General features: G+C 69.6%; 58 protein-coding genes and 2 pseudogenes (1 of these 60 only partly in view). 27 read left to right on the top strand and 33 right to left on the bottom strand.

Going from position 1 to position 54,648, the window contains the following annotated elements:
• The 11 genes from QUY26_RS39845 to QUY26_RS39795 all read right to left on the bottom strand — a co-directional run.
• On the bottom strand, positions 1–821 hold the 5' end (the start) of the coding sequence (locus tag QUY26_RS39845) for a DNA translocase FtsK (RefSeq protein WP_436840560.1). The gene continues 1,615 nt to the left of window position 1, outside the view; the window shows 821 of its 2,436 coding nt (coding positions 1–821); it begins with the start codon at positions 819–821; the stop codon falls past the left edge of the window.
• A 139-nt stretch (positions 822–960) separates the two neighbouring features.
• Complete coding sequence (locus QUY26_RS39840) at positions 961–3,105, bottom strand: hypothetical protein (RefSeq protein WP_289956791.1); 2,145 nt, start codon at positions 3,103–3,105, stop codon at positions 961–963.
• A 357-nt stretch (positions 3,106–3,462) separates the two neighbouring features.
• Entirely contained in the window at positions 3,463–5,196 is a 1,734-nt protein-coding gene (locus QUY26_RS39835) for a DUF2637 domain-containing protein (protein ID WP_289956789.1), read from the bottom strand.
• Positions 5,193–5,456, bottom strand: a complete 264-nt coding sequence (locus tag QUY26_RS39830; RefSeq protein ID WP_289956787.1) for a hypothetical protein — start codon at positions 5,454–5,456, stop codon at positions 5,193–5,195. Before QUY26_RS39830 ends, QUY26_RS39835 begins: the two co-directional genes overlap by 4 nt.
• Before the next feature lie 226 nt (positions 5,457–5,682).
• Positions 5,683–5,880 (bottom strand): hypothetical protein, encoded by a 198-nt coding sequence (locus tag QUY26_RS39825; RefSeq protein ID WP_289956784.1) that lies wholly within the window; start codon positions 5,878–5,880, stop codon positions 5,683–5,685.
• A 168-nt stretch (positions 5,881–6,048) separates the two neighbouring features.
• A complete protein-coding gene (locus QUY26_RS39820) occupies positions 6,049–6,357 on the bottom strand; it encodes a WhiB family transcriptional regulator (RefSeq protein ID WP_289956782.1) in 309 nt (102 codons plus the stop codon).
• 158 nt (positions 6,358–6,515) lie between these two features.
• Positions 6,516–6,698: a hypothetical protein gene (locus tag QUY26_RS39815; RefSeq protein ID WP_289956781.1), complete on the bottom strand. Its 183-nt coding sequence runs from the start codon at positions 6,696–6,698 to the stop codon at positions 6,516–6,518.
• A 248-nt stretch (positions 6,699–6,946) separates the two neighbouring features.
• Entirely contained in the window at positions 6,947–7,138 is a 192-nt protein-coding gene (locus tag QUY26_RS39810) for a DUF5999 family protein (RefSeq protein WP_289956848.1), read from the bottom strand.
• A 330-nt stretch (positions 7,139–7,468) separates the two neighbouring features.
• Positions 7,469–7,873 (bottom strand): hypothetical protein, encoded by a 405-nt coding sequence (locus QUY26_RS39805; protein ID WP_289956780.1) that lies wholly within the window; start codon positions 7,871–7,873, stop codon positions 7,469–7,471.
• A gap of 263 nt (positions 7,874–8,136) precedes the next feature.
• A complete protein-coding gene (locus QUY26_RS39800) occupies positions 8,137–8,553 on the bottom strand; it encodes a hypothetical protein (RefSeq protein ID WP_289956779.1) in 417 nt (138 codons plus the stop codon).
• Positions 8,554–8,716: 163 nt separating this feature from the next.
• Entirely contained in the window at positions 8,717–9,364 is a 648-nt protein-coding gene (locus QUY26_RS39795) for a hypothetical protein (RefSeq protein ID WP_289956778.1), read from the bottom strand.
• A gap of 680 nt (positions 9,365–10,044) precedes the next feature.
• On the opposite strand from QUY26_RS39795, the gene QUY26_RS39790 reads away from it, so the two are divergent.
• The 7 genes from QUY26_RS39790 (at position 10,045) to QUY26_RS39760 (ending at position 15,175) form a co-directional block, all read left to right on the top strand.
• Positions 10,045–10,803, top strand: a complete 759-nt coding sequence (locus QUY26_RS39790; protein WP_289956776.1) for a GntR family transcriptional regulator — start codon at positions 10,045–10,047, stop codon at positions 10,801–10,803.
• A gap of 48 nt (positions 10,804–10,851) precedes the next feature.
• The gene (locus QUY26_RS39785) at positions 10,852–11,079 is read left to right on the top strand and encodes a hypothetical protein (protein WP_289956773.1); all 228 of its coding nucleotides are present in this window, start codon (positions 10,852–10,854) and stop codon (positions 11,077–11,079) included.
• A 15-nt stretch (positions 11,080–11,094) separates the two neighbouring features.
• Positions 11,095–11,466 carry a fic family toxin-antitoxin system, toxin component gene (locus QUY26_RS39780; protein ID WP_436840559.1) on the top strand — a complete coding sequence of 124 codons (372 nt, stop codon included), beginning with the start codon at positions 11,095–11,097 and terminating at the stop codon, positions 11,464–11,466.
• A gap of 243 nt (positions 11,467–11,709) precedes the next feature.
• A complete protein-coding gene (locus QUY26_RS39775) occupies positions 11,710–12,858 on the top strand; it encodes an XRE family transcriptional regulator (protein ID WP_289956770.1) in 1,149 nt (382 codons plus the stop codon).
• Positions 12,858–13,442 carry an isochorismatase family cysteine hydrolase gene (locus tag QUY26_RS39770; protein ID WP_289956768.1) on the top strand — a complete coding sequence of 195 codons (585 nt, stop codon included), beginning with the start codon at positions 12,858–12,860 and terminating at the stop codon, positions 13,440–13,442. The genes QUY26_RS39775 and QUY26_RS39770 overlap by 1 nt, the downstream gene beginning before the upstream one ends.
• Positions 13,439–14,350: an FAD-dependent oxidoreductase gene (locus QUY26_RS39765; RefSeq protein WP_289956766.1), complete on the top strand. Its 912-nt coding sequence runs from the start codon at positions 13,439–13,441 to the stop codon at positions 14,348–14,350. The genes QUY26_RS39770 and QUY26_RS39765 overlap by 4 nt, the downstream gene beginning before the upstream one ends.
• 408 nt (positions 14,351–14,758) lie before the next feature.
• Positions 14,759–15,175 (top strand): hypothetical protein, encoded by a 417-nt coding sequence (locus QUY26_RS39760; RefSeq protein WP_289956764.1) that lies wholly within the window; start codon positions 14,759–14,761, stop codon positions 15,173–15,175.
• A 115-nt stretch (positions 15,176–15,290) separates the two neighbouring features.
• Here QUY26_RS39760 and QUY26_RS39755 read toward each other — a convergent pair whose 3' ends face one another.
• Complete coding sequence (locus QUY26_RS39755) at positions 15,291–15,953, bottom strand: hypothetical protein (protein ID WP_289956762.1); 663 nt, start codon at positions 15,951–15,953, stop codon at positions 15,291–15,293.
• Between the two features lie 1,037 nt (positions 15,954–16,990).
• On the opposite strand from QUY26_RS39755, the gene QUY26_RS39750 reads away from it, so the two are divergent.
• Positions 16,991–18,241, top strand: a complete 1,251-nt coding sequence (locus tag QUY26_RS39750) for a cell wall protein (protein ID WP_289956759.1) — start codon at positions 16,991–16,993, stop codon at positions 18,239–18,241.
• Positions 18,242–18,466: 225 nt separating this feature from the next.
• Positions 18,467–19,981 carry a hypothetical protein gene (locus QUY26_RS39745; protein WP_289956757.1) on the top strand — a complete coding sequence of 505 codons (1,515 nt, stop codon included), beginning with the start codon at positions 18,467–18,469 and terminating at the stop codon, positions 19,979–19,981.
• Between the two features lie 9 nt (positions 19,982–19,990).
• Here QUY26_RS39745 and QUY26_RS39740 read toward each other — a convergent pair.
• The 3 genes and pseudogenes from QUY26_RS39740 to QUY26_RS39730 form a co-directional block, all read right to left on the bottom strand.
• A pseudogene (locus tag QUY26_RS39740) lies at positions 19,991–20,083 on the bottom strand (IS5/IS1182 family transposase); the annotation flags it as partial.
• Positions 20,084–20,499: 416 nt separating this feature from the next.
• The gene (locus QUY26_RS39735; protein WP_289956756.1) at positions 20,500–21,117 is read right to left on the bottom strand and encodes a hypothetical protein; all 618 of its coding nucleotides are present in this window, start codon (positions 21,115–21,117) and stop codon (positions 20,500–20,502) included.
• Positions 21,118–21,221: 104 nt separating this feature from the next.
• Positions 21,222–22,187 carry a NucA/NucB deoxyribonuclease domain-containing protein gene (locus tag QUY26_RS39730; RefSeq protein ID WP_289956752.1) on the bottom strand — a complete coding sequence of 322 codons (966 nt, stop codon included), beginning with the start codon at positions 22,185–22,187 and terminating at the stop codon, positions 21,222–21,224.
• Positions 22,188–22,672: 485 nt separating this feature from the next.
• Here QUY26_RS39730 and QUY26_RS39725 point away from each other — a divergent pair, with 485 nt between their 5' ends.
• Complete coding sequence (locus tag QUY26_RS39725; RefSeq protein ID WP_006376607.1) at positions 22,673–23,404, top strand: DUF7873 family protein; 732 nt, start codon at positions 22,673–22,675, stop codon at positions 23,402–23,404.
• 444 nt (positions 23,405–23,848) lie between these two features.
• On the opposite strand, the gene QUY26_RS39720 is transcribed toward QUY26_RS39725, so the two are convergent.
• From QUY26_RS39720 to QUY26_RS39680, 9 genes are all read right to left on the bottom strand, one after another.
• On the bottom strand, positions 23,849–24,973 hold the full coding sequence (locus tag QUY26_RS39720) for an IS630 family transposase (RefSeq protein WP_289956744.1): 1,125 nt from the start codon (positions 24,971–24,973) through the stop codon (positions 23,849–23,851).
• A 92-nt stretch (positions 24,974–25,065) separates the two neighbouring features.
• Positions 25,066–25,883, bottom strand: a protein-coding gene (locus tag QUY26_RS39715; RefSeq protein WP_289956742.1) for an IS5 family transposase whose coding sequence is annotated in 2 segments (ribosomal slippage) — positions 25,066–25,538 and positions 25,538–25,883 — 819 coding nt in all. Because the reading frame shifts where the segments join, the coding sequence is not laid out codon by codon here.
• Between the two features lie 19 nt (positions 25,884–25,902).
• A complete protein-coding gene (locus QUY26_RS39710) occupies positions 25,903–26,640 on the bottom strand; it encodes a GNAT family N-acetyltransferase (RefSeq protein ID WP_289956739.1) in 738 nt (245 codons plus the stop codon).
• A 159-nt stretch (positions 26,641–26,799) separates the two neighbouring features.
• A complete protein-coding gene (locus tag QUY26_RS39705) occupies positions 26,800–27,405 on the bottom strand; it encodes a hypothetical protein (RefSeq protein WP_289956738.1) in 606 nt (201 codons plus the stop codon).
• A gap of 84 nt (positions 27,406–27,489) precedes the next feature.
• Positions 27,490–27,852: a hypothetical protein gene (locus tag QUY26_RS39700; RefSeq protein WP_289956736.1), complete on the bottom strand. Its 363-nt coding sequence runs from the start codon at positions 27,850–27,852 to the stop codon at positions 27,490–27,492.
• Between the two features lie 449 nt (positions 27,853–28,301).
• Entirely contained in the window at positions 28,302–29,297 is a 996-nt protein-coding gene (locus tag QUY26_RS39695) for a three-Cys-motif partner protein TcmP (RefSeq protein ID WP_289956734.1), read from the bottom strand.
• Positions 29,298–29,897: 600 nt separating this feature from the next.
• Complete coding sequence (locus QUY26_RS39690; protein WP_289956732.1) at positions 29,898–30,353, bottom strand: hypothetical protein; 456 nt, start codon at positions 30,351–30,353, stop codon at positions 29,898–29,900.
• Between the two features lie 166 nt (positions 30,354–30,519).
• Positions 30,520–30,981, bottom strand: coding sequence for a hypothetical protein (locus tag QUY26_RS39685; protein WP_289956730.1), 462 nt, complete (start codon positions 30,979–30,981; stop codon positions 30,520–30,522).
• A gap of 142 nt (positions 30,982–31,123) precedes the next feature.
• Positions 31,124–31,372, bottom strand: coding sequence for a hypothetical protein (locus QUY26_RS39680; protein WP_289956728.1), 249 nt, complete (start codon positions 31,370–31,372; stop codon positions 31,124–31,126).
• Between the two features lie 86 nt (positions 31,373–31,458).
• Between QUY26_RS39680 and QUY26_RS39675 the strand changes: the two genes are divergently transcribed.
• Both QUY26_RS39675 and QUY26_RS39670 read left to right on the top strand, forming a co-directional pair.
• Complete coding sequence (locus tag QUY26_RS39675; protein WP_289956726.1) at positions 31,459–32,169, top strand: hypothetical protein; 711 nt, start codon at positions 31,459–31,461, stop codon at positions 32,167–32,169.
• 98 nt (positions 32,170–32,267) lie between these two features.
• Complete coding sequence (locus tag QUY26_RS39670) at positions 32,268–32,735, top strand: hypothetical protein (protein WP_289956724.1); 468 nt, start codon at positions 32,268–32,270, stop codon at positions 32,733–32,735.
• A 163-nt stretch (positions 32,736–32,898) separates the two neighbouring features.
• Here the strand turns inward: QUY26_RS39670 and QUY26_RS39665 are convergent, their stop codons facing one another.
• Positions 32,899–34,149: a hypothetical protein gene (locus QUY26_RS39665; protein WP_289956723.1), complete on the bottom strand. Its 1,251-nt coding sequence runs from the start codon at positions 34,147–34,149 to the stop codon at positions 32,899–32,901.
• Between the two features lie 572 nt (positions 34,150–34,721).
• Between QUY26_RS39665 and QUY26_RS39660 the strand changes: the two genes are divergently transcribed.
• Positions 34,722–35,774: a DUF6292 family protein gene (locus tag QUY26_RS39660; protein ID WP_289956721.1), complete on the top strand. Its 1,053-nt coding sequence runs from the start codon at positions 34,722–34,724 to the stop codon at positions 35,772–35,774.
• Between the two features lie 286 nt (positions 35,775–36,060).
• Positions 36,061–36,342 (top strand): hypothetical protein, encoded by a 282-nt coding sequence (locus QUY26_RS39655; RefSeq protein WP_289956720.1) that lies wholly within the window; start codon positions 36,061–36,063, stop codon positions 36,340–36,342.
• Positions 36,343–36,383: 41 nt separating this feature from the next.
• On the opposite strand, the gene QUY26_RS39650 is transcribed toward QUY26_RS39655, so the two are convergent.
• Both QUY26_RS39650 and QUY26_RS39645 read right to left on the bottom strand, forming a co-directional pair.
• Positions 36,384–36,857: a hypothetical protein gene (locus QUY26_RS39650; RefSeq protein WP_289956718.1), complete on the bottom strand. Its 474-nt coding sequence runs from the start codon at positions 36,855–36,857 to the stop codon at positions 36,384–36,386.
• A 341-nt stretch (positions 36,858–37,198) separates the two neighbouring features.
• Positions 37,199–37,681, bottom strand: a complete 483-nt coding sequence (locus tag QUY26_RS39645; RefSeq protein ID WP_289956715.1) for a hypothetical protein — start codon at positions 37,679–37,681, stop codon at positions 37,199–37,201.
• Between the two features lie 567 nt (positions 37,682–38,248).
• Here QUY26_RS39645 and QUY26_RS39640 point away from each other — a divergent pair.
• The 5 genes and pseudogenes from QUY26_RS39640 to QUY26_RS39620 all read left to right on the top strand — a co-directional run bounded on the left by QUY26_RS39640 (position 38,249) and on the right by QUY26_RS39620 (position 43,039).
• Positions 38,249–39,296 (top strand): annotated as a pseudogene (locus QUY26_RS39640) (tyrosine-type recombinase/integrase).
• On the top strand, positions 39,293–41,053 hold the full coding sequence (locus tag QUY26_RS39635; protein WP_289956713.1) for a hypothetical protein: 1,761 nt from the start codon (positions 39,293–39,295) through the stop codon (positions 41,051–41,053). Before QUY26_RS39640 ends, QUY26_RS39635 begins: the two are co-directional and overlap by 4 nt.
• 43 nt (positions 41,054–41,096) lie before the next feature.
• Entirely contained in the window at positions 41,097–41,828 is a 732-nt protein-coding gene (locus QUY26_RS39630) for a tyrosine-type recombinase/integrase (protein ID WP_289956712.1), read from the top strand.
• A complete protein-coding gene (locus tag QUY26_RS39625; protein WP_289956710.1) occupies positions 41,825–42,403 on the top strand; it encodes a DUF6262 family protein in 579 nt (192 codons plus the stop codon). Before QUY26_RS39630 ends, QUY26_RS39625 begins: the two co-directional genes overlap by 4 nt.
• Before the next feature lie 390 nt (positions 42,404–42,793).
• Positions 42,794–43,039 carry a hypothetical protein gene (locus tag QUY26_RS39620; RefSeq protein ID WP_289956708.1) on the top strand — a complete coding sequence of 82 codons (246 nt, stop codon included), beginning with the start codon at positions 42,794–42,796 and terminating at the stop codon, positions 43,037–43,039.
• A gap of 103 nt (positions 43,040–43,142) precedes the next feature.
• Here the strand turns inward: QUY26_RS39620 and QUY26_RS39615 are convergent, their stop codons facing one another.
• From QUY26_RS39615 to QUY26_RS39590, 6 genes are all read right to left on the bottom strand, one after another.
• The gene (locus tag QUY26_RS39615) at positions 43,143–43,712 is read right to left on the bottom strand and encodes a hypothetical protein (RefSeq protein ID WP_289956707.1); all 570 of its coding nucleotides are present in this window, start codon (positions 43,710–43,712) and stop codon (positions 43,143–43,145) included.
• Positions 43,709–44,719, bottom strand: a complete 1,011-nt coding sequence (locus QUY26_RS39610; RefSeq protein ID WP_289956705.1) for a hypothetical protein — start codon at positions 44,717–44,719, stop codon at positions 43,709–43,711. Before QUY26_RS39610 ends, QUY26_RS39615 begins: the two co-directional genes overlap by 4 nt.
• On the bottom strand, positions 44,719–45,549 hold the full coding sequence (locus QUY26_RS39605; protein ID WP_289956703.1) for a hypothetical protein: 831 nt from the start codon (positions 45,547–45,549) through the stop codon (positions 44,719–44,721). Before QUY26_RS39605 ends, QUY26_RS39610 begins: the two co-directional genes overlap by 1 nt.
• Before the next feature lie 181 nt (positions 45,550–45,730).
• Positions 45,731–46,135 carry a hypothetical protein gene (locus QUY26_RS39600; RefSeq protein ID WP_289956701.1) on the bottom strand — a complete coding sequence of 135 codons (405 nt, stop codon included), beginning with the start codon at positions 46,133–46,135 and terminating at the stop codon, positions 45,731–45,733.
• A gap of 120 nt (positions 46,136–46,255) precedes the next feature.
• A complete protein-coding gene (locus QUY26_RS39595; RefSeq protein ID WP_289956700.1) occupies positions 46,256–46,474 on the bottom strand; it encodes a DUF397 domain-containing protein in 219 nt (72 codons plus the stop codon).
• Positions 46,471–47,340 carry a helix-turn-helix domain-containing protein gene (locus tag QUY26_RS39590; protein WP_289956698.1) on the bottom strand — a complete coding sequence of 290 codons (870 nt, stop codon included), beginning with the start codon at positions 47,338–47,340 and terminating at the stop codon, positions 46,471–46,473. The genes QUY26_RS39595 and QUY26_RS39590 overlap by 4 nt, the downstream gene beginning before the upstream one ends.
• Positions 47,341–47,540: 200 nt before the next feature.
• Between QUY26_RS39590 and QUY26_RS39585 the strand changes: the two genes are divergently transcribed.
• The 8 genes from QUY26_RS39585 to QUY26_RS39550 all read left to right on the top strand — a co-directional run bounded on the left by QUY26_RS39585 (position 47,541) and on the right by QUY26_RS39550 (position 54,546).
• The gene (locus QUY26_RS39585) at positions 47,541–48,011 is read left to right on the top strand and encodes an ATP-binding protein (protein ID WP_289956697.1); all 471 of its coding nucleotides are present in this window, start codon (positions 47,541–47,543) and stop codon (positions 48,009–48,011) included.
• Complete coding sequence (locus QUY26_RS39580; protein ID WP_289956696.1) at positions 48,004–48,333, top strand: hypothetical protein; 330 nt, start codon at positions 48,004–48,006, stop codon at positions 48,331–48,333. The genes QUY26_RS39585 and QUY26_RS39580 overlap by 8 nt, the downstream gene beginning before the upstream one ends.
• Before the next feature lie 143 nt (positions 48,334–48,476).
• Positions 48,477–48,656 (top strand): lasso RiPP family leader peptide-containing protein, encoded by a 180-nt coding sequence (locus tag QUY26_RS39575; protein WP_289956695.1) that lies wholly within the window; start codon positions 48,477–48,479, stop codon positions 48,654–48,656.
• Positions 48,653–50,473, top strand: a complete 1,821-nt coding sequence (locus tag QUY26_RS39570; protein WP_289956694.1) for an asparagine synthase-related protein — start codon at positions 48,653–48,655, stop codon at positions 50,471–50,473. The genes QUY26_RS39575 and QUY26_RS39570 overlap by 4 nt, the downstream gene beginning before the upstream one ends.
• Before the next feature lie 20 nt (positions 50,474–50,493).
• A complete protein-coding gene (locus tag QUY26_RS39565; RefSeq protein WP_289956693.1) occupies positions 50,494–50,751 on the top strand; it encodes a PqqD family peptide modification chaperone in 258 nt (85 codons plus the stop codon).
• On the top strand, positions 50,748–51,185 hold the full coding sequence (locus QUY26_RS39560) for a lasso peptide biosynthesis B2 protein (protein WP_289956691.1): 438 nt from the start codon (positions 50,748–50,750) through the stop codon (positions 51,183–51,185). The genes QUY26_RS39565 and QUY26_RS39560 overlap by 4 nt, the downstream gene beginning before the upstream one ends.
• A complete protein-coding gene (locus QUY26_RS39555) occupies positions 51,182–52,336 on the top strand; it encodes a protein-L-isoaspartate O-methyltransferase family protein (protein WP_289956689.1) in 1,155 nt (384 codons plus the stop codon). Before QUY26_RS39560 ends, QUY26_RS39555 begins: the two co-directional genes overlap by 4 nt.
• A gap of 1,838 nt (positions 52,337–54,174) precedes the next feature.
• Positions 54,175–54,546: a hypothetical protein gene (locus QUY26_RS39550; RefSeq protein ID WP_289956688.1), complete on the top strand. Its 372-nt coding sequence runs from the start codon at positions 54,175–54,177 to the stop codon at positions 54,544–54,546.
• Positions 54,547–54,648: the final 102 nt, after the last annotated feature.

Genomic DNA, 54,648 nt, shown 5'->3' with positions numbered 1-54,648 from the left:
GTGTTGGTCTTGCCCGCGTCGGTCTCGCCCACGAGGATGCCGCAGTCGTTGCAGAGGCCGCCGAGCGCGTGCTCGCCGTTGCGGTACAGGCCGAACGGGAACCGCTCGGTGAGGGTGATCTCGGAGTAGTCCTCGGGGTAGGGGATGTCCTCGGTGATGACGTCTTTGAGGGTGACCTCGATCAGGATCGAGCCGCGGTTGGCGCCGGGGAAGATCTCGACGCCGCAGCCGTCGGGCAGGCGCAGGTCGCCGGCGAACTTGGGGCCATAGCCGTTGAGGTCCTCGACGGTGGTCCCGCCGGAGGGCAGGTCCATCTCCACGGTGTAGCCGACCTTGCCGGGCCAGTGCTGTACGTCCTTGCCGACGCACTTCTCGATCCGGGCGACGCGGGCCATGCGGCCTTCCCAGTCGCGCAGGATGCCGACGGAGTCGCGACGCAGCTGAAGGAGTTTCTTGCGTTCGGAGCGGGTGGACTCGGTGCGGTTCGCGGACGCGTTCGCGGCGATGCCGACGGTGGCCAGGCCCAGGCCGGTCGCCCAGCCGGTGGAGGTCAGCGGCGCGGTCGCCAGCGCCCAGGACGCCCAGGTGGTCGCCGTCAGCCAGGAGACGGCCCGGGTGGTGATGGTGCCGATGGTGGTGCCCGCGCGCAGGTCGTGGACGGCTCCAGCCGCGGCCGCGCCGCCCAGGGTGAGAGCGGCGGCCTGCCAGGGCAGTCCGGTGATCGGGGCGAGCGCCACCGTGGTGATGGCCGTCTCAGTGGCGTATCCGAGGAAGGTGGTGTGGCCGCTGGGCAGCGACCAGTCCCAGTGACGCATCGACATGGGGGAGGGCTCCTGTTCGCGCAGGCGAGGGGCGGGTCGGCGAGGAAGAGAGGGGCAGCAGGACAGCCGGTGGCCGGCCCCGGGTTCGGGGTCGGCCACCGACTGCTGGTGGTGCGGGTCGTGCTCGAGGCCGCTGGGGTCAGCGGGGGGTGTTCCACATGGACTCGGCAGCCGGGCCCTTGCGGGGGTTGATGTTGTGGCTGATCTCGCGGTGGTGGTCCTCCACGAACAGCTTCGCGGCCATGTCCGCGTCGTCGGCTGCCGCCCGGATCATCGAGACGAGGAGGCCGATCTCGTCGGTGACGCGGTCGTCGACCGGGTACAGGTCGCGGCTGCGCTCGTGCAGCACCTGCACGCAGTCGGCCAGGGCGGTCAACCCGTAGGACATGCCCTGGAACTCGGAACCGACCTGCATCATGTGGACCGGCTCGAACGTCCGGTACAGCACGGCCATCAGGACGCATCCGGACTCGATGCGGCCGGGCTGGAACATCGCGCCCTCGGGAGCATCGGCCCCGGTCGGGGTGACGTTCCACATCCACTCGTTCGTCCTCGGGGCGACGATCCGCTCGATGTCGAACGCGTGGGCCATGCGGAAGAGGGCGACCATGTTGTCCGCGCGGGCGGCGGCGGCGATCAGCCTCGCGCAGGCCTCGTTCAGCTTGTTCAGCGCCTTCTTGCTGCACGGGTACTTCTGGTCGGCGTTGACGGCCATCTCCTGCACGGCCATCGCCGCGGCGCGGATGCCGTTGGGCAGTCCGGCGTACTCGGCAGCGACCTCCATCATGCTGCGCGGGCTGGAGCCGGTGTAGGAGGAGTACGCGGCGCGCATGGCCATCGCGAACTTGGATGTGTTGCCGTCCAGCACTGTGGTGCCTGCGGCCAGAGAGGGTCCGGTCACGGGATCGGTGTCCTTTCGAGGGTTGTCGACCTTGAGGGTGAGCGTGTCCGCCTTGGCTTCCTTGTCGTGGCGGGCCTTGGAGCGGCGGAAGAAGAACCGCCAGATCCGTCCGGCGACGCGGAAGGGCAGTGCGAACCCGCGGAGCGGGTCGCGGCGCTTGAAGGGCATCAGCGCCAGCCCCCACAGGAGTCCGAAGGGCAGCGTGAGCAGCCCTGCGAGTCCGGCGAGGAGCCCGGCGCCAGCGCAGCGCACCCAGTGCCCGAGCTTGCGGACGGCCAGGCGGCGCATCCGGTAGAAGCGGCCCGAAGCCGGACTGCCGCTCCCGGAGTTGGGGGAGCCGCTCTTCTTCGAGCGGCGCATCCTGCCCGCCCAGCCGCGCATCTTCTGCAGTGCGCGACCGAGGCGGGTCCTGGTGCCGGCGCCGCCGGGGCCCGAGCCGCCGGAGGGTCCGGCACCGCCCGAGCCGGTGTTCGCGCCGCCACTGTTACGGCGCAACCTGCTCCCCAAGCCCCTGAGGGTCTGCCAGGCCCTGCCGGTGCGAGACGGCCGATTGGCCCCCGCGTTCCCGCCAGGGGATCCGGCGCCGCCCGAGCCGGTGTTCGCGCCGCCACTGTTACGGCGCAACCTGCTCCCCAGGCCCTTGACGGTCTGCCAGGCCCTGCCGGTGCGGGACTGCCGGTTGGCCCCGGAGTTCCTGCCAGGGCTGTTCGTGCCGCCCCCGCTGTTCCTGCCGCGGTTCGTGCCCTTGGGCGTGTTCGCACCGGGGCTGCTCGCCCCGCCCGGGCCTCGGCTGCCGCGGCCGTGCTTGGCGCCGCCTTTGCCGCCGGGGCCGCGCCCGCCGCCACTTGCGCCGTGGCGGCCGCCGCTGGGCCGGTTCTTCGTGCCGGTCCCGGTGCCGCCGCCGTTCATCCGGCCGCCGCGCCCGCGGCCGCCACCAGCGCCCGGACCGCCGCCGCCCCGGCCGCGGCCACCGCCGCGTCCGAGTCCGAGCAGGCCGCCCTTGCCCGCGCCGCCTCCGGCCCGGCCCGAACCGCCGCCGGAGCGGTTGTTCGGGGCCGGCCTGCGGGCGGCGGAGACCTTCGAGCGCTTCTTGCGGCCGACCAGCGCGGCGGCGCCGACCGCTGCTCCGGCGGCTCCGGCGGCGATGAGTCCGGGCACTCCAGCAACGCCGTAGGCGACGCCTGCTGTGATTCCGGTTGCGTTGCCGCCGTGGATCAGCAGCGGCATCGCCCGGGGCCGTGAGCGGCTGGGCTTCGGCTTCGCCGGGGCCGGGTCGGTGGTGTCCGGGGGCTCGTTGACGCCGGTGAATTCGGCGGTGTCCCTGCTGCCGCCGCCGGTGATGTCGGGGGTGGTCTCGGGGGGTGCGGTCGCGGTGTCTGCCACGACGATTCTCCTCACGTTGCGAAGTGGCGAGGCGAGGCGAGGAGGCGCGAGGCGGGCGAGAAGCCCTCTGAAACCCCCATGTAGAGGGCCTCGCGGGGCCGTAGAGGGGGGTGACCCTCTCGCCTCGCCTCGCTCCGCCTCGCCTCGCCGCTACCTTCTGTGAACGGCGGGGGTGGGGGCACAAAGGGGTTTATTCCGGGCCCTGTTGGGGGCCGGACCGAGCATGGTGGAGCGGGTGACACGGTCGGCCTGGCGGCCAAGGCCAGCCCCTCGCGCCGCCCCGTCCGGCGGTGTGCCGTGCGGGGCGGTGCGAGGGGCGACCGTGAGGGCCAGGAGCACTCTTGATCAGGTTCCGTTTCAGGCTGCGGCCTGCTCCGGAGCACCGGTGGTACCGCCCTTGAGCAGGGCGACGGCCCTGGTCTTGCGGTCCTGCGCGGAGCCGGTGGAGACGCCCAGTTCGTCGGCAATGACGCGGACGGTGACCGCGCTCTCGCCCCGGGCCTGGATCATCGCGGCGACCCGGCGTACGTCCCAGTCGATCTGGGACAGACGAGCCATCGCGGCGGCTTCAACCGCGCGCGCCTCGTGTTCAGCCGCACGCGCCTGACGCTCAGCGGCCTCCTCGAGTGCGGTCTCCTCACGGACCATCGACGCGGCGATCTCTTCAGCCGCGATCTGCTCCTTGCGGGCCGCGTTCACCGTCGCGGCACGGTGTTCAGCCTCCTTCCGCTCGTGTTCAGCAGCCTTTTCCAGGGCGTGCTTCTCACCGGCCAGCGCCCGCGCGCGCCGCTCAGCCTGCTCCGCGATGCCGGCCTGCCGGGCGGCCTCTTCGCGCTGCGCACGGGCGGCCGAATCAGCCTGGATGCGACGCTCGTGCTCGGTGGCCTCGGTGGCCATCTGCTGCTTCTCCAGGCCCCAACTGGCCTGCGCCTTCTCCCGTTCGATCCGGGAGAGAGTGCGGCGCTTCTCGGTCTCGTCGGCGAGCTCTTGCGCTTCGGCTGCGGCCTTGTCCTCTGCGAGCTTGAGCGCGTGCTGACGCTGCGCCTCGCGCAGTTGAGCATCGGCTTCGGCCTGTTGAATCTCGGCCTGAGCCTCGCGTTCCGCTTCGGCGCGGGCGATCTTCAGGCGGCCTTCGCCGCGGATCTTGTCGACCTCCGCTTGAATGCGGGTCTCGCCCAGTTGAACATCGGTGCGCACGCGTTGAATCTCGGCTTCGGCTCGTTGAACAGCCGCCCGGGCCTGCCGTTCGACCCGCTTGGTCTCTTCCTGAAGAGGTACCTCCAGGGCGTCCTCCACGCTGAACCCGAACGGGGCGAGCTTGAACGGCAGCAGTTCGTCCGGCGTCGCCGCCTTGCGCCAGTCGAGCGGGTCACTCGCGTACTTCTGGCGCAGGCCCTCGCGGTAGATCCGCAGCGCCTGATGCTGAGCGGTGGCCTCCTTGTAGGGGAGGTGGTACAGCCGCATCCGGCGGGCCAGGCGCGCCGTGGACAGCGGAGCGAGGAACCAGCGGGCCAGCGGGACCGACCCGAGCGGAGCCTCACCTGCCAGCAGGTCGGCCATCCGGCCGACGTAGTGGCGGGCGGCCTCCACGGCGATGATGAACAGCACCGGGATGACGCCGTGCATGGACGCCGCGAGCGGGTCGGCCGAGACCGGCCCCGGCGGGGCGGCGGCGTTGAAGGCGACCGTGGCGACGGTCAGGCCGTGCGCCGTCCAGCGCAGCATCGGCCACGGCATCCGCTTGCGCATCATGTACAGGTCGAGCGCGAGCAGCACGAGGATGCCGGCGTCGATGCCGACGGGGAACGCGTAGGAGAAGACGCCGAAGCCCTTGCCCTCCGCGAGGTGGCGCAGCGTGTTGTACGAGCCGGTGAAGCCGATCCCGGCAAGGACCAGGCCGCCGATGCCCGCGATGAAGGCGAGCAACTGCATGGTGCCCGGATCGCTCTTCGGAGCGTCGTCGTCCAAGTCGTCCTGCTCGGGCAGCTCCTGGTCGTGGTGATCGGCTGGGGTGGGGACGTTCCAGGAGCGCTGGATGTCGTCGCCGTCCGGGCGGATCACGTCGGGCTTGCGGATGTCGACGGCGGTCATGTCGTGCTCTCCGGGTCTTCGGTCGGGAAGAACGGGTCCAGGGCCAGGCCCACGCACAGGCGGACCACGCCGAACACAGCGAGGCCGACGGCCAAGTGCAGCAGGGTGGGCGCCAGCCCGTTCGCGAACAGGTCGAACAGGGTGAAGACGGTGGCGACCACGGCGATGACCGTGGCCAGCAGGGCGGGCAGCGGGTTGCGCGAGACGTAGACGGCGTCCGTCGTCTTGCTCGGAGTCGGGGCGGCCTTCGTGGTACTCACCGGGCACCCCCGCTGGTAGCGTTGACCATGCGAAACGCTCCTTGTCAGCGGGTCGCGAGAACAAAGGAGAGGCCCCGGGCAGCGGGGCCTCTTTCCTTTGCCGAGCCTGATTCGGCTCTCCGGCTCCGCCACGGCCTGCTCGGTCCTGGCAGAGCGGGAGAACCGCCGGCCCCGGCGCGGAGGTTGTCTCCGGCCGGGGCCGCGGCGTGTCAGGGGCGGGCACCGATCACGAGTCGCGGTGCTCCTTGAGGTACTGGGCGATCTGGACCTTCGCCGTGGCCATGCTGGTGAAGGCGGTCATCACCGGCCAGACACCCTTGTTCTTCTCGGCTTCCTTGAGCAGCCAGTACGCGTCTTCGACCAGCTTGTCGGGGTCGGCGTCTATGCGGCGCAGCGGGCTGACGAGGCGCTGAAGGAACGTCATGGAGACTCCCTTGAAGGTCTGGGCTCCTGGACACTCACCAGAAGCGGAAGGCGGTGCAGCGGGTCGGCCCGTGGTCCGGGCGCCCGGTGTGCGGTGCTGCCGTGGTGCGGACGAGCAGCTGCCCGGCGCCCCGGTGGAGCGGGCGGAGTAGGCAGCCTGCGGAGCGGATCACGCGCCGGTATGGGCGGTGCGCTGGCGGGCGGCTCGGCGCTTCATCGCGCGGCGTTCGTCCTCGCCGGTGCCGCCCCACACCCCGAACTCGTTGCGGTCCAGGGCGGTGCGCAGGCAGCTCTCCAGCAGCGGGCAGCCGCTGTGGCAGACGGCCTTGGCCTCCTCGATCTGCAGCAGCGCCGGGCCGGTCTCGCCGATGGGGAAGAACAGTTCGGGGTCGTCGGCGCACAGCGGGCGGGGCTGGTCGACGACGTTCGGGGTGACGGGGCCGTAGTTCGAGGTGCGTACGATGACGTGGCGATTCATCAGGGCCTCCCAGAGGTCCGAGCGAACAACCAGCCCCGGGGCGGCCACCCCGGGGCTGTTGCGTGTGTGGCGGCCGGACGGCCAGAGCAGGCGGGAGCTCCCGGCGCTCTCCGCCGCCCCCGACCGTGAGGGCTCGGGGTCGACGGGCAGGGTCGGATTCAGCGCTGCTTCTTGCGGGCGTTGTAGGCGTCCTGCAGCCGGGCGAACCGCTCGTAGAGCGGGGCGCCGGACTCGCACGGCTGGTCGGCCTGGCAGGCCGGGCATCCGGTGGTGTGCTCGGTGGAGGCCTGGAACGCGGTCATGTAGCGGACGAACAGGTCGTCGGTCGGACGGGCGCTCATTACGAGCCGCATCCCCACGAGCGTCCGCAGCCCTCGCAGGAACTGGCGGTGTCCGAGTTGGACTGACCGCAGCCCCCGCTGCCCGTGCAATCCCAGCCGAGCGTGGCGTGGCGGCCGGCATCTCGTGCGGTACGGCGAGGCGTCATGGTGGTCCCCTTCTCATGATCGGCCGGGCTGTCCGGCTCCCCTTCGCCGCCCGTCCCGGCCGCCGGTGTGCAGCGATCGGTGCGGGCGGAGGCGGGGAGCCGTCAGTCCTTAGCCGCGAGGGGCCGGTGCGGGGCGACGCATTCCCCGTTGGGCAGCAGCGCGCCGGTGTCCTCGAAGAGCACGAGCTCGTTGCACAGCAGGCTCCAGCCCTGCTCCGCGTGGCTCGCAACGACGGCCGCGGCTTCGCGATCGGGGCTTTCGGCCGTGGGGCATGGCGGGGTGTGCGTGCACAGGGACGGCGGCAGTCGGCGGGGCAGGTGGGAGTCGTCCAGGGCCTGGGCCAAGGCAACGGTGCGGGTCATGTGGACCTCCGATGGGTGCTCGCGCACAGCGCCGTGGGCGAGCCGCGCGAGCGAGCGAAGAAGGGCTGAGGGCCCGCGGATCGGGCGGTCGGCCAAGAGGCTGTTCGTGGCGAGGTCGTCGTCCCCCGGCGATGGGACGGCCTCGCTGAACCGCGCGCGGAGGGGGCGCGGGATCCGGTCCGGGCTGTCCGGCGCCGAATGCGACGGCGGCCCGGGCGGCACGTGGCTGCGCCTCACGGGCCGTCTGCGGCAGATGCGGCATCAGTGGCCGAGGGCCCCGCAGGCCTCGCAGACGCCGCCGTTCCACTCGCGGAACCACTGGCCGCAGCTCGAGCACTGGCCCTCGCCGGAGGCGGTGGCGGGCGCCGTGGAGAGGGCCGGGGCGACGGTCAGGATCTGGTCGCAGCGGCACTTCCACCAGCCGCACAGCGGACAGGAGTCCTCGGCGTCCTGTCGGAGCCTGCGGGGCTGGTGGCCATCCGTCATCAGCGGCCGGTGCAGGATCAGGACGGGCTGCCGCTTGTGTCCGGGCGCCATCTCCTGCAACGTACGGCGTGCCTTGCGGCCCGCGGCCGCTGCGATCTGGTCGCTCTCGACGACCAGATCGCGCACGAGCGTGCGCAGTTGCCGGGTATCGGTCTCGTCACGCTCCTGGGCGCGTGTCATGCTGTCGATCACAGCGACCCCCTATTGGTCTCTGTTCAGCAGCCCCGGAACTTCCACCTTCGGGGGCTGCCGCTGTATGGCTGCTCGGACGAGCAGCCACGGCCCCGGCCACCCTGGACTTCGGAGTGGCCGGGACCGTGGGCGTTCATCCGGTGGCGGTCAACGACGGGCCGGAAGCCCGACGACAGCCAGGGTGAGCACGATGGCCGGGAGCAGAAACGCGATGGTCAGCAGGAACGGCATGGTGTCCTCCGGGACTTGGGTCAGGCGGCCGGGCCGTACCCGGCTCGGCCGGGGGCTCCAGCCGGAGCGGAGCGGATGAGGTGGTCCGACGTGGTCCACACGCTGCCGACCGCGAAGGGCTGGCCGTCAGGGCGCAGGGTGTCGCGGACGATGACCGCCCACCGGGCGCTGTCCCGGCGCAGCAGCGCTGCGGCCTCGTTCGGGTTGGTTACCAGGGCCAGGACCTCGAAGCGCCCGCCGACGTTCTGGTAGATCGCGCCGGGGCGGCGAGGGCCGACCTCTCGGTCGACAATCGCGGTCACTGCGAGGCGGTGCTGGGGGTGCGGACGCGCACCGGCGTCGGGCGCGGGCTGACGGCCGTCACGCTCATGCGGCGCGGGTCGCCTCGGCAGCGGGGTCCTGGCCTCCATCACCGGCGGGGATGCCATGCTCTGCATGGGTCGTTCCTTTCGTCAGGTGACCTGCGACAAGAACCCCCAGGGCTGCATCCCTGGGGGTTCGTCGTTTAAGAGCCCCGCACGATCGCGGGGCAGTGCGCCCTGCGCACTCCTCTCCAGCCGCCCGGCATCGTGGCGGCTGGAGAGGGCAGCGCAGGCTGCTTCAGCAGGAACGCCTCGAGGAGGCGTTGGTGTTGATGCGTACCGGGGCAAGCGGTACCTCGGGGCTGCGGAATTCCGAGACCGCCTCGGCAGGGTGGCGGCGGCAGGAGTTGTTGACCTCCTCGATCGGCGCTCCGGAACGCTTGGCCGTCGCCTCCCTGTCGACCACGCCCTCGCTCTGCTCGGTCCACACCCGTGATGTCCGGTGGCGAGCAAGCAGCGCGTCGACGCGGGCCTCATGGTCCCGGGTCGGCTGGGAGCGCTTCAACTGCGCGTACAGGGCAGCAAGCTGCGCACCGCGCGTGCAGCGGTGCGTGCCGCCGCAGCGACCAATCACCTTGCTGGAGCGGCACGTCTTGATGTGCTCGCGGTAGGCGGTAAGCGCGTCCTCCGCGTTCGCCGACTCCGAAGCCATCTTGGTGATGGGCCTGGCCGGGGCCGGGAGCGGCTTGTAGTGCTGGCGAGCGGAGCGGCACGCGTTGGCCTCCGTGCCGCCGGTCTCCAAGCGCTTCTCCCACGCCGTGACCCGAACGTCGATGTTCACCAGACGGTTGCTGCCCTGGCAGCGGACGGCCGCATCCTGTCGTGCGACGCCGGTGTCATGGGGGACGAGCTTCGGCTTCTTGCCGTTGAAGGCGGTGATGGGCACCCACGTCCTGCAGTCAGGGCAGATCAACGACACGCAGTCGGGCCGCAGGTCGTACTGATGAGGGCGGAGCACGGAGAGGGCGAGCGCCGGGCGGGCGCTGATGTTCCGGGAACGAGCCCGGCTCTTCCGGTATCGGGCGGTGCGCTCACGGGGCGGAACGGACATGCAGAACTCCTCGCGGGGGAGTGGCAGGGGCTGCGTCGCGGTGCTCTCTCCGCCCGCCAGGTGCGCAGGCCAGGGCCTGGCGTCCTGACGGACGGACATCGCATCTGCGGTGCGACGTACACACAGATCAGTCGAGAAACCCGGGGGAGTTTGGTGAAGCTCTCTGAAACCCCGGCCACCCGCGAGGGGCAGACGACTTGCTGCGGTGGTGCTCAGGGAAACCGTGGTTCCGGCTCCCTCATCCGGCGCCGCCCGAAGGCAGTTCCAAGTGGGAGAGCCGGGTCCGCGACGACCCGGTAGAGGTCGGGCGGCCATCAGGCCGCGTCTGACAGCGGGCACTACGTGACTGCCTGATCACTTGTCGTGACCTCGGCGTGTCACTAGTGAAGCAAATCTCTTTATAGAGGTCAAGAGATCGACAGTGAGAACTGTAGAGTGGCGCGCACACGCCTTAGCCAGCCCTCGCCATACGCCCGTACGATCAGCTCTATAGAGAGCGAACGACGAGGAGTCAGATGAGCCGCGAGGGTCAGCCCGGCCAGCCCAAGTACCTGCGCATCGCCGCAGAGCTGAGGGCGGCACTCAAACGTGGCGACTACCAGCCCGGGGACCGTCTCCCTGGCGAGAACACCCTGGCGGCCGACTTCGGCGTTGCACCCCTGACCATGCGCCAGGCACTTGGAGTGCTCCGTAGCGAGGGCCTGGTCGGATCCCGCAAGGGGTCCGGATGGTTCGTCGAATCGTTCCACCCCATCCGGCGCCGCGGCATCCCACGCCTGGCCCGCGGCCAGTGGGGGAGCGGGCGGACCATCTGGTCCGCAGACGACCACCGTGCACCCGACGTCGACCAGATCACGGTGGCCGAGGACGTCACTCCACCCCAGCACATCGCCGACGTACTCGACCTGGAGGCAGACGGGACCGTCTGCGTGCGCAGCCGGCGGTACGTCATGGAGGAGCGCCCCGTCATGCTCGCGGCGTCCTACCTCCCCCAGGCACTGGTCACCGGTTCGCTCATCACCCAGGCCGACACCGGCCCCGGCGGCATCTACGCCCGGCTCGCCGAGCTCGGCCACGCGCCCGCGCGCTTCCGGGAAGAGATCCGAGTGCGCATGCCATCGGCCGAGGAGGCAGACCGACTGGGCATCCCCGCCAGCAGGTCTGTCATCAAGGTGGCCAGGACCGCCTTCGACTCCGATGGACGCACAGTGGAAGTCAACGAGATGACCATGGACTCCGCTGCGTACGTCCTCGACTACGAATTCGACGCCTGAACCTCGCCCCATCCCCGCTGGGGGACGTGTCCCGCTACCGTAGGAGGCATGGCCCAGGAGATTCGCATCGAGATCAGTGACGAGGCGTACGAGCAGCTTCGGCAGTCTGCTGAGCAGCAGCACCTCGATGCCGCGACCTACGCGGGCAAGATCCTCAATGAGGATCTGACGAGGGAGCGCTTCCTCGGCGCGGCGCAGCGGTACATCGACGAGTTCGGGCCGGCCTTCGCCGAGCGGTTCGGTGCCGGCTCCGGGGTTCAGCGCGACGCTGCCTGAGACGAGGCCATTTTCGTGGAGTTGAGCGTGGACCTGCCGTGGCTGCTGGAGGTCGCGCGCCAGCGTCTTCCGGGAGATCCCGAAGTTGTGGACTGGGGCGCTCTGGAGGGTGCCCGCGCCCGTCATTGCTTCAAGGTCATGGATACGCCGGTGTACGCCGAGCCGCACCACCGGGCGGCCGCTCTGCTCCAGTCGCTGGTCCGAGTCCCGGCCCTGGAGCACTCCAACGAGCTGTACGCGACGGCCGTGGCTCTCGCGTTCCTGGAGGCCAGCGGCCTCACTCTCCAGGTGAAGGCCGACCAGGCAATCGCACTCGTGGAGCAAGTCGCAACCGTCGGCCTGGACGTGCGGCAGATCGCTTCCACCCTGAGGGCCTGGTTCAACTGAAAGTTGGTCAGCCGCGCTTGCACTGGCGGGAACGCCCTGCATCCGGCAGCCGTTTGCCTCGATCACTTAATGCCCCTTCGCGCGGCCGAGTAGCGCGAGCTCGTCGGCCCTGACCCGATGGATAGCCGTCAAATAGGTTCCGGATGGCGGGTGTTGGGCGAGAGGGCCCGGTGTAGAACTGCTGTGGAAACAGCGTGGAATCTGGGCTGGTCCGGCCTGGCGAGGGGGTGTGTAGTGATCACCGTGAGCGAGTGGACGGGCGAGGAGGCGCTGCTGCTGCGGTCGGTGAAGCGGGAGTCCGTCCGTGAGTTCGCCGGGCGTCTGGGGATCGACCCTCGTACGGTCACGTATTGGAAGAAGCGCCCCGGGCGGGTGTGCCGTGCGGGGACGCAGCAGATTCTTGATGCCGCCCTGGCGCAGTGCACGGCGGAGGAACAAGAGGCTTTCCGTGTGCGGTTGGCGACGCTGCGGGGCGAGAGCGCACTGGGGGACCTTGCCGCCGCGCGGCCGGGGCCGTGCTCGGTGGTGTCGCACAAGTTTCTGCCCGTGCACGTCGGGGAGAGGCTGGCGCCGCTGTATGCCGCGGGGGTGCCGCAGTCGGCGGGGCCGGGCGGACTTGAGAGGCGGGTCCTGCCGGGTGGTCATCGCACGGCGCACGCCTCGGCTGTGCATGTCTACACGTGCGGGATCGCCGTGGTGCACCTGGAGGAGCACCGCCGGGTCGAGTCGATGACCGAGCTGGCGGTGTGGCGGTACCGCTCCTATCTGAAGGACCGGTCCTGGGCGGGGAAGCGGCTTCGGGAGCTCCTAGTCGAGCACTCCGTCGCGGTGGCGGTCGATGCGAGCCCGGAGTACGTGCTGTCGGCGTACGAACTGCGGGAGCACTCGTGGGCGGGGCCGGGGCTGGAGACCGCGCTGCAACTTTTGACGACCCCGTCCGTCCTGGTCAACCGGCAGGACCCGGAGAACGTGTCGCCCCTGGGGTCTGGTGTGGAAGACGCCAAGTTCGCCGAGGGCTGGAAGCACCCTGAAGCGATCTCTTTCGGCGGCGGAGTGTCGCAGGGGGTGGCCGGCTGGTCCGGGGTGTCGTACCACCCGCAGCAGGACGAGCGGGCGCTGACGATGAGCGAGATCGTCGACCTCGAACTCGATGCGCAGGCGTTGTGGGCTCTGTCGTCGCACATCCTGCACATGGTCGAAGACGGCCGGGATCCGGTGATGCCGGACGGCTACGGCTGGCGGTACCTGCGTGGCGCGTACTCCCGGCTCACTGCTGCCCGGCCCACGGAGACGGCGCAGCACCGCGTGATGCGTGAGGCGATCTTGGCGACCAGCGAGCTTCCGGACCGGCTGCGCGCCGCCCAGGATGCTCTTCGAGACGGAAATCCGTGATGGCTCTGAGGAAGGCGGACTGGGTGGATCCTCGCAGGACGGCGCTCATCGTCATTGATGTGCAGAACGGCTTCGTCAACAAGCACAGCCGTTCCGTGGTTCCCGCGATCGCGCATCTGGTGAAGCGGTGGCAGGAGACCGACGCCCCGGTGGTGTTCGCCCGCTTCCACAACGAACCAGGCTCGCCGTACGAGCGGATCACCGGCTGGACGAACCTGCGGACGGCGGAGGAGCAGGCCCTGGTGGCCGAGCTTGAGCCGTACGCGGGGGCGGCTGCCGCAGTCATCGACAAGGGGCAGTCAAGCGTCTTCACCACGGAGGGCGCCCGGATGATCCGGGACGCCGGGTGGAGTGATCTGGTGCTCTGCGGCATCGACACCGACTCCTGCGTGTACGACTCGGCGGTGGCCGCCTACCAGGCGGGGTACCGTCCGTGGATCGTCACCGATGCCTGCGCCTCCACCGGAGGGACGCAGTACCACGATGCAGCGCTGCTCCTGGCCGCCCGCAATATCAGCGCGGCCCAGCTCGTCACCAGCAAGGACGTGCTCGAGCAGCTCGGCCACCAGGGGGCCTGCGCATGAGCTCTCCGTCGTACGACGCGGACCTTCTGATCGTCGGGGCGGGCCCTGCCGGCGTCGCGGCCGCGGTGATGGCGGCCAGCCTGCAGCTGCGCACGCTCGTGGTGGAAGCCGAGCGGGTCGGCGAGAAGCTGCACCGCATCGGCCCCGTGGAGAACGTTCCGGGCAACTGGTCGACAGGCCCCGAGCTGGCCCACGCCCTGGAACGCGATCTGGAGCGGCTTCAGACTGCGGGCCGGTGCTCCGTCGTTCGCGCTCGCGCCGCAGCCGTCGCCGCGCGGGATAAGCAGGCGGAACTCACCTTGGATGACGGGCAGTTGTTGTGCGGGCGAGCCGTGGTCGTCGCTGCCGGCGTGGCCGAGCTGGTCCCGTCCGATGCGGCCTGGCTGTCTGCGCCGGACGACTTCGTACCGGCCCCGCTATGGCGAGCCGTTCCGCAGGACCTCGCGGGGCGCACGTACGTGCTCGGCGGGGACCGGCCGCTGGGCACGTGGCTGCGCGCCTACTCCGACACCCGGAAGCAGCTGCATGTGCTGTGCCCGCCCGGCGACGACTACAAGACAGCCGAAGTCGCCGCCGACGACCGAGTTCGCATAGTTCCCGTCGCCCATGTCGCCCTCGCGCGCTCCGCGTACGGGCCTGAGTGGACGGTGCGGGTCAAGGACCGGGAAGGCAAGGAGACCTCGTACGCCGTCGACACGGTGCTGAACAACCTCGGCACCAAGCCGACCGCGTTCGACGGACTCGTCCAGGACGCCGACGGCTACTGCCCGCCCCGCCTGCAGCGTCCCCGGATCCTGACCGTGGGGGACATCCGATCGGGCCGCTACCAGCGTATCGTCACCTCGCAGGGTTCGGGCGCCGAGGCCTCGCTCTCCGTGTACTACGACCTGGCGCTGCCCCGCCCGTAGCGCGGCCGAGACGACGCGGGATCCGTCGTGCTGTTGCGTCTGTGCTGCCGGTGAAGTGCCACGCCTTTTCCACGCTGGTTCCACATCCGATCCTCCTTTCCGGATGTGCTTCCCCCGATGCTGATGAGCGCCTTCACGAGGCGACCAGCGTCTTGGGCAACGCCAGAGGGAGCCCGCACGTGTGCACCGTGATTCACACCGCGTTCGCGAAACCCGGCTATCTGATCGACACCCCGTGTGAGTCGGTGGCCTACGGAGGGAAGCCCGTAATGTCAGTGCCCTGGTCTAAAGTCCCCAACGCCACTGTCCTGAGCATGAGGTGAGGGGCGAAGCCGTGCAGCAGGAGGCCCTCAAAGCGTTCCGGTTCACGCTGGAGCAGCGCGGTGGGCGTTCAACCATGCGCTGGGGATGAACGTGTCCGCGCACCCGGAGTGGCGGCGCCAGGTACAGGTGCTCGTCGACCAGGGCGTGCCGGAGTCGGAGGCGCGGCGGCGGGTGAAGGTGCCGGTGCCGTCGAAGCTGGCCATCCAGAAGCACCTGAATTTGATCAAGGGTGATTCACGGAAGGGCGAGCTGCCCGAGGGCGCGTTGGGGCCGGGGCGGCCGTGTCCGTGGTGGTATGAGGTGAACACGTACACGTTCCAGTCGGCGTTCATCGACGCCGGGCGTGGCAAAACTGGCTGGGCTCGCTGTCGGGAAAGCGAACAGGCCGTGCGATGGGCTATCCGCGGTTCAAGAAGAAGGGCCGGGCGCGGGATGCGTGCCGGCCCGATCACACGGGGACCGGCCGAGCGTGTGCGCCGCTTCCCGTCTGGTGGGAGTTGACGTTGTTGGTTCCCGTGGCGTGGGAGTCGTCGTGGCTTGTCGTGCGGTCCTACGTGTGGTGTGCCCGCCGGGTGTTGAGATTGGGGCGGGTGTGCTGAGTGTGATGGCTGCACTGTTAGTGGCAGGTGGTGAACGGGTGTGCCAGGTGACCGCTGGCACGGCGCGGTCCATCTTCGGGGTCGGCGGTGCGCTGTGTGGGGGCGCCGCTGGTTTCGGCGTGCTTTGGTGTGAGGGCGGCGAGTGCGGCCTGGAGGGTCGGCTCGTGGGGCTGCCAGGCGGGCGGCACGGTGAGGCGGAGGCGTTGGCGTGGTTCGTCGCCGACGCGGCGGGGCTTGCAGTCGACGACGGGTACGAGTCCGGCTTTCGTGCTGTGGAGCAGGACCGGTTTGCCCGCGGCGACGAGGTGGATGAGTTCCTGGCGGGCGATGGGGCCGAGGGTCTGCTCGCGGGGGCCGCGGCGGCGGTCGCGGTGGACGCCGATGACGATGAGTCCGCCGAAGGTGTCGGCGATGGCGGCCCACTGCTCAAAGTAGTCCGCCGCTGGGTCGAAGACGTCCTGGAAGTGCACGAGGTCGACTTCGTCGGGCAGTTCGGCGCCAATGCGGTCGACGCGTCGTGGCCAGCCGGGGCGGGCCTGGATGGCGGGTGGGGCGCTGAGGTAGACGCGGACAGGCTCGCCGGGGCGGCGTGCGGCGGCGAGCTGGCGCATCCCGGTGATGTACGCGCGGCGGCGCGTCGGTTGGGCGTAGCTCGTGGCCAGCTGGTCGGGCGTCTGCATGGTGATCATCATGCCGTGGGTGGGTGTCGGGTGGCGTTGAGGCCCGGTTCTCTAGTGGAGCTGTCGGTGTGTCAACTGTGCCTGAGACGGGTGCGACACAGTATGGGGCGGCGTGCGTCTGAGGCAGGACGCGGGGGTAGAGTGATCTCCCATATCCCCCATACAGATTTAAGCCCTGCGACCTTGAGCAAGTCGCAGGGCAGGAACGCGACCTATATCTCCAAGGAAGGTCACGTCGTGATTCAGGGTACCCCTACCCTCCGACAGACACACACCAAGGCACCCTCCGCCGTGGCAGCGACGACGTATGCGTCGCTCCGGCGGGCGGGTGCCCTTTCTGTGCTTCCGCGCTGGTCCAGGCGTGGGCAGACCTCTCCTGCGGAGGTTGATGTGATCTAAGGCAAAAAGCGGGCCGCGTCCGCTTGGTGGCTCCTACACCACCGCGCAGATCCTGCGGCCGAATCCCACCGCCGGGCTACCACCCGGCGAAGGCTCTGACCATCGGCTACCACCCCGATTGGCCTGAGCAGTACTGGTTCTGACCGGAACCACGAAGCACCGAGTCGGGCTTCGTCATGCCGTCGAGGCCCTGCCTCAACAACAGGAGCCATTTTGCAGTACTGCCGCGCCGTTTTCCACCCCACTCACGCCCGGTTGGTCCATTTTTGTGCGCGTGGGCCGGGTCACTCTGGGCTCGAATTGCGGGAAACGCGCCTTGATTGGGCTGAGGTTTGCCCCCCGCGCCTCCGCTCGGGTGGCCCCGGGACCGTCCTCGGATGGGTACAGCTGCGGTGCGCCTGCGCGCCGCGGCTCGCTCCCACAGGTACAGCGGCGGCTGCTCTGCCGGCGAAGCGGACCGTTCTCGGGGGCGGCTGGTGAGCGCTGTTGCTCCCGAGCCTGGGGTTCTCGCTCCCGCCGAGGTTGCGTCCTTCGCACGGTCGGTGGTGGTGCTTCCGGTGGGGCTGGTGCCTGCGGGGGAGCAGGAGGTGGGGGCGACGCGGTCTCGGCGTTCGGGGCCGCGGCGGTGGCTGCGGGCGGTGGAGTGGCTGGTCGCCCAAGGCGTGCATCCGCGTGTTTCCGTGACGACGGTGCGGGTGGCGCGTGATCTGGCCGAGCGGATGGATTACGACACTGGTCATGTCCGGTACTGCGTGGAGGGGATGGTGGGGCGGCTGGGCCTGTCGCGGGCGACGGTGGCCCGGCATGTGGGCTATCTGAGGGAACTGGGGGCTCTGGCGTGGGTGGTGCGCGGTAGTCGTGCCAACGTCCGCCGCGCACGAGGGCTGGGTGGGTACGCGGCGACTGCGACGGTCTACGCGGCGGTGATCCCGCCGGTCTACGACCGCGCCCTGGGCCACGTGGTGGTCGGCTCCGGCTACACGGCGCGGATCGTCGTCGACCACCGCCGGGTGCCCGCGGACCCTGCGGCAGCTGCGCGCCGTGTGCTGCCCTCGCCCCGCTCCGCCCCTGCGGCTGGTGCAGCTGATTCTGCTGGGAATCCTGTGGATAACTCGCCTGTGGAAACCTCCTGCTCGCAGGGGGTTGAGACCCCTTCCCTGACCTTGGTTAAGGAGGCGGAGAAAGTTGAGGTAGTGGGGGGTTGTAACTACACCCCGCGCCAGGGCGCGTGCCGCCGAAGCGAGATCCCCCATCAGAGCAGTCCAGTCAACGGCCGCCGTCGCACGGCGGGGGATGTGCGGCGGGCAGCGCGCACGGTGCGGCTGGTGCGGTCTCTGGTGAACTGGACGCAGACGGTGCCGCTGCGGCGTCTTGAGTTCGTGCTGCGTCCACTGACCGACCGGGGCCTGGACGCCTGCGAGATCGCTGCCGAGCTGACCGGCATGTGCGCTGGTGTGCGGTGGCGGCCCGAGCGGCCGGATCAGTTCATCCGGGCCCGCCTCGCCGCCGACGCCAGCCCTCAGCGGACGACTCCGGCAGCCTCGGAGCGGACAACTGCTCTCGAGCACGCGGCTGCAGCGATGCGCAACCCGGCCTGGGCAGCGTGGGTTGCCGAGAAGCGGGCGAAGGAAGCGGCAGAGGTGCCGGTGTTGCCGGGCCCGGTGCGGGAGATCCTCACCGCTCTCGTCGAGATCGCTCCGCAGGTTGTTCCCGTGGCTGAGCGGGCGGCAGACGTGCTCTACTCCGAGCCCGCCGGAACCGATGATCCGGATATCTCCGGACGGCAGCGTCGGCGTCAGCTGGCCGCAGCCTCGGCCGCCTGGCAGAACGTCACCGCTCGCTATGCGGACGAACTCGCCGCCCATCACGCCAGAAAGAGCACGGAATGAGCCTGAGCCTGCTCAGGGCCCATGGCCGACCTTGGCGTTCCGCCTCCGTCGCGGAATGCACCGGCAGCAACTCCAGCGGCAGGTTGGACCCCGCAAAGGGGGCTTCTCGGCCAATGCGGGTGGGGAACCGGGCAGGGCGCGGCACTCTCCGTGTGCGGCCAGGCCTGTCCGTCCCATCCTGGCCTGGGCTGTCATCGGGGCCCGGGGACGGTGAGGAGTACCGGTATGGGCGTCAGCAGCAGCTACCTGTCGAAGGCGGAGGTCCAGCGGTTGCTGGGGGTCAACGCCTTCGGGCTGTGGCGGCTGGTGCGGAAGTACGACAACTTTCCGCAGCCGACCGAGCCGCCTCACGACCCGTTCGCGGCACTCCGCGACAAGAAGGAGCCCGAGGAGGTCTGGGACGGTACCCAGGTCTCCCGGTGGGCGGCCGAGACACCGGAGTTCTCTCACCGCGGCGCCGTGCTGGTGCGTCCGCTGCCCGAGAACCCGGCGCCGGGCCGGTGGGCCGGCTACAAGGACACGGTGCGGGGACCGGCGCTGGACTGGCAGACCGCCCTCGGTGTGATCCGCATCGTGCACAGCGACGACCGCCAGGTCGCCACGGACGTCGCCTCCGCCCTCGCCGGCAGCGGCAACCCGGACGGTGTCACCACCGTCTGCGCCCTGTACGGGGACATGGGCTTCCACGGGCCGGCCCTGGTCGCCGCGGACACCGCCCACCCGGGCATCGAGTACGAAGCCAGCTGGGGCAACGTCGCAGCCCTCGCCGGCCACGACCTGCCCTGGTGGCCCGACTTGCTGCGCCTGCCGCAGCTGATCCGTCAGTGGCAGCCCGGAGCCCCTGCGGCCGTGGCCGAGGTACCGCCCAACGAAAACGAGAAGACCCTGCGCCGGGCTGCCCGCAACAACACCTTCGACACCGCCGCACGGGCGGCCGTGACCGACATGGCCAACAGCATCCGCAACAACCGGATCGACCACACCGCCCACGACAACGAGATCTTCGGCAGAGAGGGGTACGGCGAGCGCCCGAACCCCGTCGTCATCGGCGCCGTGCCCGACACCACCCGCCACCCCCTGCCGTGCGACGGCGACCGCCAAGCGCTCAAGGACGGCTGGCACAAGCTCGCCCTGAGCAGCCACCCGGACGCCGTCGCAGCCCTCGAGGTCGCCGTCGGCCGCGATCCGGACCTGCTGCCGTTCGGAACGGTCACCGAAGTCCCCGTACAGCCCGGCGCAATCAGCGAGCGATGGGCCCGGCGACTGACCATGTGCGACCCAACCGCCGCCCACGCCGTCCTCGCCCACGGCGACACGGCGGAGGCCTTCTTCATCGACCCGCTCACCGACATGCCCGTCCTGCGCACCCCCGGCGACGGCGGCAAGCCGGCCTGGCGGTTCTACGCCCCGCTGTCCCTCCCGGACGGCGGCGCGGAACTCGCCTCGGTCGTGCTGCACCACACCGTCTGGGCCACCACCAGCGACGGGCACGTCCACCCCGCGCCCTGCACACCGACCGAGCACCTGTGGTGGGGCGACGGCTGGGGCGACCGGCCCAGCGAGGCCGCGACCGTCGTCGACGCGCTCCTAGACGACCTCGGCGCCACCATCAACCTGCGCGAGCACTGGAACGCCCCCAAGGGCCTGACCAAGCTGTTCAACGAGGAACACCAGCACGGCGCCGAACTCACCCGAAGCACCCTGCTGCACGCCCGCATGACCCCACCCCGTACACGCTAAGACGTTGTCCTATGTGGCGAGGCGGAGTAGTCGCTTGTAGCAGCACAGGGCGGCCGCCAGGCCGAGAAACGCCAGGTAGTTGCGGGGGTTGCGTTCGTAGCGGCGGAGGGCGGGCTGCCCGGGTCAGCCGCCGTGCCCTCACCGCCCTGCAGATACAGCGTGAGGAGCCCGCCCACGACCACGAGGGCCGCCCACACCGCGATGGCCGACGCCCACCATCGTCTCCTTCTCTTCACTCATGCCGCCTCTCACCCACGCCCGGACAGCCTCCGCCCTGGCAGTCTGCCAAGAACGCTCGGCGGTCGGGCGACCCGCCGTGACGCGGGCCTCGCCGCGTGTGTCCGCGACCGGCTCAGGGCCCGTGTCGCTTCGGCCCCCTGCCCGCCGCCCCGGCCCTGCCATGCGACGCGCTCGCACGGGAAGAAGGCCGCGGTGCGGCCCACGGAGGAAGACCCCGCCGACCACCACACCAAGGCGTGTGCCAGGCCCGGCCGTTGCGCCTTGCGGATTCTCTGCGCTTAAGGTCGCTGATCTTCCTCTTCGAGACTGGCCACCAGCGGGGTCACCCGCTGACTGGTGTAGGCCGCGCCTTCGGGCAGGTTGCCCGCGGCGGCCTCAGCGGCTTTGGCCCGGGCGTAGTAGTCCGGGTCGGGGTCACGGCGACGGTGGCCGGTCTGGTCGGTGAGCTTGTGCCGGATCTCCGGTGCCCGGGGGGCGGGCCAGATCTGGATGAGGTGCTGCTCTGGCGGGGTTGACGGGTCATGGGCAGTGTCGCGGCCGCGGGCGTGGATGCGAAAGCGCCACCACTGAAAGTCGTCTTCCTCGCCGAGGAGGGGGACGTTGACGTAGTCGTCGCTGACGGGGTCGCCCGCCAGCGGGCCATCGCCGCTGAAGTGCAGGCTGACTTCGACGACCTCGTCCCACCCTTCGAAGTCAGCCTGTGCTTCGGCGGGTTGGATGTCGAAGGTGACGTCGAGGTCGCCGTGCGGGGTGCCGGTCTTCACGCTCGCGTAGGTGCCCTGGGCGTTCACGCTGACCAGACCACTGCCGGCGCGCCTGTCGTCGATGTCTTCGAAGGGGGCTTCCGCGTCGGTGTCGAGCAGGACGTACTGGTGGTGCGAAACAGGAACCTGCATGACCGTCTCGACCCTCTCTGCGCCGTTGGTTGCGGGGTAGGACGGGTGCCGTGCCCCATACGCCTGGCACGGCACCCGCATCCTAGGATGCTGGTTTCAGGTGGTCAGACCTTCACCCAGTAGGCATCACGGTTCAGGACCCGCGCCTGCTTGTGGAAGCCTTGGATCCGGCCGCCTTGTGCGTCCTGCTGATCCTCAGGTACCCAGGCGGTGCCACGGCTGTCCGCGGAGACGTTGTGCCCGCCTTCACGGGTGCTGGCGAAGGGATACTCGTCGCACGACAGCCCCGGCCTGGGCGGCGTCTGCCCAGGCGGGCACACCTTGTCGCGGTTCTTCTTGGCGATCACCTTGTCGGCCTCACGGTGCAGCGGTTTGCCCGAGCCGATCCGCCCGTAGTGGCCGCCGCCGGCCTGGACGGTGCGAATGTTGCGGGCGATGTCCGGCAAGGTGCTCATCGTCGTCATCACCGGGATGTACGTGTGGAACACGCAGCCTGCCTTCATCAGCAGGGCGGAGCCGCTCCAGAAGGTGTCATCACAGCGGTAGGGCACCGTGCGGTAGTTGAAGCCGCCGGGGGTGTATCCGGCTTTGGTGAAGGTGTAGGTGTACTTCGAGGACGTGCTGTCCTTCTTCAGCTTGGCGACCTTGTCCTGGTAGGCGACCTTGCCGGAGATGCTCGCGCCGAGACTGCGGCCGCGCGGGAAGCGGTTGGTGGCCTTGCACTTGCCGCCACACTTCACCGACAGCCCGACCTTCACCCCGCGGGCATTGCCGACCAGCCGCGCCGTGCCGACCTTGACCGACTCCGACCACTTCAGCGACTTGCGCTTCAGCGTCATCTTGTGCGTGATGTCGAATGTTGCGCTGCCGACCGGACGGCCGTTCTTCAGCACATTCACCTTCGCGGACACCACGGTGCAGCTCTCGAAACGGTTGTAGATGGCCTTGCCCCGCTCGCACGGCACCGCAGCAGCCGCCCGCTCCGTCGAAGCCGCCTGCTGCCGGACCGCGCCCACGCTCACCTGCAGCGACGACTGATCAGAGACGGGTGCCGCATGAGCTGCCGTCATCAGCCCCCCGGTAAGCGCGAGCGCCGCGACGCCCGACGCCGCACCTAGTGCCCATCTGTGTAACACCAGCGAACCCCTCTCCTGCCACGCTCCTCCCCGAAGCGCCCGGTGCGCTTCAGCGGCAACGGCAGGCCCACGACGCTATGCGCGCCCGGTTTTCGCTTCTGCACATACCGAGAGCTGTGGCCGGAACCAAGCCCGGTATGGCATGTTCCGGGCAGGTGCGCTAGTGCTGTGACCGCGAAGGTTCACCACGTCGCGACGGCCGACACTGCACCTCGACGCGTCGTCGGACCACCGAGGTACGTCCCCGGTAGGAGCCGTGACCCTCCGCCTTGCGATGCACCGCACGGGTCGCCGGCCGGGCGGCCGCCTTACGGTTGGTGACCTTCGCGCCCCGGTCCGGGCTCGCACTCGCCGCCCCGCCCTCGCAGCCAGGCGTTTAATCGGATGTGCGTACGGTGCGGAGTTGGTAAGTTCGCCGTGTGCCGAAGCTGAATCAGATCATCGCAGTCGAAAAGGGCGTCAAGTCCAAGGCTCTCCAGGAGCTCACCCAGGCTCACCAGGATGTGCAGAAGCCCGCCCTGCTGGCCGGCATCTCCCGGACTTACCAGCCCAAGGACGAAGAGGGCGAGCAGCTGCCGCCAGAGTCCACGCGAGTGCAGATCAAGGCCGAGGACGCTCTGCGGGCGACCGCCGGGACGCTGACGCGGCTCTTCGACGTGACCGCGACGAAGGACTGGGCGAACCGGTCCGCGGTCGCGGACGTGGTGGTTGACGGTACGGTGCTGTTGCCCCAGGTGCCCGTCCCGTACCTGTTGTTCCTGGAGAAGCAACTCACCGACCTGCACACCTTCGTGCGCAAGCTGCCGGTGCTCGACGCCTCCGAGTCGTGGAACCTGGACCCCTCGACGGACTCGTGGAAGACGGACCCGGTGCGGACCATCCGCACGAAGAAGGTTCCGCGCAACCACGTGAAGGCCGAGGCCACGGAGAAGCACCCGGCGCAGGTCGAGGTGTACTACGAGGATGTCCCGGTCGGTTACTGGACTACGGTGAAGTTCTCCGGCGCGCTGCCCGCCCGGCGGGTCAACGAGCTCCTCGACCGTGTCGAGAAGCTCCAGCAGTCCGTCAAGTTCGCCCGCGAGGAGGCGAACAACACCGAGGTCACCGACCAGCGGGTCGGCGACGCGGTATTCGGCTACCTCTTCCGGTAGCCCCCACATACGCCCTCCGTCGCGAGCGGAGGGTGCGCGATGAGCGCAAGCTGAAACTGATGTTGAAGCTGATGAAGGGGCGTCAGTTGGGGGTTCGAATCCCTCTCCCCGCACCACGTGCGGGGGTGGCCCAAGCCTGGCAGAGGCGGCCCCATGAAACTCAGATTCTCGCTCCAGTCTCAGTATTCGCCGCCGAACACCGGATCAACCGAGCGTGGGCGAACATCGACGGATGGGGGTTCAAGTCCCTCCGGCGCCTCTCTCGTGGCGCTGTAGTTCAAAGGCAGAACACGTCGATCTCAACATGACCCGCGGTTCTTAAACGCCGCCGGTGTGCGCAAATGGGTGGCAAGCTGGAGCCCGGGAGCTGGACATGCTCCCGGGCTCCGTCACGTTCCGGCTGCGGCTTGTGATGTGACCAGGAAGGTTCACCGGGTTGAGTGGTCAGACCGCGGTGGGTAGAGGTCTGCCGCCCCAGCGGATGCTTCTTTCACTGCGGATTCGGGCACGTTCGCGTCGTTGGGCGGCCAGGACGTCGGGGTGGCGGGCGTTCTGGTTGCGCCAGCGCAGGTAGTAGGCATGCAGGGCCCTGGTCTGGATGGTGTGGTGGGGATGGTTCGAGTTGGCCAGGGTGAACTGCCGTAGTGGTCCGAAGTGGGCCTCAATGGGGTTGGCCCAGGACGCGTAGGTCGGAGTGAAGCACAGCTCGACCTTCTCGCGGGCCGCCCACCTGCGGATTCGCCAGTTCAAGTGGGCGGAGAGGTTGTCCAGGATCACGTAGATCGGGGCTCCGTCCGGGCGGGCCGTGCGGATCGTTCTCAGCGCGGCCCAGGTGTGGTCGATGCCTTTGCGGCGCCGGTTGATGCCCCACATCTGATCGTCACCGACGGAGTAGCAGCCGTGGAAGTAGGTGATGCCGTGGGTGCGCCGGTAGGTGGCCGGCAGACGCTCGGGCCGGGTCTGCTTGGCCCAGCAGGAGCCGGCGGTGGGGCGGATTCCCAAGGGCCCGAACTCGTCGAACGCGAAAGTGCGGTCCGGCCGCTCGTTGATCGCGTACTTGATCCGGGCCAGCTTGGCGTCGAAGTCGGGGTCCGGGGACTCCTTCCAGGTGTTCGTACGCTGGAAGGAGATCCTGCGGCGGGCGAGTAAACACCGCAGGGCCTCCCGTCCGATGAGGACGGGGTGGGCATGGGTTCGTCTCAGGTGATCGGCGAGCTTACGGATCGACCAGCGGGTGAAGGGCTTACCCAGGACGGTCGGGCGGGTGGTGGCCGTCTGGACGACGAAGTCCTCGTCGTCACGATCGAGAAGGTGGGGACGGCCTCCCGCCCAGCGAGGGTTCAGGCATGCGAGCCCGATCTCGTTGAACTTGTGGATCACATCGCGGACGGTGTCCTCGTCCGCCTGGACCAGGCGGGCTATGACGGGGACCGTGCTTTCGCCGGCCGAGGCCAGGAGCATCATCGCCCGCCGAAACCGCACCGCACTCGTGCTACCCCGCCGGACGATGCGCTGGAGTTTCTGTCCCTCCTGCTCGGTCAGACCGCGAACCCAGACCGGTTTCGCCATCCCGCCTCCCCACGCTGCTTGGAGAACTCATTTCCAAGCCGCACAACGAGTAGCCCGGTGAACCTTCGCGGTCACAGCACTTAGACGTTGTCCTATGTGGTGAGGCGGAGTAGTCGCTTGTAGCAGCACAGGGCGGCTGCCAGGCCGAGGAAGGCCAGGTAGTTGGAGGGGTAGCGTTCGTAGCGGGGGCTGAGCCGGTGATAGCCGGTCAGCCAGGACAGGGTCCGCTCGATCACCCACCTGCGACGCCCTAATCGTTCGCTGGATTCGATGCCCTTGCGGGCGACACGGACACCGATGTGTTTTCCCCAGAGCCATCGCCGCAGGTGGGGGACGTCGTAAGCCTTGTCCGCATGGAGGCGTTGGGGCTTGAAGCAGCGGCCGCGATGCGGGTCGTGTTGCGTTTGGAGTCCCGCCATCATCGGCTTCAGCCCTTCGCTGTCGTGGACGTTCGCCGCAGAGATCCCGACGACCAGGGGCAGTCCGTTCGCGTCCGACAGGACGTGCAGCTTGGTACCCGGCTTGCGCCGGTCCACGGGGCTCGGACCTGTGTGTTCGCCCCCTCTTTAGCCCGGACGTGGGCGGTGTCGAGCACGACGCGGGTGACGTTGATAAGGCCGGCGTCATCGAGTCGGTGGAGCACAGTCTCGTGCAGTCGGCCCCAGACGCCGGCTCTGGACCAGATCAGGAACCGCCGATGAGCAGTCGACTTGGAGATCCCAAAGCAGGGCGGCAGATACCGCCAGGCGCATCCGCTGACCAGCACGTAGATGATGGCCGCGAACAGCGTCTCATCAGGCGTATCCGGCGTCCCGCCGCCCTGCGGCCGCACTCTCGACGGCGGGATCAACGGCTTCGCGATCTCCCACAGCCCATCCGGAACGATCCAACTCCACGTTTGCTGCCCCATGTTGAAGTACTACTCCGCCTCACCACATAGGACAACGTCTTAGGCGACCGCGCCACCGGTAGAAGAAGGTCTCGCCCGGCCCCGAACCGAGCTGGATGGGCACGCCGACCAGCAGGGTGCCGACATCGATCGCCTGCCCTGGCCGCAGCACGGTGAAGCCCTGCCGTGTGTAGTACGTCCCGAGGTCGCGCCCGGTCTCGAACCCGCCGAACAACAGCACATAGTCCAACTGCCAGTACACCTCCACGCACCGTTTCAAGAGCGCGACCCCGATCCCGCGCCCGCGGGCATCCTGCCGCACCGCAACCGCCTTGATCTTCGCGTACTTCAGCATCGACAGCAGCGCGTACTGCTCGTGGCCTGGCAGCCGGGAGACCTGGGAGATGACCGATCCGGACGGGACAGCCAACAGCGCTCCGACCACCTGGCCGTCCCGGTCTTGGGCGACCAACGGCAGCGACATCGAGGCCGCCGCCGGCTGGAGGTTACCGGAGGCGGCCGCCCGCACGAGCGGCGACATCAGGTCGGTGCCCGCGATCCCGTCGAGCAGCCATGTCCCGCACTGTCCGTCAGCGAGCGCCTCGAGGTGTCCGGTCTCGAGGTCGTCGGCGGCATCCTTGAGCAGCACGGCGACCGCGCCGGCCTCCTCCGGTACTGCATACCGAATCCGTGTGCCATCGGGCCCGGGTAAGCCCTCGATCACCTTCTGCCTCGTAAGACGTGTCAGTCCGGTGGAACCGGCCCTCTTCTTCGCCATCCCCGAGAGCTACCCGCCCCCACGGCGACCGGCACCTCACCCGAGCGGGATCATTCGTGCCGACGCTGTCCGGTAACGCGGGCATCGGGACAGGCCTTCGCCCCGGCACCGCCGAAAGCTCGGCGAGGCGTGCGGACGGCGGCCGCACGTCGGACGCGCCTACCGCGCGCTCGCTGTCGGTTCTTCGCCCTGCTGCACCTGTCGCACCCGCTCCGCGAACATGCGAACCAGCGGATTCAGCACCTTCGGGTCCGCTGCAGGGTGGTCATCCACGTTCAGATTCACCCACCCGTTCACGGCACCGATACGAAACTGAACAAACGTGAAGCACCCCGGGCCGAGGCAGTACTTCGAGGCAATTACCTCATCAACGGCATCAAGCCTCACAGGCTTCACCAGCGAGCTTTCAGAGCGCTTTTGCATGCCGGCGAACTCGACTCGGGACGTCTTCGCACTGCTGAAGGAGTGGAGCCCGAAGCCAACGACACCATCAAGGTCCGGGGCCTGATAACCCCTTCGCGCGAAGCCGACGCTGCCGCCCTCGCCCTGGCCGCGGACCTCAGGTGCTCTGCGCGGCCGCCAGCCCTCAGGAACATCCGATGGGCCTGGCAGCACTCCGCGCACTTCCTGCTCCCCTAAAGTCTTCGTCACACGGGCAGAGGCGCCAGCAGCCGATTCCTTCGCGGGCTGCGCCTCGCTGCCACACGCCGCTGCCCCCACCCCGACCACGAGCACCAGTGCTCCCGCCGAACGCCACGAACCCATACGCAACTCCCTCGAGCAAACCGGCACTTCCAGCCATCCTCAGCAGCGCAATCCCCGCACACGACACCGCGGAGCACGCCGGAGCTAGCGCGGCTGCTCCCATACAGTGACGGCGAACTGCACAGGGCCCGCTGTCGGAGCGGCCACGGTGCGCAGATAGGCCGTGCGCCCGTCTTTGCTTTGGATGCACAACCGGGAGCCCCGGGTCAGCGGGGTGTTGTAGATCCCGTTCTTTTCGATCTTCTCACTGCACTCACGCTCGCTGGGAGCGGGGCCGGACCCGGGAAGCAGCGCCATGGTCAGAGAGCTGTCGTTGGTGCCAATGTTCGGTGCATCGGTGTTGGAGCCGATGAAGATGTCTGAACCCTCGTTCTCGGGGCCGACCAGTGGCGGCTTGGAATCGAGGTCGACGTCTTCGCCACCGCTGCCGAAGGTGATGCGGATCATCCCGGCGTACCTGACTTTTGGAGACGCGCCCTCGTCCTCCTGGCTGTCCGCTGCAGAAGGCGTTGTCTGCTTGCTTGCGGCACCTCCGCCGGACGGCTCCGAGTCCGAGGAGGATGACCCCCTGCTGACCAGTACGGTCACAATGATTCCCACCACAGGGATCACGATCCCCATCAACCACCATGCCCACCTGGGCTGGTGAGGTGGCGCTGGAGGCGGTAAAGGAAGTGGGGGCGGCGGAGGCGGCGCCGAAGGAGTGCGCGACGCGGAGCTACCAGGATCCGTGGTCATGACCACCTAACCTACGATTTTCCAGCGTCACACGGCTCGTGCTTGCCAGATTCGTTCCCGCTCCCCTGAAAGGCAGCACCTACCGCCGCACGATGAACTTCACTGGCGGGCGGAGGCGTGGCTCGGGTGTCCCTCGCGCCCGGTGGGCCGACGGTGCCTCAGACCGGTACCGGCTCCTGCCAGTCGCCTATCGTCTCCACGACGGTGGGTCCGGTCTGCAGGCGCTGGGTGACCAGTTCGACGAGTTCGGGGTCGCACAGGTCGTCCATCTGGAAGAAGTTGAGCTGCCCGTCAGTCTCGGCTCCGCGGGTGCGGGGGTCGCGGAAGCTTTCACCGTCGCGGTCGTCGACCTTCCACATGGCCTCCTTCATGGCCTTCAGGCCCGCGGGATTCCCGGTGCCGAACACCAGGTAGAGGGGCTGCCCGGTGCGGGGCACGAGCTGGAACTGGAGCTGGTAGCCGAAGCCGGCCCGGCGCACCGCACCGCGGTAGGTGGTCAGCCAGATCCGCCAGCGTTCGTCGGAGCGCAGTTCCTCGTCGGCCGGCGTCCAGAAGGCGCGGCCGCCGAACACGGTGTCGAGCATGTCGGGGTTCAAGTCCTCGCGGCGGCTGAACCAGTTGGGGCCGAAGGTGGTGATGACCTCGCTCGAGCGGTTGCCGGCGATGCGGCGCATCACGTCCAGGGGGACGTTCACGCTCCCCCAGCTGTCGAAGATGCCCAGGATCGGATGGCCCCAGGCGCCGAGCTCGGTCAGCAGCGGGAGGCTGTCGAGGCCGGCTTCGCCGCGCCGTACCTCGACCCGTACGGGCAGGTCGGCCAGGGGACCGAAGCGGGTGTGGAGTTCGGCCATCAGGTGCTCGTACCGGGCGCGGTCCTTCTCGATGAACACCAGGTGCACCCGCTGCGGGCTCAGCTGCATGCGGGCGATCGCGTCGTGCTGGAGGAGCCGGTCCAGGATGATCACAGGGGAGCCGGGTTCTCCGTCCTGGTAGCGGCCGGGCCCGGCGAAAGCGTCCAGGAGGGTGACGCGGGGCCGGGTGTATCCGTTCCTCTGGGAGGTCTGGAGCAGGATCGGCCACCAGGCGTCCAGATAGCGCTGATACAGCCGGTGCTTGGCCGCGGTCGCCCGCTCCAGCTTCCACAACACGCCCATCCCTGCCCCCTCCAGGCCTGGTGACGTGCTGGCAAGTGCCAGCCGCACCCCCTGGTCACAGATGGTGAGCGCGAAGCCGGACACCGTAAAGAGTGCGTACCAGCCGTAGGCGCTGTTTTCGTCACACGCCGCCAGCAAGTGCGTGGTGGCATTCCTGTGGTGGACAGCAGCACGGTTGGCGAAGGGAGTAGCTCTTCCTGAGTGAGCTCGCCGATCAGGCCGAGAGGCTGTCGTTGTGCTGGTCGGTGGGGTGGAGCAGCACAACGCCATCGCCGCCCGAGCCCCGAACCTGGTCACGGCGATCCGGCGAATGATCCGCGGCAGCAACAGCCCACCACGCCGATCTCACTCAGGGAGAGCTACGCCCCTCGGAGGTTGATCGGCACGGAGTCAGTCACTGACTCACGACCAAGGTTCGAACGGCAGCCGTGACGATCCCCGAAGCGTGCGCGGGGACGGTCTACCGCATGGGGATCATGGACGCGTCGTAGCCGCGCGGGTCCCGCGCGTTGCCCGCCGGGCGCAACGAGTGCCAGGGCTGCACAGCGCAGGCACCGCGAACCGCTGGCCCACGTGCCCGCTGCGGCACTTGCGGCCGGATCAGCAGGTGGAGCTGCGGACCTTGGCGAAGGCGTCGTTCTCGACCTTGACGTAGATGGTCTTCTTGTCCTTGCGGTTGTACTTCTTCGAGAAGTCGCGGCCCAGGTGGACCTCGAAGTCGACCTTGAAGCAGCGTCCCTTCTTCACCTGGAAGACGTCCCAGTCCCGCTTGCCGTTGGTCCGCTCCCCGGGGGAGAGCCAGGTCTCCTTCTGGTTGTTGCAGGTTGGCTTCTCGGCGGTCCAAGCGCCGGTGCTCCCAGTGTCCTTGCACCAGTTCTTCCGAGCGTAGAAGCCCTTCCCGCTGTCGTTCCAGGTCTGAGAGCACCAGCCCGGATCGCACGAACCGCCCGCGCTCGCATCGGGCGCCGGGCCCGCCAGGGTGGCGGCGGTCCCGATGGCCACCACAGCGGCCGCAGTCCTGGCGCGCTTGAGCACGGGCTTTGTGGACACGGTCACGGTCTTCCCCCTTGTACGGTGGCCGGCCCTCATGGACCGGCAGGCCCGACGTTAGGGCGATCGCGAGGGCCGTCACCAGGACTTTCGGGCAGGGCCGAAACTCATTGGGTGCGGTTCCGTTGAAGTGACGTGGCGAAGGCCGCAGTCGCCGGTCGGCGCCGCAGCGCTAGCGGCGCAGGACGGCGTGCCGGAGCTCGGTGAAGGCGCGCAGTGATTCGCTGTCGTGGACTCCTCCCGGATGCTGCTCCAGTTCCTCCCTGATCCAGGGGAGGTTCTGATCCCAGTAGGACACCTGCCCGCTGATCATGTGGTCCAGGAACCGCAGTGGACGTCGGCTTGCCGCGCCGCCGTCCCGTATTGCGCGCCGCCCGGCGTACAGCCGCTCGAAGCACCACAGAACCGTGAAGTAGGCCGTCCGTACGTCGCGCAGGTCCTCGCTGTCGAGGGTGCGCGGGTCGTGGATGAATGTGCCCAGCACATCACGGGCCCTCGCGACCTCGCCTGTCGTCAGGTCCGCATGGAGCATGCGTGCCAAATCGAAGTCTCCGTGCCGTCGTTGCCAGTAGAAGACGGCCATCGAGGTGCAGAGGGACACGATCGAGATCACCAGCGTCACCACGCCTGCCACGGTTTCCTCCCAGGAGTGGAGCGTACGGGTCTGAACTCGGCGGTGGCCGCAACGCTCACACCGCGACAGCGCGTGGAGCGCGGCGGCCCCGGGCTGATTCCGGGCTTCGGTGGCAGGCCCGGCGGCCCCCGGGCGCGTCTTGTCAGTCCTGCGTGGGAGTGGACGGGCTGGGTGCTGCGGTTCTGCGTGGGCGGCCGCGGGGGGTGTCCTTGGGCCAGTGCTCGGCGAGTCGGTCCAGGAAGCCGTCCGGGTCGGCGGCCAGGGCGTTCAGGCAGGCGATGACGAAGGCCTGGGTTTCGCGGTTCCGGTCTTTGAGTTTCTTCTGGGCGTCCGCTTTGAGCGCGGCGGGCGGCCGCACGGTGAGGGGTGGGTTTCTGTGCCTGTCGCTCATGAGGAAGACCCTCCCATAAGTGGCTTGCCACTTTCAATGCCCCGCGCTACCTTATAAGTGGCAAGCCACTTTACGAGGGAGGCGCGATGAGCACCGAGCCCCGCACCACCACCCCCGCCGTCAGGGCAGTCGTCACCCGCGAGCCCGAACACCGGGGCGAGGACTACCACCTCCTCGTCGACGGTGTCCGCATCGGCGGCACCTACTGGAGCTCTGGACAGAGCATCAAGAACGGCGCAAGGTGGGCGTCCTACGGGCCCGCCGGCCTGCAGATGGGATGGCGCACCCGTGAGGATGCCGAGCAGGCCCAGGTCGATGTCCACCTGTCGAACCGGGCGGCCCGCGCGGCCGACCGCGCCGTGGCCGACGCCTTCTGCGGCCAGCTGCGGGAGCTGCTCACGCTGGCCCCGGACACACCCCGGTTCCACCAGGGGCACGACCAGCACCTGCGCGCCGACCGGCTCATCCGGCTCGCCCACGAGCGCGTCCAGGACCAGGCCGCGCTGCAGGGCGACGACATCCTCGCGTCCGGCGTCACCGCGGCACGCGCCTGGCACCGGTTCATCTATCAGGAGCTGGCCACGGACACGGTGCTGGAGTACGTGCAGAACCTGAGCCCATGGGAGTTCTGCCAGTTCCTCGGAGAGCTGGCCGTGGCCGACGTGCGGACCGGCCGGAACCAGGACCGTTACTTCTGCGACCTGGCCACGCGCATCGCGAACGGCCCCGCCGGCACGGACCCCGACAGCATCACGCTGCGCAGCCAGCCCGCCGAGAACGTGCACCCAGAGGTCTGATCGGCCTGATCGGGCCCCGAGCCGACAGCCCTGCCCGAATCCTCCGGCACGGCCGGGGCCTCGCCCGACCCGCCCATCCGCACCGAGGGAGACAGATCATGGAACTGGCATCGTCCGCCGTCGCCGCCACGATCGCACTGCTGGCGACCGTGCTCGGATTCCATCTGCAGGAGCGGTCCGCGGCCCGCCCCGACCGGTACACCCGGCAGGATCGGCGCCGTGCCGAACTCCGTCAGGTGTGCGTCCTCTTCCTCGCCCGGCTCGCCGCGATGCGACGCCTGCAGAACCGGCGCTCCGAACTGCGGGAGGCCGGTGCACCCGAAGCAGAGCAGGCCGCCGCCAAGCACGCCGCGCTCGAGGCACGCACCACCGCCGGCGAGGCCCTGGCGGAACTCCAGCTCCTGACCGACGACCCGCGTGTCCGTCAGCTCGCCGATCGGATCGTCGATCTCACCTTCACTCTGCACGAGGCCCCCGACCGAGCCGACCGCGACCGGCGCGGTGCCCTCGCCCGGGCCGCGCACAACGCCTTCGTCACCGCCGTCGGCCCGCTCGTACGGGCCTGATACGGGCCTGACCCGGGCGGCTGCCCCTCCGCGGGACGAGGCTGCTCGGCGGAATGCAGCCCCGCACCACCCCGGTCGGCAACGACCAGATCACGGGTTCACCCCAGCGGGGCTACACCCTCTGGTGGCGCGCGTGAGCGCCGTGGTGCCCGCCGCGCCCGCGCTAGACCACGCGGTCGTCGATCCCTCGCAGGAGGGCGTGGGCGTTCAGCAGGGCCGGCAGTACGAACTCTTCGCGAAAGGAGTCGTACGACGAGTGATGCGCCACCAGGTGCCGGTTGAACGTGTCCTGTGTCGGCACGTCCTTGAGGAACACCTCGGCCAGCGGACGAATGACCAGGTGCGCCCGAAGATCGAAAATGCCGACGGCCCGCTCGGGCAGCGGGACGGCGTCGAGCACCCACCGGATGGTCGCTCCAGCGCCGGTGAATCCGGTGATCGGCTGGCGGCCTGAGTTGACCAGGCCGTCGAACTCCGCCCGGTACCAGGGGATTCCGTGATGATCCATGGCCGTGGTGAGGACATTGGCGGCCAGTGCCAGGGCGCCTTCCCAGACGCCCGCGCGAGCGCATGCGACCGCCTGCCGGGCCAGTTCTGCGAGGTCTTCCAGCTCCTCGTCGTGAACCTGGTCCAGGCCCTCCTCGAGCTCGTCGAGAATTGCGTCCTTCTGCTCGAGCAGATAGGCATAGCGGGCTGCTCGGTCGGGCGCCGCCAGCAGCGACTGCAGATGCGCCTTGCCCGGTGCCCCGAGCAGTCCGATGCCGTCCTGAACGCACATCTCGATCAGTCGCGACCATTCGTCGTCGCTGAACCCCTGAAGGTTCTCGGGGAACAGCAGCTCGGCGAACTCCTCCGCGAGCTGGGGAAGTTTCGGCGTCAGCGGCTTCGTCACGAAGCTGGCGAGGGCCAGCGGCAGGCCGCCGCCGCGGCCCGGGTAACCCTCCAGGCGTTCCCACGGGGTCTTCATGGACCCCGTGACGGACACTCCCAGCGCCGACAGGACAGGAAAGCCGGACAGCCCGTTGGCGAGACCGAGCAGGTCGGACGTCAGCATGTGCTTGCCGTACACCGAGGCGAAAACAGAAGCTCGGCTCGCCGAGGACCGGGGCAGGCTCTTGCCGAACCCGAAGGGGTCGGGCCCCAGGACGGTCTTGAGGTATCCCTCGCCCAGCACGGCGGACACCGCGCTGACATGTACCCCGGCCGCCATCTGCCGTGGAGGCAGCATCTTGGACAGCAGCGACTCGCGGAGCATCTCGGAGGCCACGGACTTGCCCAGAGCGGAAGCGGGAGACCTTCCGTACAGCTCATCCAGGAGCGGCGTCTTCGGCGCTACGAACCGTGCATTGCGGCTGGCCGACTCGTACACCGACGCCGCGCTGAACGAGCTGCGCTTGCGCGCATTTCCACTCATGCGGCCCATGATGAACCACCGGACTGACAACTGGGCGCGCGGATACACCCCGGTGCACCGCCGCGCGCGTCGCCGCCCACCGCCGCGGCTGGCCACAACAGCAGCGAGACCGGCCGGCGCACCACACACCGCACGCCGCGCGTGTCCGATCCCGGCGAAGTGTGGGCAGTCCCGAAGTTCTGTAGGCACGCAGGTCTACGGCCTGCGGTTGGACACGAAGTGCCGAAACGTCATCCCGCATAAGTCGAGGCACCCCAGGTCAGCGCCTCGCGGTGCCTCGACTTATCTGGGACCGGACAGCGCGGCGCCCGTCCGGCATGGCCTCCCTTGCCTCCGTGACGCAATAGGGTTAATGTTCTATCGTTCGGCATGTCGTGGCAGCACTCCGGCACCGGCCCATCGCCCACGCTGCAGCCTGCCGACGGTCGCCCAGCAGGGCGGCAGCCCGCGGCCGCGGGCAACATCGCGCCGGCCCCTGGCGGCCGAACGAGCTGTTCCCGCTGCCCGCCCCGCCCCTGCCCCGCGCGCAGAGCGCCCTGGTCTGCGCCCGCCCCCGTGATGGAGACCCGATCATGATCCGCGCCGGACGCCTACAGCACGTGAAGACCATGGCTGACCTGGCCTCCGATCTGGGTATCAGCCTCGGCGGCTTCCGCAACAAGGCGCCGCACCTCCAAGACGGACACCCCGCGCCGATCAGCTCGCCCTCCTCGAGGGCGCAGCTGTGGGACGGGGAGCAGACCGACGCGTTCTACGCCGACAAGCCGGTGCCGCCCCTGCCGGCGGCCGAAGACGACCAGGACCTGCTGGACCGTCACGAGGCCGCCGGCGAGCTCGGCGTGACCGCGGGCACCTGGAACACCTACAAGCGCGATCGGCGGCTGGCCGAGCACGTCGTCCTGGTCCCGGCCGAGGGCGGCACCGAGCACTGGCCGCGGCACGTGGTGCGCGCGTTCAAGGCCGCCCGCCCGGGCAAGGGCGCCGGCGGCGGCCGCCGCACCGGCAGCGGCGACATGGTGCCCCGCGATGAGATCCTGCCCCGGATCGCCGAGCTCCTCGACGCCAACCCCGCGATCACGCTCGCCGAGGTCGCCGACACCCTGGGGATCGCGCGGTTCCCCACCGCCCAGGCCGGCCTCGCCCAGCTCCGCGGCCAGCGCATCGCCGACCTGATCGAGGCCCACCCCGAACTCGATCCCGTGGAAGCCGCCGAGCGCCTGGGCTACCCCACGGTGACCCATCGCGGTGCCGCGGTGATCGCCGAGGCCGAGCTCCACGCCCGCGGCCTGCGCCCGTATCTGCAGCGCCTGTTCGATGGCCTGGCCGAGGCCGGCGTCGCCGAGCCGGCCCGGGTCGAGACACGGCAGCTCGAGGGCGGCTTCGTGGCGGCCGCGGTCCTGCTCGCCGAGGGACAGCGCGCGCCCGCGCTCGTCTGGGACGAGCGGTATGGATGGCGCACGGCGACGAGCCGGCGTCACCCGATCGGCAAGGACACCGCAGGGTTTCCTCCCGAGGGCGACGGGATCCGCTACCTGTGCGGCAGCATCCGGCCGGAGCCGGCCGAGCTGCTCGAGCACCTCGGCGATGCACGCAGAGGATCCCGGCGCCCCGCCCAGATCCCGTAGGCGAACCTGCTCGCGGGGCTGGTGAGGCTGGTTTCGCAAGGCCCTGTCGGACGCGGGGGCCGGGTTTGGGGTTGAGCCTGGCGCACCGCTGCATTGAGTGGCGTCGTGTCCCCGGCGAGGATGGTCGGAGAAGGGCAGCGGCCTCAAGGCCATCCAGGCCCACGAGTTCTAGCCCAGGGGGGTTGGGGTGGCTTCCATCGCATTGAGACGCGTGGATGCTCTGTGGGCGTCGGTCCGCTCCGTCGAGGTTTCTCCTTGGGAAGCTGAGGGAGGCCAACGGTCCGTCATGGTAGGAGGTTTCGATGAGATCGCCGAGTTGGCCGGCCTCCTGGAAGTCGACCTCGAACCCCATCCCTTCGAGTGCATGTGCCTGGGCGACGTCCGTTTCACGGTCCGAGGCGAACTCGGCACCGTACTGGGGGTGCTGACCTACCACCTGGGCGGAGGACTGGCCTGGCAGCCGTGGCAGGGACAGCTCCCGCTGCTGCGCCCTGGAGATCTGACGGATTGGCTGGTCAGCCGCGGCGTGATCCATCCGCGGTGCGAGAGTGACCCCGGTCCGGCTTGACCACGGGTGCCTGCGGTTGCGGAGGAATTCGGCGGGGGCGGTCACAGGGGCGTGTAGGGCCGGGGGTGGCCCATCTGCTCGTATCGCGCCGCCTGGGCGTCGAGGTGCTCCAGGGCCTTGGTGCGGCCAAGGGCGTCCAGCAGCATGACGACGGTGCAGACCGCGAGAGCGTGCACGCGATCCGGCAGCGCCAGGCCCTCCAGCGCTGCGGTGAGCCCCTTCTCCCCGGCGGCGACCCGGTGGACGGCCGCCATCATCGTCAGCTCGGTCTCCGGCGGTGCCAGGGCACCCACGGCATCGAGCTGACGCACCAGCATGGACGGTTCCCCCAGCTCGTCGAACAGGGCGTCGTGCTCGAGGACCAGCCACATCAGGACGCGCTCGAGCCGGACGGTGTCCATGCCCTCGAGGCACACCGCGACCTGAACACGGTCCTGGACGAGGTAGGCCTGCGTCAGGTCGGCCGACCGCCAGATCGCCTCGATCAACCAAGGGTCGTTCTTCGTTGCCGTCATGCCTCCCCTTCTAGCGGACCCGCGGCAGCGGCAGCGGCTTTCCCCTGCGATTCCACCGCTACGGAGGACCAGGGTGAGGGCGGCTGCTGTCCAACTCGGTCGAAGCCGGCCCGATCCGGTGTCACCGGCCACCGGCGTCTTCGGCTCGGCAGAACGTCGCGTTGAAGGACCCTCCTGCGCTCTCGGCTCACGCCGCCGTAGGCGAGTGCGCCTCGGGAGTCGACTGCTGTGAGGTAGGCCCAGTCCTCCGCAGCACGGCCACAGCTGGCGTCGTCGTGGTGCGGCGTTCCGGTCCCCTCCTCGCCCTCGGCAGAGACGAGCGCGTCCGCGTGCCACAGGGCTCAGTCCTGGTTGGTGAAGACGCCGACCGGCACGTCCGGAGCGAGCCGGTCACCGCGCTCGAGCCAGCGGTCGACCCAGGCGGGTACCGGGAAGGCGAGCTGCTGCTGGGCAGCATAGATCGCTGGGTCGTACTCCTGGATCTGCTTCAGGGTGTCGCCGCGCCGCTGGATGGCGCGGATCTCCAGCACACCACGCCGGTCGGCCAGACCGGCGGCGAGGGTGGTGCACTGGTCGTTGTATCCGGGCGGCAAATGGCAGTTGCAGTGCTCGTCCGACGCGGATAGGGGCAGGCCCCAGCCAGGTGCCGCGAGCAGGGCCATCAGCCGCCGATGGCCGGTGGCGCCGCACCCGTTCGCGAACATGGGGTCGATGATCCAGCGCTCGCCACCGTCGAGTTCGTGGCGGCCGAGCCAGCCGGTGACGGCCAGCGGCACCCCCAGAGTGCGGATCAGGCCGAGACGGCGCAGTAGTCCGCTGGTCATCCAGGCCGACGCCGCAGTGCCACGGCGGCCCGGGCGCTGGTGGGGGCGCTCGGCCGGGTGCCACCGGGTCGGCAGGACCCGGGCACGGCGCCATGCCGTAGCTGCCCAGCACCTGGTCCCGGACCTCGGCCGCGCGCAGCCACTCGTCAGGATCCAGCCCCAGCAGAGTGACGGAGGCGGATGTGTCCAGCATGCGCAGCACCACCTGCCCGTCCTCGATGTGGGTACGGGCCCCGGGTACGCCCTTGATGTCGCCGTACTCCTCGGCGCGGGGGAGCAGCACCTCGGCCAGGTCCAGGGCCTGGGTGTCGTCCTGGTCGCGCCGCTGGGCCGGGTCGGCCTCGAATCGGATCTTATCTTGGGTTACTCAAGTGCGTTAGTCATGTAAGGCAAGTAGGGTAGTTCCGTACTTGCCTTACGGGTATTCAAGGGGTGTTAGGCACGTTGGCTACGTCTGCTGTCCTGTACCGGCACTACCGAGCCGAGCGGGCCATATCGGGGGATGGTTCTACGAGCTGGGTCGTGGTCAACGACGCCTTCGAGTTGCACACCGAGGCGTGTGCCTGGCTGGCGGGCCTCAAGAGCAACGACCGTGCCTACAACACCCAGCGCACGTACGCGGGACAGATCGCCCTGTACTTGTCGTACTGCACCGAGAACGCGGTCGACTGGACTTCTCCCTCCCTGGCTCAGCTGATGGCGATGATGCGGTGGCTGGTCGATGAACCGCTGCCGCCGAGGGGGCGCCGCCCGAACCCTGAGCCGCGCTTCCGGGACAAGGGAACGGCGAACAAGATCATGGGCACGGTCGGGGAGTTCCTGACCTGGTCCGCGCTGCAGGGCTGGGTCCCGCAAACGGTGGTGAGCCAGCTCGTTCAGCCGAAGTTCCTGCACTACGCCCCGTCCGGGTTCGATCCAGGTGAAGACGGCCAGCACCGCACGATCCAGGCCCGCAGGATCAAGTACCGCGTCGCGGTGCCGGGTTACGAGTGGCTGTCGGACGACCAGATCGAGCAGCTCCTGGACTGCACGACGCACGCCCGCGACCGATTCCTGGTGGCCCTGCTGGCGGCCACCGGCATGCGCATCGGCGAGGGGCTGGGGCTGCGGCGCGAGGACATGCACCTCCTGCCGGACTCCACCTCGCTGGGCTGCCGGGTCGGCGGGCCGCACGTGCATGTGCGGCGCCGTCTGAACAGCAACAACGCGTACGCCAAGTCGCACTATCCGCGGTGGATTCCGGTGGGAAGCCCAGACCGTGGAGCTGTACACCGCCTACCGCTACGAACGCGACGCGGTACCGGAGGCGGAGGGCTGCGACATGGTGTTCGTGAACCTGTTCCGCGCTCCGCTCGGTGAGCCGATGAAGTACCCGAGCACGTATGAGCTGTTCAAGCGGCTCGCGTTCCGGGCCGGGTTCCGGGCCCGCCCGCACATGCTGCGGCACTCGGCGATCACCCGGTGGCTGCGCTCCGGGGTGGAGCGTGATGTGGCCCAGAACATGGCCGGGCACCAGGCGCCGCAGTCGATGGACCCCTACACCCACGCAACCGGCCAGGACAAGCGCGACGCCGTGCAGCTGGTGGCCGCCAAGAGGAAGGAAGCCCGCACGTGACGGCGTTGGGCAAGGTTGTCCCGCTCCACCAGCCCCGGCGGGACGCCGACCAGGCGGCGGACGGCCCGCAGCTGAAGATCCTCACCGAGTGGAGTGCGTGGCTGCGCGAGCGGATCGATCCGGCCTGGCGGCCCGGCGAATGGGACGGCGAGGCCCGCCTGTTCAGCGGGGACGTCGAGCACGCGGGCACGGCCGTCTACCGGTGTGACGTGGCCGCCTGTGACGCGCTCACCCGCGTCCGGCGGGGGCTGTGCGCCACGTGTGAGAAGACGCATCGCGCCGGAAGCCTGTCGCTGAAGGAGTTCAAGGCGGTCTACGTGCCGGACCGCAACCGGGTGATCTCCGGCGAGCGGGCCGCCTGCCGTGTCCGCAGATGCCCGCGTGACGTGGCCGTGTGGGGCCTGTGCAACGCGCACGGCTCGCTGCGACAGAAGCACCTGCAGCGCGAGGCCGACTCCGACCTGGCGGCGTGGATTGAGCGGCAGAGCCCGTATCCGCCCTCGCCCGCCTGTCTCGTTGCGGGCTGCCGTTACGACGCCCGGTCCACCTTCGGGCTGTGCGGCATACACCAGAGCCGCTGGAAGAAGGAGACGGCCGCGTCCCGGGGGCGGCGGTCCGCGCCGACGTCGGCGTGGCTGGACCGCCAGATGCCGTTCTTGAACGTCCACCAGTTCTCGCTGGCCCCGCTGCATCCGGTGGCCCGTCTGGAGATGCTGTACGCGCTTCAGCAGCGCGACGTACGCGGCCAGAAGATCGATCCCGTGGCCGTGCGCCAGGCCGTCTCGCACCTTGCGGAGAAGGTCGACTCCATCGCCGTCGCGATGGCCGAGGAACTGCCGGGCCGGATGCAGGCCAACGTCGATGCCCTGGTGCGCGAGACGCACCGCGTCCTGCGCTCGGCGTTCGACCGCTTCGAGGGCGTCGACCCGACCAGCCGGGACGTGCTGGACCTGTCCGAACTCGGCGTGCAGAGCCTGCACGGGGGCACTACGGCCCGGCCGCTCGGCCTGGACGTGACCGGCATCCGCCAGCCGTGGCTGCGGCAGATCCTGGTCACCTTCATCGCCGAGACGAAGCCGAACACCAGCGAGGCCAAACGGGGTCTGCGGGTGTGCGAGGCCGCCTCCCGGGCCCTGGACGTGCGGCCCGGGGGCGGCATGGAGCCCGCGGAGCTGGTCTTCGCCGATATGAACGCCGTGGTCGACGCCTTCCGGGTGCTGCCCAAGCTGGACGGCACGGCCATGTCGAGCAGGCAGCGCGGGGCCCTGCTGTCGTTCTTCTTCAAGATCCTCGACTACAACCGGGCAGCGGGGCACCTGGACGGCATGTCCGCGAGCTTCGCCCGGCACTCCAGCCACGTCATCAAGTCCGAAGCCGTGGACGAGGACGATGTCGGCAAGGCCCTGCCCGAGTCGGTCATCGCCCAGCTCGATGACCACGTGGACCTCCTTGGCCAGGGCATGTCGCACGGGAAGATGACGCCCGGACAGGTGCAGGCCATGGCCCGCGCGGTCTACGAGCTGCTGCGGGACACCGGACGCCGCCCCTATGAGATCGCCGAGCTGAGGGCGGACTGCCTCGAACATGTCGACGGCGAATGGCTGTTGATCTGGGACAACCGCAAGGGGCGGCGCCTGAACCGGCGCCTGGAACTTGAGCGCGACACCGTGGAGACCATCCGCACCTGGCGGGAGGTGCGGGACACACTCGACCTGCCCACGGGCAGCGAAGGATTCCTGTTCCCCCCCGGCCGGTGAGAACGGCAAGATCCGACACCTGCGCTCCGAGCAGATCGCGCCGATGATCCGCAAATGGGCCGACAGCGTGCCCGTCCTGCTGTCTGAAGAGTTCGACCGCAACGGCGACCGGGTACCGTTCGACCGCTCGCTGATCTACCCCTACGCCTTCCGTCACTCGTACTGCCAGCGGTACGCGGACGCGGGGGTGCGGAGCGAGGTGCTGCGGGAGCTGATGGACCACAAATCCATGCAAACCACCCAGCGCTACTACAGGATCAGTCACAAGCGGAAGCGGGAGGCGGTCAACGTGATGCGCCTGCGCACCGTGGACCGCAAAGGCAGGTCCGCGCCGATGGCGTCCGCTGCCGCGTACGAGGCCCGCTCGGTGGCGGTGCCGTTCGGCAACTGCACCGAACCCTCCAACGTCAAGGCGGGTGGAAAGGCCTGCAAGATCCGCTTCCAGTGCTCCGGCTGCCCGTTCTACCGGCCCGACCCCTCCTATCTGCCCGTCATCGAGGACCACATCCGCTCGCTGAAGGCCGACAAGGAGACGGCGGTCATGATGGAGGCGGACGAATTCGTGGTGAGAAACCTGGACGACCAGATCACGTCGTTCAAGGGGATCACCGAGACACTGCGGAAGCTGGTGGATGCCATGGAGCCACAGGAGCGGGACGAGGTGGAGGAGGCGTCGGCCGTCCTGCGCAAGGTCCGGGCCGCCCAGGGCCACGGCTCCGCCGTGGCCCTGGGCATGCCGGGCTTTCCCGGCCAGCGGGGCGGGAGCACGGCATGAGTAAGGCCAAGCGCACTCCGGGCGACGTCCTGCGCGAGAGCCGCAAGGCGGACAGCCGGTCCAAGCGGACCAAGGTCCTGGCCACGGTGGACGCGATGAAGGCCAAGGGCGAGTCGGTCACGTTCGCCGCCGTCGCCCGTGCCGCCGGGGTCTCCCGGTGGCTGCTGTACACCGAAGGTCTGCGCGAGCACGTCGAGGCCGCCATCACCTCCCAGACCAAGGGAGAGCGCCGTGCGAAGCAGGCTGGCCGGGACGCCTCGGCGGCGAGCCTGGCGACCGACCTGGCGTTGGTCCGGGAGGAGAACAAGGCCCTGCGCGAGGAACGGGACCGCCTCAAGAAGGCCGTCCAGCGCTCCCTGGGAGCCCAGCTCGACCAGACCGGGACCAGAGAGCTGACCACGCGGGTCAACGAGCTCCTGGCGGCCGTCGAGCGGACCGCCCTGGAGCGCGACGAGATACGCGCCGAACGGGACGCGCTCCAGCGCAAACTCACCGAGACCGAGGACGACCTGGCCGCCGCCCGCGAGGCGGGGAGGCGCATGCTGAAGCAAGTCAACCGCCCAGCCTCACCCTGACGTTACCGAATCGATACCTCGCCCCTGCTGCTCACGCATCCGCTACAGCCAGTGATGACTCAGGGGCTATCGGCGCGATCCCCCGCTGCCCAGGTAGACGGTGACGGAGCGTGGTGTCTCCAGGCTGGTCGGCATCGGCTCTTCCAGGACCGTCCAACCCGGCCACCCGGCCGGGTAACTGCAGGTGAGGGGCATACGTTGTCATACGGCCTAGAGGCAGTGCCATAGGTCCAAGTGCGGTCATCGGTCCCGGAGTTCGTCACTTACTGTGGCTGTGCCCGCTCACCCGAGTGGGCGGCGAGCGGGCCGTCGTCGCGTGACGGCCCGCCTTGCCACCAACGGGCCGGGGTGACAGCAACGCCTACCGGCCCAGCACTTTCGGAGACGCCCATGAGCATCGCACAGCCCGGACCCGCATCACAGCCGCCGCGACGTCCGCCGACCGCCGCCGAGGAACCGCTGATCGGGATCCACCTGCGCACGGAGCCGGGACGCAGCTACCTCAGCGGACTCGGCGCACTGATGGCTGCCCAGGCCGTGCCGGACCAGCACACGGGATGGCGTCTGGCCTCTATCGTCGGGGTGTACGCCGTCGTCGCGCTGAAGATCAAGATCCGTCGCAGGCAGCAGACCTGACAGGGGCTGGGTACCGCTTGCTCCCGGCCTGCCGGGCTGGGAGCAAGCGGTACCCCCGGCCGGGGGTGTCCTGCGGCCGTCATCCCCCGGACGCGGGGCTGTCTCAGGCCGAAGCGGCCGGTGACTCGCCGGAGGTCAGCTCGGCGATCTGGGCCTCCAGGTCCGCGATCCGCTCTGCCTGGCGGCGCATGGTCCCGTGGTTCTTCACGATCTTGCTGCCGAGTCTTTCCACGCCGCTGAAGGTCCTGATGCTGCCCTCGGCGGCGGCCGCCATCTGCCCGAACGCTTCCTGGTCGAGGCTGTTGGGGTTGTGGGCCTCGAACGCGCAGGCCCTGTGCATGTCGCCCATGTAGGCCACGGCCTTGCGGCAGGCGAGCAACGCGTCCCGGGCGCCGAACTCGTCGCCCTGGCCGCAGGTGTGGAACCGTGTCACCCGAGCTCCGCGCTTGAGCGGGTCACGGGAGTGCATGAACTGCTCCAGCCGGTTGCCGAGTTGGTGGGCGGCCATCCTCGCCTTCGGCACCGCCCGCCGCAGACGGCGGGCGGGGATGCCGGTGCCGCGGGCGATGTCCGCATAGGACAGCTCACGGCCGACGTTGTGCCGCAGCCACATCAGTACGTCGATGGTGTCCTGCTCCTCCTGGGAGGGGGCATCGTCACGCTTGCGGCTCATCCCAGCTTCCTCTCGCTCTCTGCCAAGAACGCCTGCAGGGCGTCGTCGTTCAGCGCGGTGTACGGGCCGGAGGCCAGGTCGCGGATGAACTCCAGTGCGGCCTGCGCAGCCCCGCACAGCTCGGCGATGGCCCGGCTCCTTTCCCCGGTGAACTGCACCTGATTGCGCTGCAGCAGCGACAGCGCCCGCAGTGTGCCCAGGCGGACATCGGTCATCTCGGTGAACACCTGCAAGGCCACATCCGGTTCGGTCTGCTGGGAGGTGGCACGGACGGCTCGCTGGATCTGTGAGAGGTCATCCGACTCTGAAGCCGGTTCCACCTCCTCAGCCTCCGCATCAGACTCCGGCGGGGTGTCCGGTGTTGGGGCCAGGTCGAACTTCCGGTCTGGCTCCCTGGCGGGCTGCCCGGCTGCCGATCGGATCTCGGAATCGCCCAGATCCTGGCGCCTGTTGAATTCGTCGATGCCCCTCTGTGCGGCACTGCGGGCTGTCTCGTCCGCCAGGATCGCCGTCGTCAGAGCCGTCGGATGTCCGGCGATATAGGCGGTACTGCCGGGCTTCACCCCGGCACGTTCTGCCTCGGCCAGGATCGCCTCGCTGCGTTCCCGCTTCAGGTTGCTCGCCTCCCAACTGCGGTAATAGCCGTTCTGCCCGAAGAACGGAACGGCGTCCGCGTCGGGCAGTTCCACCGCAGTATCAGGACTCAGCTCCTCGGCAGGAGGAACGACGCCATCGGCGGCAGCGCGCTCCCATGCCTGCAGGATCGCCATGATCCGCTTGTGACTGCTCTTGGACCGGCGGGCGAACTCCCGTGCGCTGACACGGCGGAAGGCGGTTCGACCGAACCGCCTGGACTGGTATTCGGTCCGTACTCCATCGCCTTCCCCGGGTTCGACCCGGCGGGCGATCAGCAGGGCCCTGGCCCAGCCGCCCTTGTTGTCGTGGATGGAGAACTCCTGGATGTCGGCGTTGAGGCGGTCCTCGCCGTCGTCGGCGGTCGTCGCCATCAGGCCGTCACCAGGTCACGGGCCTTGGCCACCCGGGTGGCGGCCGGCTCCCGGTCGCCGACCTTGACCCTGATCCACATGGTGAGGACTTCGAGGGTGCCGAGTGCTTCCTCGCAGGCGGCCTGCTGTTCGTCGCTGAACGTGACCGAGCGCGGGTACCGGTTCATGCAGGCGACGGCCATATCCCGCAGTCGCACGAGGTCCTGGGCGAGCTTCTGAGCCTTGTCGGGCTTGTCTCCGCCGCAGTCGGGGCCGCGCGTCTCGCGGTCCTTGCGGCGCTTTTCGTCCAGGACCCGCCTGATGGCGTCGTGGACCTCGGCGTCGTCCTCCACCAGATCGCGCAGGGCCTTCTCGCGTTCCTCGGGGGCGAGCGAGGCCAGGTAGTCGGTCATCGATGTAGTGGAGCTGGGGTCCAGGAGGTCCTGCAGGCCCGGCCCGATGCCCAGGGCTCGCTGGTACTGGGCCACGCTGATGCGGCCCAGCCCCGTCTCGGCGGCCTCCTTGAGCAGGGCCCGCAGCGTGCCGTAGTCCTCGTCGTAGGGCTTGCCGGAGGGAGCCAGGCGGGCGCCTTCACGAAGCGCGCTGTAGCTGACGTGGACGCCGCTGTCGGCGACGAGCTGCCGCACGGGAGGGGTGCAGATGCGGGCGGTGTGCCGGTAGCCGCGGGCGGTACGCGGGTTGAGGCTGATCTCTTCGCAGAATCGGTCAAAGACACCGTCCCCGCCGATGGCGGTGACGGCCTGCAGCTTGTCACCGATGACGAGGCGGTTCTCGCAGCCCTCGTTCATCAGCGCCCGGCCTTCGCGCACGTCCTGGTCTGTGTAACTCATATGGATGTCCCATCGCAGTCAACTCAACGGCCGCGCAGTGTAATCAGATAATCACGGCGCGATCGTTCGCAACTGGCGTCGGAGAAACCGGTGTTGACGCCTTTGGGGGGAAGCAGGACGGGGGAGCCAAGGTGCCGACACCTGGAGATACCGCTCGTGTGGGGGATGGGCAGGTGGGGACCTATCCGGCGCCGTGGGCGGCGGTCGGGAGTACATGGGGCGGGCGGGTGGTGCGGCAGGCGTCGCAGATGGCCTGCATCCAGGTGTGCTGGTCGTCGCCGCGCAGGCGGATGCGGCCTTCGGACCCGCAGGTCTCGCAGGTGTGCTCGGATGCGGTCTCGGCGGAGTCCGTCAGAGCGGTGACGCAGTCCGCGAACTCGCCGTCGAACTCGCCGTGTTCGTCAAAGCGGTCGGCGACACTGACCCGCAGGCCGCCGAGTTTCACGGCGAAGGACTCGATGCGGTAGTCGGCATCGATGGCCTGCAGGTCGTGGTGGAGCCGGTCGAGCAGGCTGGCCCAGCCGGGGCCGACGGTCTCGCTCCAGGCGGGGATCTGGCGGGCGGTGGTGTCGTGCGGCGCCTTCATGCCCCCATGCTGGCGCGAGGGTGTGACATCGAGGGGCGGGCGGGGTAGGGCTTGCAGTCAGCGGCGCCTGTGTTCCCCTGGTTCGGTCGGGGGAAGGCAGGCGCCGCCTGGCTCGTTGGGTCACAGTTCTCCGGTGATGACTCCCCTCTGGAATGCCGCCCATGCGAGGGCTGTGAACCGCAGGGGGCCGCGCTCGGGGTGCTTGGAGTCGCGCGCCGCCCGGCCGCCCGGCAGGTCGGCGATCTCGACGCAGTTGTGTTCCGCGCCGCTGAACGAGGACTTGCGCCAACTGGCGGCGGAGAGGTCGTGCACGTACAGCTCCGCCTTGGGATCGTTCACTTCCGGTGTCCTTCTTCCAGATCCGCGATCAGTGCGAGTGAATCCTCCACCGACAGCGCGGCGGCGCGGATGCGCTCAAACGCTTTGGCGAAGGGAGCCGTGTCCTCGTCGCCTTCCAGGTAGGTGGCGCCGCGGAGGTTCTCCAGGGACACGACGTCTGGGGTGGGGCCCGGGAAGCCGACGAGCGTGAAGGCTCCCACGGTGCCGGGATGGACGGTGGCGTCCAAGGGCATCACCTGGACGGTGACGTTGGGTAGTTCGGCGACGTCCAGCAGGCGGCGGAGCTGTTCGCGCATGGTGGCCGGGCGGATCGCGAAGCGCTGGTGCAGGGCGGCTACGTGAATGATCGCCCAGACTTCCAGTGGATGCCCGGGACGGGAGAGGACGGCCTGGCGGGCTTGGCGGACCTCGGCGAGCGCGGTGATCTCCTCCGGCGCGCGGTCCAGGGTGATGCCGCCGATGACCTCACGGGCGTACGCGGCGGTCTGCAGCAGGCCGGGCACCAGCAGCGGCGACCACTCGCAGACCTTCTCGGCGTCCGATTCCAAGGCGATGTAGTCCGCGTACGCCGAGGTGACGACGCCGCTGTAGGTCTGCCACCAGCCCCTCTTGCCCGCGTCCTTCGCCAGGTTCTCCAGCGCGGCGAACACTTCGGGGTCGGTGACGCCGTATGCCTTGAGCAGGTCGGTGACCTGGGCCGGGCGGATGCCGGCCGCCGCGTTCTCGACCTTCGACATCTTCGGGCCCTTCCAGCCCATGGCGGCGGCCGCATCGTCCAGGGTGAGACCGGCGTCGTTGCGGAGCCTGCGCAGCGTCGAGCCGAGGCGGCGGCGCCGGATCGTGGGGACCACGGGCGAGTTGGGCATATGCGCAGTGTTCCACCCACCGCAGGAGGAAGACGAGGCCTTTTCTCACTCGATCGAACCGAAGAAGGTGGAAACCTTGCGACCCAAGGCGAGTTGGGTCCATCCTCGTTGGAAAGGTCGCCCTGGGCGGTGAAGTCGCCGCGCTACAAGGGCACTTGATCCCGTCGTGCACGGCCGAAGGCCGTGCGGTGGAGGGGGCCATGACCATCATGGTGGACAAGGAAGCCCCGATGGCGCCGGGGTTCTACCTCAAGGCCCGGACCGGTGGATTCACCGTCCACCTGCACGCGTCCGCCGAGCATGTCCGGCGCATACGCGAACTGACCGCGCGCACGCTGGACGGCGCCGGAGTCGGAGCCGACATCGCGCACAGCGCTGAGCTGGTGGCCAGCGAACTGGTGGGCAACGCAGTGCGGGCCTGCGGCCCGTTCGCCCCGCTGGTCGTCGACGTCCAGGCCGGGGCGGATGCCGTCGCGGTCAGCGTGCACGACCCGGACGGCGAGCATCTGCCCCGCCGCGGCTGCGGCCCGCTGGATGATCCGCACTCCGAGTCCGGCCGAGGCCTGCTGCTGGTGGATCTGCTGGCCCCGGGCTGGCAGGCCGTGCTCACCCCCATCGGCAAGCAGATCTGCTGCCGCCTGCCGCTTGCCGAAGGAGACGTGCATGCCTGAGATAGCCCCGGACGAACTGCCGTTCCGTGTCGGCTACGACATGGACAGCGGTGCCATCATCGTGTGGATGACCTTCGGCGCAGGCCCCCGGCAGACCACCCGCCGCAAGGTCTACACCTCCCTGGAGGCCACCGTTATCGCGGTCGCCGAGCATCAGCACGAGTCGTTCCTGCAGGCCCGCCTCGCCAACGAGCTGGCCCATGCGGCGATCACGCACCTGGGGGCCGACCCCAAGCGACTCCAGGCCGCTGTCAGGGCCCTGTCCGACCCGGCCAGCACGGTGCCGGTCGGCGCCATCCTCCGTGGCGACAGCCGCCCCTGACCAAGCTCCTGCCCCGCCGGTGACATCCCGCTGGGACCCGGCCGGTCAGGCCGCACCACCCTGCACCACCGCCCGGCCGACCGGCCGGGCGGCCACCGTGGCGGGCGCCCGCCGTCCGCCACCGGCACAACAGGAGAGTGGCTATGAGCAAGGTGACCAGCGGCGAGCAGTCGACGGGTTCGCCCGCGTACGAGGCGCCGAAGGTGGTGGCGGTGGGGTCGTTCGCCGCCGACACCCTCGGGGACGTCAGCATCGGGCAGAGCGACGATTCGGATGCCGGGCAGTACTACACGCCCGAGTTCGCGCCGACCAGCCGCTCGTGACCGAGGCGGCCGGTGCGTACAGGCCGCCGTGGTTCTGCGTTCTGCCCGATGACGACGCCGCCGGGCCTTTGGCCCGGCGGCTTTCGGGGCAGGAGGCGGCCCGCACCTTCAAGCACACCTCCGGTCGGCCCTGGCTGATCGCGTCCGGGTGGGGGAAGCAACTGCGAACGGCCACGGCCGGTCCGCTGAAGGCGGTGCTGATCGGGTCCTGCCCGGTCAGCACCGCCCGCCTGCGGGACCTGGCCACCAGGGCAGCCGGGACCGGCCAGGACGAGGAGCTGGCCGCGCTGCCCGGCAGCTACTACCTGATCACCGCACGCCGGGGCGTCCGCAGTGCGCGGGGGGACGTTGCGGGCCTGAACCGGCTGTACTACGCGTGCGTCGAGGGCGGGTGGGTGCTGTCCAACAGCCCGCAGCATCTGGCGGACGCGGCGGGCACCGGGGTAGACCGACGGTGGGCGGCCCTGCGGCTGCTGGCTCCGAGCGCGCCGTCACCGCTGGTGTTCAGCCGCAGTCCGTACCAGGGCGTCACACCGATCCCCCCGGGGTCCAAGGCAGTGTTGAGCCCGTCCCGCCCGGTGGCCGTCACCCGCTACTGGACACCGCCCGAGCCCGTTCTCCCGCTCGATGCCGGGGCTGAGCGGCTGCGGGAGGCGCTGGCCCGGGCGGTCGCCGCCCGGGTGGCCTCCCCGCCGGTGGCGAGCGTGCAACTGTCGGGTGGGCTGGACTCGGCGGCGCTAGCGGCCCTGGCCGCCCGCGCCCGCCCGACGGCCACCACCGTGCTGGTCACCATCGGCTCGCGGGCAGCGGACAACCCCGATGAGCGGTGGGCCCGCCGCACAGCCGGGCTGCTTGAAGGGGTGGACCACCTGGTCCTGGACCCCGGCTCCTATCCGCGTATCTTCCAGGACCTCCAGAGCTCGCAGTTCGCGCTGGCAGAGCCCGCCCCGTTCGCCGCCTCGGCGGCCCGCTTCCGCCACACCCTGCGGGTGCTGGCCGAACGGGGAAGCAGCGCGCACCTCAACGGCCAGGGCGGCGACGAAGCTCTCCTTGCCCCGCTGTCCTACCTGCCCCGGGCCGCCGCCCGCAGTGTCCACCGCGCGTGGTGGCACCTGCGCGGCCACGCGGCCCTCAACCGCACCAGCAGCCTGAGCCTGGCACGGGCGGCGGCCACGGCGGGTACCTACCGGCAGTGGCTCATCCGGGGCGCCGACCAGCTCATCGCCCCGGCCAGCCCGGCGGCCGCCCTGGCCGGCTGGGAGGCACCACCGCGCCTTCCGCCGTGGACGGCGCCCGAGGTGATCCGTGATCTGCGGCAGGAGCTGCGGGCCGCAGCGGAGGCGGCCGAGCCGGTCTGCGGGGACATCGCCACCCACGGGACGGTGGCGCGGATCCGGTCCGTCGCCCGCCGCGCGAGCCTGTACCGGGACGCGATGCACGCAGCCGGGGTACCCGGCCACTTCCCCTACCTGGACCGGTCGGTGATCGAGACGGCCCTGGCAACACTGCCGGAGGAACGGACCGATCCCTGGGCCCCCAAGCCGCTGCTGACGGCGGCCGTCACCCCGCTCGCCCCGCCGGGCCTACTGATCAGGCGGGACAAGGGCCACTACAACCACGAGATCTGGACCGGCCTCGCAGCCCACCACGGCGAACTCGCCGAGCTCTTCCACGGATCCGCCCTGAGCCAGGCTGGGCTGATCGACGAGAAGGCCCTCCGCCAGCACCTGGCCGAGGCCGCCACCCGCCGCCTTGCGCCCGCGTTCATCACCGAGACCGTCGCCCTGGAGCTGTGGCTCCGGGCCGCCCGCCCCTGACCGATAGGAGGCCAGCGAGCATGACCTATCGCCTCGCCCGCGGCGTCGAACGCATAGACGCCGACGGCTCACCGATGCTCTTCAACACCCGCACCGGCGGCTACTTCACCCTCAACGACTCCGCCGCCACCGCCCTCACCGCCCTGCTCGGCCACAGCGAACAAGAGGGAGCCGCGGCCCTGGTCGCCGCCTACGGCATCAGCGCCGACCAGGCGGCCACCGACGTCCGCGTACTGACCGCCAGCCTGACTGGCCTGCAGTTGCTGGAGGCGCGGTGAGCACCCTCGTCGCCCTGCCCGAACGTGTCCGCCTCACCCGCACCGAACAGATCACCGGACATCTCGCCGTCGGGGCGGCCCACCTGGTCACCGCCGCCCTCGCCGCCCGCCCGGACCGGCTGCGCAGCCTCCTGAGCTTCCTCGCCCGCCGGGCCGCACCCGCCACCGGTGACCAGGCCGCTCGGGCCCGCGCGGTGGTGACGACTCTCAGCCCGCGCTGCGGCAGCGGCTACGGCTGCCTGCCCCGCTCGATCGCCACCGCCCTGCTGTGCCGCCTCGCCGGTACCTGGCCCACCTGGAAGAGCGGCGTGCGCTTCCCGCCCCTGGCCTCCCACGCATGGGTCGAAGCCGACGGCGCCGCGATCGGTGAAGACCCCCCGTACATCGCCACGTTCACCATCACCCTGGCCGTCCCACCCGGAGGAAGCCGATGACCGACCAGAGCACCAGCCCGTCCCTGACCGCCCGCATGGCCGCCTACGCGACCGCCCTGCGCGAACGCGGCGCGATCCGCACCACCCCGGTGGAGCGGGCCTTCGCCACTGTGCCCCGGCACCTGTTCCTGCCCGGCGGCTACTACACCAGCGGCCGTTTCGTCCCCGTGCCCGCCGAGCCCGCAGGCGACCTGCTGGACCGCATCTACTCCGACACCGCCCTGATGACCCACGTCCCCAAGAGCAGCGACGCCGCCGGACGCTACAGCTCCACCTCCCAGCCCCGCGTCATCGCCGCCATGCTCGAAGCCCTCCAGCTCACCCCCGGCATGAAGGTCCTGGAGATCGGGGCCGGGACCGGCTACAACGCCTCCCTGATCGCCGCCATCACCGGCGCCGAGGTCATCACCATCGACGTCTCCGAGGTCATCGTCACCGAAGCGGCCCAGGCCGCCGAACGGGCCGGAGAGAAGAATGTCACCGCCCTCACCGCCGACGGCTACCTCGGACACCCGGCCAAGGGCCCCTACGACCGGATCGTGGTCACCTGCGGCGTCACCGGCATCTCCCCCCACTGGCTCGACCAGCTCACCGACGACGGCCTCATCGTCGTCCCCGTCGCCCACGGCGGCTTCCACCCCACCCTCACCGTCCACCGCGACGGGCAACGGCTCACCGGCCGCGGCGTGATGTCCAGCGACTTCATGGCGGCGACCGGACCGCTGTACGCCTGGCCCGACGGCCAGACCCCGGCCCTGACCGAACCCCTGCCCGCCCAAGACCTCGTCACCCGCACGAACACCGGCCCCGTCCTGGACGGCGACGCCTACTACGACCTGTGGTTCCACCTCGGTGCCCAGACCGGCCGCACCACCCGCGCCTACATCAACGGCCTCGACCCCGCCCAGGGCATGGCCTGCCTCCACGACCCCAGCCGTGGCACCGCCTGGATCCAGCGCACCGGCCACCTCCACCACGTCGGCGACACGGCCATCGCCGACGACCTCACCACCCTCGTACAGCAGTGGACCGACCTCGGCCGACCCGCCATCGCCGACTACCGCACCGTCTTCGAGCGCACCGAGGCCGACGAGCCGGTGTACCACCCGGTCGAATGGCGCCTGAATGACCACTGCCCAAAGCACGCGTAGCAGTTCCCGCACGGAAGGGGGCGCTGGCGAGAGCCGGCGCCCCCTGATGCTTGTACGGTCCGGGAAGGCATGTCCTGTCCTGCTGGTACTCGCGGAAGGGCGCCGCTAGAGCCGTCGCGTCCCAGGCCGCCCCAGAGCGCTCTAACCTGCCCGTTGTGCCTGCTCCTATCTCGCCTGCTGACGCCGCTGCGACCATGCGCGCGGCCGGATTCGAGCCTTTGGAGCCGTACACCAACACGAAGACCCCGTGGCGCTGTCGGTGCAACACGTGCGGCGACGAGGTTCGCCCTCGCCTGGGCAGCGTGCGATCCGGTGCGGGCTGTCCTGTTTGTGCAGGCAATGTACCGACTACGGAGGCGGCCGCCGTTCGAGAGATGTTGGCAGTTGGCCTGCGCCCCCTGGAGCCATTCAAGAACACCTACACCCCCTGGCGTGCCCAGTGCACCCGGTGCGGGAACGAGGTCCGACCCGTCCTGAAGTCCATCAGAAGGGGGAGCGGGTGCCGGTTCTGTGCCGGCGTTGGCCCCGTCTCTGCTGAATCGGCGGAACGCGACATACGGTCGGCCGGATTCGAGCCGCTGCAGCCGTACCCGTCCACCACGAGCACTCCGTGGCGCTGCCGCTGCATGAACTGCGGGAACGAAGTCTCACCGCGCCTGGACAACGTTCGGTCGGGGATGGGCTGCCGTCACTGCAATCGCCGAGGCCGACCACGGATCTCCGAAGAGGAAGCCGTGCGCGACATGCACTCGGCGGGCCTCGAACCGCTGGAGCCGTACAAGAGCAGGAACACCGCCTGGAGGTGCAGGTGCCTCACGTGCGGACACGAAGTAGCCCCTACGCTGAGCCGCATCCGCAGGGGTAGGGGTTGCCCGCAGTGTGCCCAGGCCATCACCCGAATCCCGCACGAGGTGGCACTCCAGCAAATGCGTGCGGCCGGGTTCGAACCCCTGGAGCCGTACACCAACAGCAGCACGGCCTGGAAGTGCCGGTGCAGGCAGTGCGGCAACGAGGTGGCTCCTCGGCTGAGCGCGGTCCGCAAGGGCGGGAGGTGCCGTCACTGCTCCACAACAGCCAGACGGGGAAGACGGCTCGGGCCGCGGACCGCCCCGGAGACCGCCGATGCGGCGATGCGAGAAGCTGGCCTCGAACCGCTTGAACCGTTTCCTGGCGTCAACGACCGCTGGCGGTGCCGCTGCACTGCCTGCGGCCACGAAGTCACGCCCCGGTACTCGACTGTCCGGCAGGGCCACGGCTGCCGCCACTGCCGTACTCGGAACGACAACCTGCGCGCCGACAGAGCCCAGGCCGAACAGGACATGCGAGCGGCGGGCCTCGAACCGCTTGAGACGTATGTGAACGCGCGGATGCCATGGCGCTGCCGGTGCCTGACCTGCGGACGGGAGGTAAGTCCCCGACTGGAGACGGTACGCCGGGGCAACGGCTGCCGCTACTGCGGCAGCGACCGGGCAGGCCTGAAGCGCCGGCTGGACTCCGCCGAGGCCGAGGAGACGATGCAGGCGGCGGGCCTGGAACCACTTGGCCCCTACCCCGGCCGCGGCCTGCCGTGGCCGTGCCGGTGCGTGCGGTGCGGAAACCGCGTGTCACCCCGGCTCGGAAACGTACTCCGCCGCGAGAGCGGGTGTTTGTACTGCGCAGGTCGCCAGCGGATAACTGACGACGTCGCCGCGGACGTCATGCTGTCGGCAGGGCTGGAGCCGCTAGAACCGTACGACAACGCCAGGGCTTCCTGGCGTTGTCGATGCATGCACTGCGGCCGGGAGGTGAGGCCGACGCTGACCCGTGTGCGAGCCGGCGGCAGATGTCGCTATTGCGCGGTGGGCGGTATCAAGTACGGCGAGCCCGGCCTTGTATACGTGATCACGCAGCCCGTGCACCTGGCCCACAAGATCGGAATATCCGGACAAGGAGCATGGTCCCGGCGGCGCAAGAACCACCTCCGCGAAGGGTGGCTCCTCTTCCGCACGCTGAACCGGGCGACCGTGGACGACGCCATCGCCGTCGAACAGGCAGTGCTACGGCATCTGCGCGAGGTGCTGCTTCTCCCGCCGTATCTGACGAATGAGTTCATGCCCTACTGGGGCGCGGGAGAGACAGTGTCCGCCGACGGCATCTCGCTCATCAGCCTGTGGGGCCTCACCCTTCAGCAGGCCAGATCACTCGCCGCAAAGCAACTGAGTAGCCCGTGACCTACGATGAAACGAGCAGATCGCGGTCAGCCACGCCGCCAGCGGCATGCGCCAACCGAGCAGGGCCGCATCCTCCTTACTCGCCTCCTCCAGTGGTGTCCG

Source organism: Streptomyces flavofungini, assembly GCF_030388665.1.
GTDB classification, from domain to species: Bacteria; Actinomycetota; Actinomycetes; order Streptomycetales; family Streptomycetaceae; genus Streptomyces; species Streptomyces flavofungini_A.
The sequence above is the reverse complement of the archived record's forward strand: the minus strand, read 5'-3'. Positions and strand labels throughout refer to the sequence as shown.

Excerpts from the sequence above, each read along its gene's own strand:
- QUY26_RS39835 (WP_289956789.1), bottom strand. The coding sequence starts at position 5,196 with ATGACCGCCGTCGACATCCGCAAGCCCGACGTGATCCGCCCGGACGGC.
- QUY26_RS39825 (WP_289956784.1), bottom strand. The coding sequence starts at position 5,880 with ATGACGTTCCTTCAGCGCCTCGTCAGCCCGCTGCGCCGCATAGACGCC.
- QUY26_RS39820 (WP_289956782.1), bottom strand. The coding sequence starts at position 6,357 with ATGAATCGCCACGTCATCGTACGCACCTCGAACTACGGCCCCGTCACC.
- QUY26_RS39815 (WP_289956781.1), bottom strand. The coding sequence starts at position 6,698 with ATGAGCGCCCGTCCGACCGACGACCTGTTCGTCCGCTACATGACCGCG.
- QUY26_RS39805 (WP_289956780.1), bottom strand. The coding sequence starts at position 7,873 with ATGACACGCGCCCAGGAGCGTGACGAGACCGATACCCGGCAACTGCGC.
- QUY26_RS39800 (WP_289956779.1), bottom strand. The coding sequence starts at position 8,553 with ATGCAGAGCATGGCATCCCCGCCGGTGATGGAGGCCAGGACCCCGCTG.
- QUY26_RS39790 (WP_289956776.1), top strand. The coding sequence starts at position 10,045 with ATGAGCCGCGAGGGTCAGCCCGGCCAGCCCAAGTACCTGCGCATCGCC.
- QUY26_RS39785 (WP_289956773.1), top strand. The coding sequence starts at position 10,852 with ATGGCCCAGGAGATTCGCATCGAGATCAGTGACGAGGCGTACGAGCAG.
- QUY26_RS39770 (WP_289956768.1), top strand. The coding sequence starts at position 12,858 with ATGGCTCTGAGGAAGGCGGACTGGGTGGATCCTCGCAGGACGGCGCTC.
- QUY26_RS39765 (WP_289956766.1), top strand. The coding sequence starts at position 13,439 with ATGAGCTCTCCGTCGTACGACGCGGACCTTCTGATCGTCGGGGCGGGC.
- QUY26_RS39760 (WP_289956764.1), top strand. The coding sequence starts at position 14,759 with ATGAACGTGTCCGCGCACCCGGAGTGGCGGCGCCAGGTACAGGTGCTC.
- QUY26_RS39755 (WP_289956762.1), bottom strand. The coding sequence starts at position 15,953 with ATGCAGACGCCCGACCAGCTGGCCACGAGCTACGCCCAACCGACGCGC.
- QUY26_RS39745 (WP_289956757.1), top strand. The coding sequence starts at position 18,467 with ATGGGCGTCAGCAGCAGCTACCTGTCGAAGGCGGAGGTCCAGCGGTTG.
- QUY26_RS39735 (WP_289956756.1), bottom strand. The coding sequence starts at position 21,117 with ATGCAGGTTCCTGTTTCGCACCACCAGTACGTCCTGCTCGACACCGAC.
- QUY26_RS39730 (WP_289956752.1), bottom strand. The coding sequence starts at position 22,187 with ATGACGGCAGCTCATGCGGCACCCGTCTCTGATCAGTCGTCGCTGCAG.
- QUY26_RS39720 (WP_289956744.1), bottom strand. The coding sequence starts at position 24,973 with ATGGCGAAACCGGTCTGGGTTCGCGGTCTGACCGAGCAGGAGGGACAG.
- QUY26_RS39710 (WP_289956739.1), bottom strand. The coding sequence starts at position 26,640 with ATGGCGAAGAAGAGGGCCGGTTCCACCGGACTGACACGTCTTACGAGG.
- QUY26_RS39705 (WP_289956738.1), bottom strand. The coding sequence starts at position 27,405 with ATGGGTTCGTGGCGTTCGGCGGGAGCACTGGTGCTCGTGGTCGGGGTG.
- QUY26_RS39700 (WP_289956736.1), bottom strand. The coding sequence starts at position 27,852 with ATGATCCGCATCACCTTCGGCAGCGGTGGCGAAGACGTCGACCTCGAT.
- QUY26_RS39695 (WP_289956734.1), bottom strand. The coding sequence starts at position 29,297 with ATGGGCGTGTTGTGGAAGCTGGAGCGGGCGACCGCGGCCAAGCACCGG.
- QUY26_RS39680 (WP_289956728.1), bottom strand. The coding sequence starts at position 31,372 with ATGAGCGACAGGCACAGAAACCCACCCCTCACCGTGCGGCCGCCCGCC.
- QUY26_RS39675 (WP_289956726.1), top strand. The coding sequence starts at position 31,459 with ATGAGCACCGAGCCCCGCACCACCACCCCCGCCGTCAGGGCAGTCGTC.
- QUY26_RS39670 (WP_289956724.1), top strand. The coding sequence starts at position 32,268 with ATGGAACTGGCATCGTCCGCCGTCGCCGCCACGATCGCACTGCTGGCG.
- QUY26_RS39665 (WP_289956723.1), bottom strand. The coding sequence starts at position 34,149 with ATGAGTGGAAATGCGCGCAAGCGCAGCTCGTTCAGCGCGGCGTCGGTG.
- QUY26_RS39660 (WP_289956721.1), top strand. The coding sequence starts at position 34,722 with ATGATCCGCGCCGGACGCCTACAGCACGTGAAGACCATGGCTGACCTG.
- QUY26_RS39655 (WP_289956720.1), top strand. The coding sequence starts at position 36,061 with ATGGTAGGAGGTTTCGATGAGATCGCCGAGTTGGCCGGCCTCCTGGAA.
- QUY26_RS39650 (WP_289956718.1), bottom strand. The coding sequence starts at position 36,857 with ATGACGGCAACGAAGAACGACCCTTGGTTGATCGAGGCGATCTGGCGG.
- QUY26_RS39645 (WP_289956715.1), bottom strand. The coding sequence starts at position 37,681 with ATGACCAGCGGACTACTGCGCCGTCTCGGCCTGATCCGCACTCTGGGG.
- QUY26_RS39630 (WP_289956712.1), top strand. The coding sequence starts at position 41,097 with ATGATCCGCAAATGGGCCGACAGCGTGCCCGTCCTGCTGTCTGAAGAG.
- QUY26_RS39625 (WP_289956710.1), top strand. The coding sequence starts at position 41,825 with ATGAGTAAGGCCAAGCGCACTCCGGGCGACGTCCTGCGCGAGAGCCGC.
- QUY26_RS39620 (WP_289956708.1), top strand. The coding sequence starts at position 42,794 with ATGAGCATCGCACAGCCCGGACCCGCATCACAGCCGCCGCGACGTCCG.
- QUY26_RS39615 (WP_289956707.1), bottom strand. The coding sequence starts at position 43,712 with ATGAGCCGCAAGCGTGACGATGCCCCCTCCCAGGAGGAGCAGGACACC.
- QUY26_RS39610 (WP_289956705.1), bottom strand. The coding sequence starts at position 44,719 with ATGGCGACGACCGCCGACGACGGCGAGGACCGCCTCAACGCCGACATC.
- QUY26_RS39605 (WP_289956703.1), bottom strand. The coding sequence starts at position 45,549 with ATGAGTTACACAGACCAGGACGTGCGCGAAGGCCGGGCGCTGATGAAC.
- QUY26_RS39600 (WP_289956701.1), bottom strand. The coding sequence starts at position 46,135 with ATGAAGGCGCCGCACGACACCACCGCCCGCCAGATCCCCGCCTGGAGC.
- QUY26_RS39590 (WP_289956698.1), bottom strand. The coding sequence starts at position 47,340 with ATGCCCAACTCGCCCGTGGTCCCCACGATCCGGCGCCGCCGCCTCGGC.
- QUY26_RS39585 (WP_289956697.1), top strand. The coding sequence starts at position 47,541 with ATGACCATCATGGTGGACAAGGAAGCCCCGATGGCGCCGGGGTTCTAC.
- QUY26_RS39580 (WP_289956696.1), top strand. The coding sequence starts at position 48,004 with ATGCCTGAGATAGCCCCGGACGAACTGCCGTTCCGTGTCGGCTACGAC.
- QUY26_RS39575 (WP_289956695.1), top strand. The coding sequence starts at position 48,477 with ATGAGCAAGGTGACCAGCGGCGAGCAGTCGACGGGTTCGCCCGCGTAC.
- QUY26_RS39565 (WP_289956693.1), top strand. The coding sequence starts at position 50,494 with ATGACCTATCGCCTCGCCCGCGGCGTCGAACGCATAGACGCCGACGGC.
- QUY26_RS39555 (WP_289956689.1), top strand. The coding sequence starts at position 51,182 with ATGACCGACCAGAGCACCAGCCCGTCCCTGACCGCCCGCATGGCCGCC.